General features: G+C 66.8%; 49 protein-coding genes, 2 tRNA genes and 1 pseudogene (1 of these 52 cut by a window edge). 26 read left to right on the forward strand and 26 right to left on the reverse strand.

The annotated features are described in order from the left end of the window. Positions 1-119: 119 nt before the first annotated feature. The 5 genes and pseudogenes from def to OIU93_RS16890 all read right to left on the reverse strand — a co-directional run. Positions 120-626 (reverse strand): annotated as a pseudogene (gene def, locus OIU93_RS16870) (peptide deformylase); the annotation flags it as partial. Between the two features lie 72 nt (positions 627-698). Further along, a complete protein-coding gene (locus tag OIU93_RS16875; RefSeq protein ID WP_264271223.1) occupies positions 699-917 on the reverse strand; it encodes a hypothetical protein in 219 nt (72 codons plus the stop codon). Positions 918-1091: 174 nt separating this feature from the next. Continuing rightward, a tRNA-His gene (locus OIU93_RS16880) sits at positions 1092-1167 on the reverse strand. A gap of 140 nt (positions 1168-1307) precedes the next feature. Further along, positions 1308-1925 carry an oligoribonuclease gene (gene orn / locus OIU93_RS16885; protein ID WP_264271224.1) on the reverse strand — a complete coding sequence of 206 codons (618 nt, stop codon included), beginning with the start codon at positions 1923-1925 and terminating at the stop codon, positions 1308-1310. A 143-nt stretch (positions 1926-2068) separates the two neighbouring features. Continuing rightward, positions 2069-2275: a hypothetical protein gene (locus OIU93_RS16890; RefSeq protein ID WP_264271225.1), complete on the reverse strand. Its 207-nt coding sequence runs from the start codon at positions 2273-2275 to the stop codon at positions 2069-2071. Between the two features lie 384 nt (positions 2276-2659). Here OIU93_RS16890 and mptB (OIU93_RS16895) point away from each other — a divergent pair, with 384 nt between their 5' ends. The 3 genes from mptB (OIU93_RS16895) (at position 2660) to OIU93_RS16905 (ending at position 7259) form a co-directional block, all read left to right on the forward strand. Next, positions 2660-4258, forward strand: a complete 1599-nt coding sequence (gene mptB / locus OIU93_RS16895) for a polyprenol phosphomannose-dependent alpha 1,6 mannosyltransferase MptB (protein ID WP_264271226.1) — start codon at positions 2660-2662, stop codon at positions 4256-4258. Further along, positions 4255-5865 (forward strand): polyprenol phosphomannose-dependent alpha 1,6 mannosyltransferase MptB, encoded by a 1611-nt coding sequence (mptB, locus tag OIU93_RS16900; RefSeq protein ID WP_264271227.1) that lies wholly within the window; start codon positions 4255-4257, stop codon positions 5863-5865. Before mptB (OIU93_RS16895) ends, mptB (OIU93_RS16900) begins: the two co-directional genes overlap by 4 nt. Before the next feature lie 68 nt (positions 5866-5933). Then, positions 5934-7259, forward strand: a complete 1326-nt coding sequence (locus OIU93_RS16905; RefSeq protein ID WP_264271294.1) for a glycosyltransferase family 87 protein — start codon at positions 5934-5936, stop codon at positions 7257-7259. A 252-nt stretch (positions 7260-7511) separates the two neighbouring features. Here OIU93_RS16905 and OIU93_RS16910 read toward each other — a convergent pair whose 3' ends face one another. Further along, positions 7512-8978, reverse strand: coding sequence for a DUF2079 domain-containing protein (locus OIU93_RS16910; RefSeq protein WP_264271228.1), 1467 nt, complete (start codon positions 8976-8978; stop codon positions 7512-7514). A gap of 46 nt (positions 8979-9024) precedes the next feature. Then, a complete protein-coding gene (locus OIU93_RS16915) occupies positions 9025-9657 on the reverse strand; it encodes a uracil-DNA glycosylase (protein ID WP_217388294.1) in 633 nt (210 codons plus the stop codon). A gap of 480 nt (positions 9658-10137) precedes the next feature. Between OIU93_RS16915 and OIU93_RS16920 the strand changes: the two genes are divergently transcribed. The 4 genes from OIU93_RS16920 (at position 10138) to OIU93_RS16935 (ending at position 14894) form a co-directional block, all read left to right on the forward strand. Continuing rightward, entirely contained in the window at positions 10138-10944 is an 807-nt protein-coding gene (locus tag OIU93_RS16920; RefSeq protein WP_264271229.1) for a DUF2637 domain-containing protein, read from the forward strand. Positions 10945-11148: 204 nt separating this feature from the next. Beyond that, positions 11149-12414, forward strand: coding sequence for a GTP pyrophosphokinase family protein (locus OIU93_RS16925; RefSeq protein ID WP_372342954.1), 1266 nt, complete (start codon positions 11149-11151; stop codon positions 12412-12414). Positions 12415-12601: 187 nt separating this feature from the next. Then, positions 12602-14203 carry an ABC-F family ATP-binding cassette domain-containing protein gene (locus OIU93_RS16930; protein ID WP_264271230.1) on the forward strand — a complete coding sequence of 534 codons (1602 nt, stop codon included), beginning with the start codon at positions 12602-12604 and terminating at the stop codon, positions 14201-14203. A 223-nt stretch (positions 14204-14426) separates the two neighbouring features. Next, entirely contained in the window at positions 14427-14894 is a 468-nt protein-coding gene (locus OIU93_RS16935; RefSeq protein WP_264271231.1) for a GNAT family N-acetyltransferase, read from the forward strand. A 16-nt stretch (positions 14895-14910) separates the two neighbouring features. Here the strand turns inward: OIU93_RS16935 and OIU93_RS16940 are convergent, their stop codons facing one another. Genes OIU93_RS16940 through OIU93_RS16950 form a run of 3 tightly spaced genes read right to left on the reverse strand, consistent with a single transcriptional unit; the run spans position 14911 to position 16760 of the window. Then, positions 14911-15843 carry an SURF1 family protein gene (locus OIU93_RS16940; RefSeq protein WP_264271232.1) on the reverse strand — a complete coding sequence of 311 codons (933 nt, stop codon included), beginning with the start codon at positions 15841-15843 and terminating at the stop codon, positions 14911-14913. Positions 15844-15849: 6 nt separating this feature from the next. Next, a complete protein-coding gene (locus tag OIU93_RS16945; RefSeq protein WP_264271233.1) occupies positions 15850-16119 on the reverse strand; it encodes an acetone carboxylase in 270 nt (89 codons plus the stop codon). Continuing rightward, positions 16116-16760 (reverse strand): DUF3099 domain-containing protein, encoded by a 645-nt coding sequence (locus tag OIU93_RS16950; RefSeq protein WP_264271234.1) that lies wholly within the window; start codon positions 16758-16760, stop codon positions 16116-16118. The genes OIU93_RS16945 and OIU93_RS16950 overlap by 4 nt, the downstream gene beginning before the upstream one ends. Before the next feature lie 296 nt (positions 16761-17056). Here OIU93_RS16950 and fabG point away from each other — a divergent pair, with 296 nt between their 5' ends. The 3 genes from fabG to OIU93_RS16965 all read left to right on the forward strand — a co-directional run bounded on the left by fabG (position 17057) and on the right by OIU93_RS16965 (position 19921). Further along, positions 17057-17776 (forward strand): 3-oxoacyl-ACP reductase FabG, encoded by a 720-nt coding sequence (gene fabG / locus OIU93_RS16955; protein ID WP_264271235.1) that lies wholly within the window; start codon positions 17057-17059, stop codon positions 17774-17776. Between the two features lie 541 nt (positions 17777-18317). After that, entirely contained in the window at positions 18318-18782 is a 465-nt protein-coding gene (locus OIU93_RS16960) for a GatB/YqeY domain-containing protein (protein WP_264271236.1), read from the forward strand. A 392-nt stretch (positions 18783-19174) separates the two neighbouring features. After that, a complete protein-coding gene (locus tag OIU93_RS16965; RefSeq protein WP_264271237.1) occupies positions 19175-19921 on the forward strand; it encodes an SDR family oxidoreductase in 747 nt (248 codons plus the stop codon). Positions 19922-20074: 153 nt separating this feature from the next. On the opposite strand, the gene OIU93_RS16970 is transcribed toward OIU93_RS16965, so the two are convergent. The 3 genes from OIU93_RS16970 to serB all read right to left on the reverse strand — a co-directional run bounded on the left by OIU93_RS16970 (position 20075) and on the right by serB (position 23370). Then, the gene (locus tag OIU93_RS16970) at positions 20075-20356 is read right to left on the reverse strand and encodes a hypothetical protein (RefSeq protein WP_264271238.1); all 282 of its coding nucleotides are present in this window, start codon (positions 20354-20356) and stop codon (positions 20075-20077) included. Between the two features lie 247 nt (positions 20357-20603). Beyond that, a complete protein-coding gene (locus OIU93_RS16975) occupies positions 20604-22301 on the reverse strand; it encodes a VanW family protein (protein ID WP_264271240.1) in 1698 nt (565 codons plus the stop codon). Positions 22302-22461: 160 nt separating this feature from the next. Beyond that, complete coding sequence (gene serB, locus OIU93_RS16980; RefSeq protein WP_264271241.1) at positions 22462-23370, reverse strand: phosphoserine phosphatase SerB; 909 nt, start codon at positions 23368-23370, stop codon at positions 22462-22464. 202 nt (positions 23371-23572) lie between these two features. On the opposite strand from serB, the gene OIU93_RS16985 reads away from it, so the two are divergent. From OIU93_RS16985 to OIU93_RS17005, 5 genes are all read left to right on the forward strand, one after another. Continuing rightward, positions 23573-24358: an ABC transporter ATP-binding protein gene (locus tag OIU93_RS16985; RefSeq protein ID WP_264271242.1), complete on the forward strand. Its 786-nt coding sequence runs from the start codon at positions 23573-23575 to the stop codon at positions 24356-24358. 85 nt (positions 24359-24443) lie between these two features. Continuing rightward, positions 24444-25247 carry a sulfite exporter TauE/SafE family protein gene (locus tag OIU93_RS16990; RefSeq protein ID WP_264271243.1) on the forward strand — a complete coding sequence of 268 codons (804 nt, stop codon included), beginning with the start codon at positions 24444-24446 and terminating at the stop codon, positions 25245-25247. Continuing rightward, complete coding sequence (locus OIU93_RS16995) at positions 25247-26146, forward strand: RNA methyltransferase (protein WP_264271244.1); 900 nt, start codon at positions 25247-25249, stop codon at positions 26144-26146. The genes OIU93_RS16990 and OIU93_RS16995 overlap by 1 nt, the downstream gene beginning before the upstream one ends. Positions 26147-26278: 132 nt before the next feature. Beyond that, the gene (locus OIU93_RS17000; protein ID WP_264271245.1) at positions 26279-26536 is read left to right on the forward strand and encodes a type B 50S ribosomal protein L31; all 258 of its coding nucleotides are present in this window, start codon (positions 26279-26281) and stop codon (positions 26534-26536) included. Positions 26537-26629: 93 nt separating this feature from the next. Next, on the forward strand, positions 26630-27697 hold the full coding sequence (locus tag OIU93_RS17005) for a biotin/lipoate A/B protein ligase family protein (RefSeq protein ID WP_264271246.1): 1068 nt from the start codon (positions 26630-26632) through the stop codon (positions 27695-27697). A 69-nt stretch (positions 27698-27766) separates the two neighbouring features. On the opposite strand, the gene mtnN is transcribed toward OIU93_RS17005, so the two are convergent. From mtnN to OIU93_RS17030, 5 genes are all read right to left on the reverse strand, one after another. Continuing rightward, on the reverse strand, positions 27767-28537 hold the full coding sequence (gene mtnN / locus OIU93_RS17010; protein ID WP_264271247.1) for a 5'-methylthioadenosine/S-adenosylhomocysteine nucleosidase: 771 nt from the start codon (positions 28535-28537) through the stop codon (positions 27767-27769). Further along, positions 28534-29001 carry an S-ribosylhomocysteine lyase gene (locus OIU93_RS17015; RefSeq protein WP_264271248.1) on the reverse strand — a complete coding sequence of 156 codons (468 nt, stop codon included), beginning with the start codon at positions 28999-29001 and terminating at the stop codon, positions 28534-28536. Before OIU93_RS17015 ends, mtnN begins: the two co-directional genes overlap by 4 nt. A gap of 191 nt (positions 29002-29192) precedes the next feature. Then, the gene (locus OIU93_RS17020; protein ID WP_264271249.1) at positions 29193-30566 is read right to left on the reverse strand and encodes an NAD-dependent succinate-semialdehyde dehydrogenase; all 1374 of its coding nucleotides are present in this window, start codon (positions 30564-30566) and stop codon (positions 29193-29195) included. Positions 30567-30688: 122 nt separating this feature from the next. Further along, positions 30689-31405, reverse strand: a complete 717-nt coding sequence (locus tag OIU93_RS17025) for a VOC family protein (protein ID WP_264271250.1) — start codon at positions 31403-31405, stop codon at positions 30689-30691. 33 nt (positions 31406-31438) lie between these two features. Further along, positions 31439-32092, reverse strand: coding sequence for a dihydrofolate reductase family protein (locus tag OIU93_RS17030; RefSeq protein ID WP_264271251.1), 654 nt, complete (start codon positions 32090-32092; stop codon positions 31439-31441). 149 nt (positions 32093-32241) lie between these two features. Between OIU93_RS17030 and OIU93_RS17035 the strand changes: the two genes are divergently transcribed. Beyond that, a complete protein-coding gene (locus OIU93_RS17035) occupies positions 32242-32673 on the forward strand; it encodes a VOC family protein (protein ID WP_264271252.1) in 432 nt (143 codons plus the stop codon). Positions 32674-32734: 61 nt separating this feature from the next. On the opposite strand, the gene pepN is transcribed toward OIU93_RS17035, so the two are convergent. Further along, on the reverse strand, positions 32735-35392 hold the full coding sequence (pepN, locus tag OIU93_RS17040; RefSeq protein WP_264271253.1) for an aminopeptidase N: 2658 nt from the start codon (positions 35390-35392) through the stop codon (positions 32735-32737). Between the two features lie 205 nt (positions 35393-35597). Here pepN and OIU93_RS17045 point away from each other — a divergent pair, with 205 nt between their 5' ends. Further along, positions 35598-38120, forward strand: a complete 2523-nt coding sequence (locus OIU93_RS17045; RefSeq protein ID WP_264271254.1) for a PEP/pyruvate-binding domain-containing protein — start codon at positions 35598-35600, stop codon at positions 38118-38120. Positions 38121-38151: 31 nt separating this feature from the next. Here OIU93_RS17045 and OIU93_RS17050 read toward each other — a convergent pair whose 3' ends face one another. The 3 genes from OIU93_RS17050 to soxR form a co-directional block, all read right to left on the reverse strand. After that, positions 38152-39666: an SDR family NAD(P)-dependent oxidoreductase gene (locus tag OIU93_RS17050; RefSeq protein WP_264271255.1), complete on the reverse strand. Its 1515-nt coding sequence runs from the start codon at positions 39664-39666 to the stop codon at positions 38152-38154. A gap of 641 nt (positions 39667-40307) precedes the next feature. Continuing rightward, positions 40308-41117 (reverse strand): PspA/IM30 family protein, encoded by an 810-nt coding sequence (locus OIU93_RS17055; RefSeq protein WP_264271256.1) that lies wholly within the window; start codon positions 41115-41117, stop codon positions 40308-40310. Positions 41118-41887: 770 nt separating this feature from the next. Beyond that, entirely contained in the window at positions 41888-42370 is a 483-nt protein-coding gene (gene soxR / locus OIU93_RS17060) for a redox-sensitive transcriptional activator SoxR (protein WP_264271257.1), read from the reverse strand. A 54-nt stretch (positions 42371-42424) separates the two neighbouring features. Between soxR and OIU93_RS17065 the strand changes: the two genes are divergently transcribed. After that, the gene (locus tag OIU93_RS17065; protein ID WP_264271258.1) at positions 42425-43303 is read left to right on the forward strand and encodes a VOC family protein; all 879 of its coding nucleotides are present in this window, start codon (positions 42425-42427) and stop codon (positions 43301-43303) included. 300 nt (positions 43304-43603) lie between these two features. Continuing rightward, positions 43604-44248 (forward strand): maleylpyruvate isomerase family mycothiol-dependent enzyme, encoded by a 645-nt coding sequence (locus OIU93_RS17070; RefSeq protein WP_264271259.1) that lies wholly within the window; start codon positions 43604-43606, stop codon positions 44246-44248. 97 nt (positions 44249-44345) lie between these two features. On the opposite strand, the gene OIU93_RS17075 is transcribed toward OIU93_RS17070, so the two are convergent. Together OIU93_RS17075 and OIU93_RS17080 are read right to left on the reverse strand one after the other, a co-directional pair. Beyond that, complete coding sequence (locus OIU93_RS17075) at positions 44346-46409, reverse strand: acyl-CoA dehydrogenase (RefSeq protein WP_264271295.1); 2064 nt, start codon at positions 46407-46409, stop codon at positions 44346-44348. Between the two features lie 131 nt (positions 46410-46540). Further along, positions 46541-47254 (reverse strand): TetR/AcrR family transcriptional regulator, encoded by a 714-nt coding sequence (locus tag OIU93_RS17080; RefSeq protein WP_264271260.1) that lies wholly within the window; start codon positions 47252-47254, stop codon positions 46541-46543. Positions 47255-47323: 69 nt separating this feature from the next. Between OIU93_RS17080 and OIU93_RS17085 the strand changes: the two genes are divergently transcribed. The 4 genes from OIU93_RS17085 to OIU93_RS17100 all read left to right on the forward strand — a co-directional run bounded on the left by OIU93_RS17085 (position 47324) and on the right by OIU93_RS17100 (position 51901). After that, positions 47324-48622, forward strand: a complete 1299-nt coding sequence (locus tag OIU93_RS17085; RefSeq protein ID WP_264271261.1) for an acetyl-CoA C-acetyltransferase — start codon at positions 47324-47326, stop codon at positions 48620-48622. A 2-nt stretch (positions 48623-48624) separates the two neighbouring features. Continuing rightward, on the forward strand, positions 48625-49962 hold the full coding sequence (locus OIU93_RS17090; protein ID WP_264271262.1) for a 3-oxoacyl-ACP reductase: 1338 nt from the start codon (positions 48625-48627) through the stop codon (positions 49960-49962). Continuing rightward, positions 49959-50867: a MaoC family dehydratase gene (locus OIU93_RS17095; RefSeq protein ID WP_264271263.1), complete on the forward strand. Its 909-nt coding sequence runs from the start codon at positions 49959-49961 to the stop codon at positions 50865-50867. Before OIU93_RS17090 ends, OIU93_RS17095 begins: the two co-directional genes overlap by 4 nt. Before the next feature lie 89 nt (positions 50868-50956). Continuing rightward, positions 50957-51901 carry an alpha/beta hydrolase gene (locus OIU93_RS17100; RefSeq protein WP_264271264.1) on the forward strand — a complete coding sequence of 315 codons (945 nt, stop codon included), beginning with the start codon at positions 50957-50959 and terminating at the stop codon, positions 51899-51901. Positions 51902-51934: 33 nt separating this feature from the next. On the opposite strand, the gene OIU93_RS17105 is transcribed toward OIU93_RS17100, so the two are convergent. Next, positions 51935-53155, reverse strand: a complete 1221-nt coding sequence (locus tag OIU93_RS17105; protein WP_264271265.1) for a glycosyltransferase — start codon at positions 53153-53155, stop codon at positions 51935-51937. A 356-nt stretch (positions 53156-53511) separates the two neighbouring features. Here OIU93_RS17105 and OIU93_RS17110 point away from each other — a divergent pair. The 3 genes from OIU93_RS17110 to OIU93_RS17120 all read left to right on the forward strand — a co-directional run bounded on the left by OIU93_RS17110 (position 53512) and on the right by OIU93_RS17120 (position 56305). Further along, positions 53512-53594, forward strand: a tRNA-Leu gene (locus tag OIU93_RS17110). Between the two features lie 165 nt (positions 53595-53759). After that, entirely contained in the window at positions 53760-55085 is a 1326-nt protein-coding gene (locus tag OIU93_RS17115; protein ID WP_264271266.1) for a M20/M25/M40 family metallo-hydrolase, read from the forward strand. Between the two features lie 95 nt (positions 55086-55180). Then, positions 55181-56305, forward strand: a complete 1125-nt coding sequence (locus OIU93_RS17120) for an acyl-CoA dehydrogenase family protein (protein WP_264271296.1) — start codon at positions 55181-55183, stop codon at positions 56303-56305. A 31-nt stretch (positions 56306-56336) separates the two neighbouring features. Here the strand turns inward: OIU93_RS17120 and OIU93_RS17125 are convergent, their stop codons facing one another. Next, positions 56337-56404: the 3' portion of a DUF5703 family protein gene (locus tag OIU93_RS17125; RefSeq protein ID WP_372342955.1), read on the reverse strand. The gene runs 187 nt beyond the window's last position; only the last 68 of its 255 coding nucleotides appear in the window; its start codon lies off the right edge, out of view — the gene reads right to left on this strand; it ends in the stop codon at positions 56337-56339.

Below are 56404 nucleotides of genomic sequence, written 5' to 3' on the forward strand. Positions count from 1 at the left end.
TCTTCCGCCGGACCGGCCAGGATGACCGCATCGGCGAGCCCGGTTTCGCACAGCGCGATCACTTCGGCTATTTCCGCACAACTGCGGGCAACCGTGAGGACGCCGCGGTGGCTTTCCAGTGACTTCTTGGCCTTCTTCCAGCGCCGCGCCCACTTGTCGTTGAGCTTGTCGACGTAGAGGTAGCCGTCAAGGTGGTCGTATTCATGCTGCATGATGCGGGCGAACCAGTCCGTAGCCTCGAAGGAGATCGCGTTCCCGTCGCCGTCAAATCCCTCGACCCGGGCGTAATCGGCGCGCTTGAGCGGGAAGTTCAGCGCGGGGGCCGAGAGGCACCCCTCGATCTCTTCTTCCGGATCCGGGTTGGCCTGCGAGACCTTTGAGAGGGTCAGGCGCGGGTTGACCACCACGCCGCGGGACGGAGCGCCGTCATCGTTCTCGTACGCGTAGGTGAAGATGCGCAGGCCCACGCCGATCTGCGGGGCAGCCAGGCCCACGCCGTTGGCCGCATCCATGGTGTCGTACATGTCGGTGATGAGTTCGCGCAATTCGTCGTTGAACTCGGTGACTTCCTGCGCGCGCGTGTGCAGCACGGGCTCGCCGTAAATGGTGACCGGACGAATACTCAAGGCTTCTCCTAGGGCTTTCAGGGGGATCGGGTAGGGGGGGAGGGGCGGGGGCGGCCCCCGGGACGATGGGCTTCAGGCGTGGGCGAGCAGCGAGGTGCAGATGCCTTCAGGCCTGTGCTTGCTGGTGATTCCGACGACTGTCGGCAGCTGCGCGGCCAGGAGCGCCTGCGCGACCGGGGTCTCCACGATGTGGCCACCGCTTGCGGTGCCTGGGCGCTGATCGACGTGGCCTTCTGGGGGGAACGGAGCTACACCGGGGCTGCCCGCGACCTCCCACGGAGAGCGGGGCATCCGGCGTTCCCCTCTCCCGGTCCAGGTGGCCGGTGGCGATCTCGCGGACGTGACCGTGGTCTTCACCAAAGATGCTGCGTTCCATCTGCTGGTCCGGCCCCTCTCTGCCGTGCGATGACGTGAAGTGTGGTGGGATGACAAAAGCCGCTCCGGAAATTTCCGGAGCGGCTTCATTGGGGTGAGTAACGGGGATTGAACCCGCGACCTTCTGGACCACAACCAGACGCTCTGCCGACTGAGCTATACCCACCAAGTTCGCCCTGAGGCTAGCTGTCCTGCCGGTCGGAATCTCTTCCGAACTGCTGGGCAACGAGAACTATCTTACACATACTTTGTGGTTGAGTGCCAACTCGAAAGCCGCCCTTTTGCATGTGTTATGCACCACAGTTCCTAATCAGCCGGTCTTTGCGCGATGATCCGGGCCGCTGCGACCTTCGCCGACGCCGAATCTGGCCCCGGAGCTGGGACCATGACGGTGGCCCGGTAGTACTTCAATTCCTCGATGGAGTCCCGGATGTCGCCCAAGGCCCGGTGGTTGCCGGTCTTGGCGGGGGCCTGGAAGAACGCGCGGGGGTACCAGCGGCGGGCCAGCTCCTTGATGGTGGACACGTCCAGGATCCGGTAGTGCAGGTGTTCGGTGACCTCGGGCATGTCCCGGGAGAGGAAATTCTTATCGGTGCCCACGGAGTTTCCGGCGAGCAGTGCCTTGTTGGGCTCCGGGGCGTGGGAACGGATGTAGTCCATGACCAGCTTCTGCGCCGCGTCCATCTCCAAGCCGGCGTCCAGCTCGGTGATCAGCCCGCTGGCTGTATGCATGTTGCGCACGAAGTCGCCCATTTGCTCCAGGGCGGCGGCGGGGGGCCTGATCACCACGTCGACCCCGTCACCCAGGATGTTGAGCTCGGAGTCCGTCACCAGGACCGCAACTTCGATCAACGCGTCATGTTCCAGGCTCAGGCCCGTCATCTCGCAATCGATCCATACAATTTTTTCAGCTGATATAGGCACGGACCCCAATTTACCCGATTCCTTCGCGGGCGGACCGCGGCGCGGCCAGCGCGGGAGCGGATCCGAAATGCACACCCCTGGCGGGGGTGCCCGTCAGGGACGGCCAAGCCTGTGGGAGGGGGTGCCTCGCCAAGTTGCGATGCTCAGTGCCTGGTGGAGCTGCCCGTGGCGCTCAGTAGCCACAGCATCACGAAGACGACCAGCAGGGTGCCGGCCAAGGCGATCGAGGCGACGGTGCTCATCCCCAGCAACGGCGAAGCAACCCCCAGCAGGACCGAAAGGAACGCACCCCAGCCCAGCAGGGAATGGTTGCGCACCGCACTGCCGACACTCTTTGCACGCCTGCCCACGGGTGTTGCCTCACTTCTGTGATCGATCAATGTTCCGGCCCCCAGCCTATGCACCATCCGCGGGCACCAACCCGTTAGCCACGCCCGGTGCGCAGCCGCGTTCAGGTGCCGGCGGCAGGGCGCCGCACTTGCCCTGGCCCGCACCCGCCGACGCGCCCGTGGATGCGCTTATCGGTCCGGTCCGACCGAACAATGTGACCTCGCGCGCACCGGGGCCCGCTTCCGGGTCAAACCCAGCGGGCGATGCTAGGATCGGACTTGATTTTTTACGCGGACTTTAGCGCCCGTGGGCGCCGCCGCGACGCGACCGGACAGCCGGTGCGCAAGCAGAAAACACACCTGGTGGATCCAGCCAAGGTACGACGAATCAGGAGCGGGGCGCAGATGAAAGCGGTGCGATCCTCCGCCGGGACCACTAGCCAGGCGGGTCGCGGGCCGCACCTGTCCCCGCTGATCCAAGGCACCATCGGCTCGATCATGATCATGCTGGGATCCTTCGGTGTCGGCTGGCTCGCCAGTGTCTCCCCGCTGAACCGCTACCCGCTGCTGATCGCGATCCGCACCGACTATTGGGGCGTGGTTGCCGGAACCGTGGTGCTGACCCTGGGGTGTTGGATCCTGTTCCGCGCCTGGCTGCGGCTGGGCCAGCAGCTGGCCGGCTGGCCGGAGGGCTCGCTGCGAACCGTGAAGAAGGCCGTGTGGGCCTGGAGCGTCCCGATGCTGATGGCGCTGCCCATCTTCTCCCGCGACGTCTTCGCCTACATTGGCCAGGGACGACTGGTGGCCGCGGGCCAGGACCCATACGTCGATGGCATCTCCACCATGAACAACTGGTTCCAACTCGGCGCCGACATCACCTGGGCCGAGGACGAAACGCCCTACGGCCCCCTCTACCTGAACGTGGAGTTCTGGGTGAACCAGCTGGTGGGCACGAGCCCGGACCTCTCGGTGCTGATCTTCCGCCTGGTCGCATTCACCGGGGTGATCCTGTGCATGGTCTACGTGCCCAAGATCGCGGCGCTGCACAAGGTCTCCGGTGCCAAGGCCACGTGGATCTCGGTGGCCAACCCGCTGTTCCTGATCAGCTTCGTCGCCAGCGCGCACAACGACTCGCTGATGATCGGCCTGGCCCTGGCCGGCACCTACTACGCGGCCACCCGCCGGGGCGTGCTCGGCGTGGTGCTCATTGCCGCATCCATCGGCGTCAAGCCCATCACCCTGGTCCTGTTGCCTTTCATTGGCCTGCTGTGGGCGGGTCCCGACGCCGGATGGTGGAAGAAAATCCGCTACTGGGCCTATACGCTGCTGCTTGTCTTCGTGATCATGGCCGTCATCGGTTGGGCCAACGGCTACGGCTTCGGCTGGCTCAAGGTCATGCTGGGCACCGGCACCGGTGCCGTCATCTTCGCCCCCGTGGGCGCGCTCAACGCCCTGCTCTCCGGGGCGCTGTCGACCATGGGCGTGCCCAGCGACTGGCTGCTGCCGGCACTGAAGCTCATCGGCCGGCTCGCCTCCGTGGGGCTGGTCCTGCTGCTGATCTTCAAGGGCAAGTCCTCGCACCTGATCCAGCGCATGGCCCTGGCCTTCTCCGCGCTGGTGGTGCTCTCTCCAATCATCCAGCCCTGGTACATCCTGTGGCTGCTGCCCTTCTTCGCCATCACCGGCATCCGCGACGACTGGCAACTGTTGTGGGTCTATGTCACCACCGCCTTCTTCATCGCCTTTGGCGCCGCGGACCAGCTATTCATCTGGCAGTTCCTCTCCGACCTGGACCCGTGGGTCAAGCACCTGTCCACCGGGATTTCCTGGGCCGCGATGGCGTACCTGGCGTTCGTGGACCCGCGGACCCGGAAGCTCTTTGTCGCGACGCTGCCGACCCGGTTGGGCGGCGGCGCCGGGCCGCTGCGCACCGGGCGCAAGAGACCCGGCGCCACGGCGAACGGTCTCGGGCCACGCGAGGATCCCGAGGTGCCCAACCCGTGAGCAACCCCGCCGGGATCCCGGATTTCCCCGACCTTCGAGCCGGCCGACGCTTCGCCGGCACCACCCGCGCCCTCGAGGCGTTGCGCCAGCGCGGTTCCCGCATCCCCTTGCTGGGCCGGCTGACCGGCGGCGGGGAGAACTCCCCGGACATCGCCATCGCCCAGGGCCTGCTGGCATCGATCATGGTGATGGCCGGGTCCTGGGGCGTGGGCTGGATCCCCAGCTCGCAGGAATCCCTGCTGGCCCGCTCCAAGTTCCTGCTTCCGCTGCGCGTGGAGATGCTCGGGGTCATCATTTGCACGCTGCTGCTGGCTTTGGGCTCGATGCTGCTCTTCCGCGCGTGGCTGCGGCTGCGCCAGCGCGCCGGAGAACCGGGCACCGACCCGCTGGCCTCGATCGCCAAGTCCATTTGGGTGTGGTCGATCCCGCTGCTCTTTTCGTTCCCGATCCTCTCCAAGGACGTCTACTCCTACCTGGGCCAGGGGAGGCTCATGCATGCAGGCCTCTCGCCCTACACCGACTGGGTCTCCCAGCTGCCGGGCTGGTTCGCGCAGGGCTCCGACTCCCTGTGGGCCGAATCCACCTCGCCCTACGGTCCGCTCTTCCTGATGTACGCGCGGTTTGTCTATTTCGTCTCCGGCGGCGTGCCCGAATACGGGGTCATGCTCATGCGCCTGGTGGCGGTGGCCGGGGTCGCGTTGTGCGCCTGGGCTGTGGTGGCCCTGGCCAGGCTCACCGGCCGGGATGCGGCATGGCCGCTGTGGATCTCCGTGGCCAACCCGCTGTTCCTGCTGAACATGGTCGGCGGGGTGCACAATGACGGGCTGATGATCGGCGCCACCTTGCTGGGCTTCGTGCTGGTGGCCCGCAAGCGCCACCTGGCCGGCATCCTCGCGGCCGCCGCGGCCATCGCCATCAAGCCCATCGTGGTGCTGGTCCTGCCCTTCCTGGGCCTGGCGATGGTGGCGCGCAACGCGCGAATGGGGAGCAAGATCCGCGCCTGGGTGTACACCGGGGCCGTTGCAACCGCGGTGATGGCACTGCTGGGCGCGGCCTCCGGGCTCTGGTTCGGGTGGATCCCGGCGATGGCAGGCGCCGGATCCGCGGCCTTCCCCTACGCCCCGGTCGGGCTGCTGGGCATGCTCGTCGGCTGGCTGGGCTCGCTGGCGGGCGGGGACCTGGACTTCATTGCCGGCATCGTGTTCTCGGTCTTCCGGCTTGCCTCCCTGGCCATCGTGTTCTGGCTGGCGGTCCGCCGCCCGGCCGGGCCGCCGCTGCTCTACGCCGGCTACGGGCTGGGCGCTGCGGTCGTGCTCGCGCCCATCATCCAGCCTTGGTACCTGCTCTGGCTGATCCCGTTCTTCGCCCTGAGCAGGCGCTACCCGGTGAATTGGGAACGCGCCCTGTACATCCTGTGCCTGCTGGTGCTGCTCTCCGGGGTGGTGGACCAGCTGTCCATCGGCCAGTGGTTCTCCCTGCTCTGGGTGCGGCTCTTCGCCGCGGCCATCTGCCTGGCCTACATGGGCTACCTGGTGTTCATCGACCCCAAGACCGCGGCGATCTTCGGCGCGGACCGCCGCCGGCCGCTGCTGCCGGGCAAGAAATAGCCCCTTCGTCCCCGCAAAACCCCCTCCAAAATCCCGAAGACCCCTAGAAATGAGGCAACCGGATCGTGATGCAACCGGTCAAGAACCTGTTCAACGCCCGTGAGGCCACGCGCCCGATCATCATCGGGCTGCTGGTGCTGACCGCAATCGGCGCGTCCATCGCCGTGCTGACCAAGCAGTGGTGCAGGAGCAACGGGTGGCCCGACGCGGAACAGCACCTGCACCTGTGCTACTCGGACTTCACCCAACTCTTCGGCACCCGGGGGATGGCCGACAAGCTCTTCCCGTACTTCACCGGGCTGCCGGCCGAGCAGGCGCTGGAATACCCGGTCCTGCTGGCCATCCTCGCCGGACTCACCGCGCTGGTGATCCCCGGCATCGGCTTCTCGCCCGAGCGCCAGCTGGCCTATTTCGACGTCAATTCCGCGGTGTCCTTCATCTGCTGGGCGGTCGTCGTGGTGGCCGTCGCCTACGCGGCGCGGCACCGCAGCCGGGACGCGATCATGGTGGCGCTGGCCCCCGGGATCATCCTCACGTCCCAGCTGAACTGGGACCTGTTGGCGGTGATGCTGGCGATGACGGGGCTGCTGGCCTTTTCCCGGAAGCACATTGTGTTGGCCGGGGTGTTGCTGGGCCTGGGCGCAGCGGCCAAGTTGTACCCGTTCTTCCTCTTTGGGGCGATCCTGGTGCTGTGCCTGCGCACTGGGCGGATGCGCCACTTCTGGGTGTCCCTGGCCTCCGGAGCGGTGGCCTGGCTGGCCGTCAACGTCCCGTTCATGCTCACCGCGTTCGACGAGTGGTCCCGCTTCTACACCTTCTCCGGGGACCGCCCGGCAGGCAACTCCTCGATGTGGCTCGCCTTCGTCTGGACCGGGATGGACGGCTCGACGATGTCCTACTTGTCCAACGGCCTCTTCGGACTGGCCTGCCTGGGCATCGCCTGGCTGGGGCTCACCGCCACGCGCCGCCCGCGCCTGGCCCAGCTCGCGTTCCTGATCGTCGCCGCGTTCCTGCTGCTGGGCAAGGTCTACTCTCCGCAGTTCGTGATGTGGCTGATCCCGCTCTACGTGCTGGCACGGCCCAAGTGGCGCGAGTTCCTGGTGTGGCAGGGCATCGAGGTGTTCCACTGGATCTTCGTGTGGCTCTGGAGCGCCAAGTGGGTCTCCGGGCTGAAGTACTTCGGGGATTCCTGGACGATCGAGATCCTCTACGGCCTGGGCATCGTCGCGCACATGGGCATGCTCGTCTACCTTTGCGTCAAGATCATCGGCGACATCCGGAACCCCGAGCGCGACGTGGTGCGCACCGAGGGTCTCGACGATCCGCTGGCAGGGCCGCTGGAAGGGCTTGAGGACAGGTTCGTGCTGGGGAGCAAGACCGCGAACAGCCGATGATGCCCGGCAACCGGCCGGCGTAATCCCGGTCTGACCCCACGCTGAACCGGCGGGATGGGATCCAGGACAACCTGGCTCCCATCCCGCTTTTGCGTACCCGGGCGGGCGGGCGGCAGCAGGGCCTGCATTCCGGGGGGACTTTTCCCACGACCCGTATATCGTGGGGAAGTGGTGGGCACCGGCCCGGAAAGCGCGCAGGGGCCGCACCGGTCCGGTGCGGCCCCCGTTGGAAGTCCCTGGCTGAAACGGTCGCTAGCGACCCAGGTACTCCGAGCAGACAGGCGCCACGGGGATGTCGCGGTGCAACACCAGCAGCCCTTCGTCGAGGGGAGCCACTTCCTCGAATCCCAGGGCGTGCGCGCGTTCCAGTGCCTGCGGCGGGCTCAGCGGATCCCAGCCGCCGAGTTCCTGCTCGTTGAAGTCGATGATCATCCAGTTGGAGAGCTCGGTGCCGATGTCCCCGTGCATGCCCACATAGGTGCGGGTGGTCAGGTGCGGCACCAGCGTGTCGGCTGCCTCGACGCACACGCCGTCGGGGATCATCGCCACGGCCCGTTCCTTGGCGGCGACCAGTGTGCCGGGTGCCCAGTTTGCGCCGGTGAGCGTGCGGCCCAACGGGAACACCGAATGGAAGAACAACGTGCCGACCAGCGCGAAAGCCAGCAGCCAGGCCGGTGCAATGACCCGGATTTTTTTCCAGCCGAAGCGCTCCATGAGCTTGCCCAGCACGTGCACGGCGGAGAGGATGAGGATCGGGGCCATGATCGCGTCGTATTGGTACACCGGAGCCCAGGTGTTCAGGCGGTCGTTGAACAGCCGGCTCAGCAGCATCGGCGCACCCAGGATGACGTACGGGGAGGCCAGCGGCAACAGGGCCAGCGGCAGGAAGCTCAGCAGCCACAGCGCGACCTTGAGCTCGTGGTCGAACAGGATGGCGATCGACTGGAACGGGTGGGTCAGCAGGAAGAGGATCGCCGCCCCGGCGCTGGCGCCCAGGGCGGTGTACTGCCAGTAGGTGAATTCACCGGCGGGGGAGAAGAGCGGAATCAGGTAGCTGGTGACAGCCACGTAGCCGCCCAGGCCTGCGGCCGCCAGCAGCGCGGCCTTGGCCCACTGCTTGTGGAAGAGCATGACGATGCCGATGGCCACGATGGTGATGCCCATGTCCTCGCGCACCAGCAGCAGCACGGCGGACAGGCCCACAACCAGCCAGTGGCGGGTGCGGTCGAAGGCCCAGATGATCCACGCCATGATCGGCACGCCGAACGCAACCTCGTGGAATTCCCAGTTTACGATCGCCTGGAACGGCCACCACAGCAGCATCGCCGAGGCGGTGAGCAGGGCGCCGAGGTGCCCGAAGCGCGGCCTGGTGAACAGGTAGACGGGGATCGCGGTGGAAATGAGCAGCAGCGTCAGGACGATGCCCAGCATCCGAGGGTCGTTCCAGATCCAGTAGAACGGTGCCAGCAGCGCCAGGATCGGGTGGAAGTGGTCGCCCAGCAGGTTGAAGTCCACGCCCTTGATCGGCACGATCGGTGCCTTGAACATGGCGTACTGCCGGGCCGCCTGGTCGAAGATGCCCAGGTCGTAGCCGCGGGATTCGAAGTTGGCAAAACGCAGGAAAGAGTGCGCAACGTACAACACCCCCGCGAGGACCATTGCCGTTCCCAGTTGCAGTTTCTGGGCGCGGCTCACGGGAGCGGGGGTGTTGTTGGGCATGGACTCGAGTTTATCCGCAAGTCGCTGCGTGGACGATTCGATGGTGTTACTTGGCGGGAGCCAGACCGGTGCGCGCCATCGCGTCGGCGTAGGCCGCGTAGATTTCCTCAAGGTGGGCTTGCTGGCGCTCCGGGGAGCCGGCAAAGGCGCGCCCGTCCAGCGACTTGACCTTGTAGGTCTTGAATCCGCGACGCCACAGCAGCGGGTTCTGGGTCTTGACCAATTGCTCGGAGAGGCGGTGCGCCTCGGTGCCGTGGGCGATCAGGACCGATGCGCGCGGCACGACCTTGAGCAGACGCAGCAGCGGCTTGAGGCCCGAGGTGATCTGCGGCGGGGTGAACTTGCCGTTGGCCTCGCCCGGGGTGTGCCACGGGTGCACGTTCCACGGCAGGATGTACTCGGGACGCAGCCCCAGCTGCCATTGCATGCCCAGCATGCGCGTGGCGGCTTCCTGCGAGCCGGCGTCGATGAATCCGCTCTCATGGGCCACACCGATGTTGGAGTACAGCGAGATGATCCGCGCCTCCTCGATGTTGTGCATCGGATCCACGTAGGAAACGGAGGTGGCGGGTCGAAGCGCGCGGGTCTCGTCCAGAAGACGGTTGACGGGTTCGATCTGCTCCTCGTAGCGGCGTTCCATGAGGGAGTGTTCGACGTGGTCCGGGGCAATGGCTGTCATGAAGGTGAGGTTCTCCTGCTGGTGGTACGGAGACATGGGGCGTCGTTGCGGGCGCGCGTCATCCAAGGGGCGACGCACGTCCATAACCATGTCAATGCTGCTAGAGCGGGGGGAGTGGGATCGAAGTGGTTCCGGTGGCTGTCATGCCCCAAGGTGAACGCAGGGTTGATCCACGCTTAACAATAGCCGCTCGCGGGCCGTTTGGGCAGGCTCGGCCGCCACGAGCCGAGGGTGATGATTGGCACAGATCCCGCATCGGGGCACACAATCGGTGGGCTTACTTGGTGCTTTCTTCATGGCCCGCCGCCTTGACCGCGTGCTTCCCCGCGGGCCGGACCCGGGGCTGCGCGGTCGGACGGCGCGGGTGCAAGCACATAGGATTGACCGTGGTCGGCCACCGGGGGGAACATGCCGTGGCATGCCCGGAGGGCCACCGTTAGCGCATCACCAGACCCACGATCGATTGAGGCATCCAGCCAAATGAATGAAAAGATCCCGAACGAGCCGCACAAGGCCGTCTTGCGCACCGCGGTGGCTGCGACCGTCGTGATTGCCGTCGGCGCATTCGTATTGTCCTTTGCCGCCCTGACCGACCTTGCCCAGCGCTCGGGCATCGACGAAAACCTGGCCTGGATCTGGCCGGTCATCGTTGACGGCATGATCGTGGCCTCCACGGTGGCCATCGTTGCGCTTAACGGCCACGACCGCCGCGCCATGATCTACCCGTGGACGCTGCTCTTCTTCGGCGCCTTCGTCTCCACGGCAGCGAACTCCGTGCACGCAATCCTGACCGTCGGCGCCATGCAGTCCGACATCCCGCCGGTGGTTTCCGCGCTGGTGGCGGCCATGCCGCCGGTCGTCCTGCTGGCGATCACCCACCTCACAGTGCACATGTACCAGAAGAAGGCAGAAGCCGCCGAGCGTCGCGCCATTGCGTCATACGACGAGGAGGCTGTCGAGGCCGAGAAATACGGGCTGGCCTACGACGACGGCTTCCAGGCTGCCATGAGCGATGCACAGGCAGCCGAGGCCGAACGCCTGGTTGCGGCCAAGGAGCAGCTGGCCGAAGCCACCTCACGGGCCCGGGCCGAGGGCCGTGCCGACGCCGGCAAGAGCGCCCCGGGCGCAAAACCGGCCGTGGCGCCGTCCGCCGGGCCGCAGCGCCCGGCCGCCGCTGCTTCCAACGCAGCCCAGGCTTTCCCTTCGGGCAAGGCCCAGGCCATGGATGCCAACGGCCCCTCGCCGCTCTACGACGAGGTTGCCCAATCGCTGGATGCCAAGAACTAGGCACCCGCGCCCACCCGCTGAAGCCCGCGGACCGTTGTTCCAGGGATTTGTCCCCCGCCTCAACGGGCCGCGGGCTTTTCCATGCCATCCCGCAAGAGGGACAAACTTTGGGACGGCTGCCGCGCCGCCACAAATGACGGGAAGCGGCAGTTGATAAGCTGATCCGTGAGCACCCCCGACCAGCCGTTTTTGTAGGAGGCACGTGTGGGCACCCCCTGGGAAACCCTTGATGATTCGTTGCGCGACCAGGTTAGGGGCAGCGTTGAACGGTATGCCGCTGCCCGCCCGATGCTGGAACATGTCGCCGAGGCCATGCGCACCCGCATCGAGTCCCTCTTTGACGAAACCGAGAACACCCCGTTGTTCGTCGTCAGCCGGGTCAAGACCGTCGAGTCCTTCCGTGACAAGGCCTCCCGCATGTTGGTGGGGGAGGAGGGGGAAACCCCCGCGCTGGAGTTCCCCAGCCCGCTGCGCGAGATCCACGACCTGGTGGGAGTGCGGGTGATCGTGAAGCTGCCGCATGAGATCCGCGAAGCCGCGAACCTGATCAAGCGCCGCCGCTCCGACTTCGACTGCCGCTCCGACCGGGAGAAGGACATCGGCTCGGTGGAATCGGGAACCTACGGCTATTCGTCCCGCCACCTGATCCTCAAGACCCGCGGCGAGGAGGTCGTGCGCGACTTCCAGGCGAGGCTTGGCGGGGACACCAAGATCACCGGAAACTTCGTCTTCGAGGTGCAGATCCGCACGATCCTTTCCCATGCGTGGAGCGAGATCGAGCACGACATCCGCTTCAAGAACGCCGAGCCGCGCGCCTGGAGCCCGCACATTGACCGGCAGTTCACCGCCACCGCCGCGATGCTCGAGGCGGTGGAAGACCAGTTCTCCGAGTTGCACGAACGCTTCGAGACCGTCACCGGCTTCTGGGATGCCCAGGGCGAGGGAGCAGTGCCGCTGGGAGCGGCGCGCATCCAGTTCATCTGGCAGACGCTGCTGCCGCACGTGGACAGGAAGTCCGATGACGACTGGGGGTGGGCCGCGGAACTGCTCGCCGCCCACGGACTCGCCCGCACCCGCGAATTTGCCGCGCTGCTCCAACCCAACGTGATCACCTCGGTGCGTGCGGCCCTTGACCACCGCTACTCCCCGGGCCCCGACCGCCTGTTGGACGACGTACTGCTGTGGCACTTCGGAACCACCCACATCGATGCCACCAGCGGAGGGGATGCGCACCGGGCCGATTCACTGCGCCGCCGCCTGGTGCAGATGGACGCGTACCGGATCAAGCAGGCCCAGAACACTCCCGTGCCGGCGCCCGCCGCCGGATTGCCTGCATCGGCGGCGCGAGCGGCGTTGGACGAATCCCAGGCCGAGGCGACAGCCGATTCGAAGCCAGATTCCAAGGCTGTGCCCAGGTCCGGTGGCGCCAAGGCAGACCAGCAACCTGCCAAGGGCAACGCCAAGCCCTGAGCATCTCAGCTCCCCGGCGGCACCGCACATCGTGTGCCGTCGCGGGGGGCCCAACTGCGTCGGATGCGGACCCCAGGTGTGGATCCGGCGTGAGATTGAACGCATCATCACGCCAAAGGGCTTGCCACCCGCGTAGACTGGGTAGGTTGCCCAGCAGGGCCCCAAAACTTTACCGAAAGGTCTCACTGTGATTTCCGTTGCCGATTTGGAGCTGCGCGCCGGCGCACGCCTTCTCATGGAGGGCGTCTCGTTCCGCATCGACAAGGGCGACAAGATCGGCCTCGTCGGGCGAAACGGTGCCGGCAAGACGACGATGACGCGCGTGCTGGCCGGGGAGTCGCTGCCCGCCGGCGGCGCCGTCACCACCACGGGATCCATCGGCTACCTGCCGCAGGACCCGCGGACCCCCAACATGGAGCAACTGGCCCGCGACCGCATCCTCTCGGCCCGTGGCCTGGACATCATCGTCGGCAAGCTCAAGAAATGCCAGGACGACATGGCCTCGGAGGACGAGGCCGTTGCTGCCAAGGCCATGCGCCAGTACGACCGCATCGAGGCCGAATTCATCGCCGGCGGCGGATATGCCGCCGAGTCGGAGGCCGCGGCGATCTCCAACAACCTGGCCCTGCCCGACCGCTTGCTCAACCAGCCGCTGTCCACCCTGTCCGGTGGCCAGCGCCGACGTGTCGAATTGGCCCGGATCCTCTACGCGGACGCCGAGACGCTGCTGCTCGATGAGCCCACCAACCACCTCGACGCAGACTCCGTCACCTGGCTGCGCGGCTTCCTGGCCAACCACCAGGGCGGCCTGCTGGTGATCTCGCACGACACCTCGCTGCTTGAAGCCACCGTTAACAAGGTCATCCACCTGGATGCCAACCGCGCCACCATGGACGTCTACAACCTGGGCTGGAAGCGCTACCTGGCCCAGCGCGAGACCGATGAGCGGGCCCGCAAGCGCGAGCGCGCCAACACCGAGAAGAAGGCCACCACGCTGCTCGCGCAGGCCAACAAGATGAAGGCCCGGGCCTCGGGTGCTTCGGCCGCGCAGTCCATGCTCAAGCGCGTGGACCGGCTCATGGGCGGGCTGGACGACGTCCGCGTCGCCGACCGCGTCGCGGCCTTGCGCTTCCCGGATCCGGCACCCTGCGGCAAGACCCCGCTGATGGCCGAGGGCCTGTCGAAATCCTACGGCTCGCTGGAGATCTTCACCGATGTCTCCCTGGCCATCGACCGCGGCTCCAAGGTCGTCATCCTGGGCCTGAACGGCGCCGGCAAGACCACGCTGCTGCGCATGCTCGCCGGGGTCTCCAACCCCGACACCGGCGACCTGATCCCGGGCCACGGCCTGAAGATCGGCTACTTCGCCCAGGAGCACGACACGCTGGACGTGGACCGCTCGGTGCTCGAGAACATGCGTTCGGCAGCCCCTAGCCACATGGGAGATGCGGAGGTGCGCGGCATTCTGGGTTCCTTCATGTTCTCCGGCGACGACGTTTCCAAGCCGGCCGGCGTGCTCTCCGGCGGCGAGAAGACCCGTCTGGCCCTGGCCACCATCGTGGCCTCCAGCGCGAACGTGCTGCTGCTCGATGAGCCCACCAACAACCTGGACCCGGCCTCGCGCGCCGAGATCCTCTCCGCGCTGTCCAACTTCTCCGGGGCCGTGGTCATGGTCTCGCACGACGAGGGCGCGGTTGCAGCGTTGAACCCGGACCGTGTGGTGCTGCTGCCCGACGGCGACGAGGACCTCTGGAACGATTCCTACCTGGAACTGGTCACCCTGGCCTAGTCAGGATTCGGCCCGCCTTTCCCGTCCCTGCCAATGGCAGTCATCGGGAGGGCGGGCTTTTTCATGTCCGCGGCCGGGGGAGCGATGCCGCCGACAGTGCCCGAAGCGCATCGATCCCGCCCCACCTTGCGCGCGGAGCCGGGCAGGGGCTAGCTTCGGTGTACCGGACCCGCTCCACCGGGCGGGTCTGCTGCCACCCCCCTGCACGCCACGGGACGGAACCATGGACCCCACCGACTGGACTATCGGACCCGCTACGGACCCTTCCGAGCTGGTCGCGGCCTCCGACCTGTTCGATTTCCCGGTCAGCGAGCACGGGGCCAGAGAGTTCCTGGCCATGCCGGGTCACCGGTTGCTGCTGGCAAGAACCGCTGACGGAAACGCCGTCGGCTTCGTTTCCGGCGTCGTCATGCGCCATCCCGACAAGCAACCGGAAATGTTCGTCTACGAGCTGGGCGTCGCGGAGAGCCACAGGCGCCGTGGGATCGCCGCCGCACTGTTGCGCGCACTGGCACTTGAAGCCTTGGTGCTTGGTTGCACGGGTATGTGGACCGGGACCGAAAGGGGGAATGTCGCTGCCCTGGCGACCTATGGGTCCCTGGGTGCCACGGTGGATGACGAATCGGTGTTCATCCAATGGGCAGCGTTGGCAGAGGCCTTCGTCCCGGGAACGACGCCTTCCAGCACGTAGGGCCGGCGGCGTGGGGCTAGGAGTGGGGACCCGCTACCCCGGCGTCCCGTGCGGCGGCGGCCCTGCGTTCCAGCTCATCGAGGTAGGCATCCTCGGTGGCCTCGTCGGTGGGGCTGCCGTCGCGGCGGACAAGCTTCTTGGGCTTTCTGCGCAGCCGGTGCGCCTGGTGCAGCACCGGTTCCTCGCCGCGCAGCGCGGCCGCCGCCCGCTCCTCGCGGTCCTCGCGGTTGATCCTGGCCTGCTGCTTGGCCGCATAGCCGAAGCCGATGAACACCAGCACGCCGAAGGCGAACCACTGGAAGGAATAGGACAGGTGCGGTCCCTCGTCTTCCTCGGGGCGCTGCAGCTGGGTGGGTGCCGCGGCCGGAGCCGGGTCCTCCAGATACATCAGCCCATAGCTGCCGGTGGTCACGGGGTATCCCAGTTGCCGCTCGTAGGTGGCCAGGTCCACCGAGGCCAGCTGCCCCTCGGGTGCCCCGCGGTCCAGCGTCGGCTCGCCGGCCTTGAGCCGGACCTGGACATCCACGGTTCCCGCCGGCGGCGCGGGGATGGCGTCCGGGCGCCCGGAGTTGTCATTGCCGATGGGCAGGAAACCGCGGTCAACGATCACGGTGGTTCCCTCCAGGGTGCGGAAGGGGACCAACACCTCGTAGCCGGGGCGGGAACCGGAGATGCGGTTGCGCACCACCACCTGGTCATCGGCCAGATAGCTGCCGCGCAGGGCGACGGGCGTCCATTTGCCGTCGTTGGGCAGTTCCTCGAAGAGACCCTGGGCCTGGGCAAACGGGATCGGCTCGGCGTCGTAGTTCAGCTTCACATGGGAGATCTCGGTCAGGGCGCCCTCACGACGGTCCATCTGCCATTTGCCCAGGAACGTGAAGGTGGTGGCGAACAGGCACACGAGCAGCAGCCAGCCAATCCAACGGGTGCTTGCCAGGAATCGATACACGCTTCTTCATTCTCCTTGGGTGCTCGAGCCGGGTGCGGCGTCTTCGAGCGGCAGGCGCTGCTTGAAGAGCAGGCGCTCGGTGAGGTAGTTTTCGAGCCAGTCGGCATGATCGGCACAGGCCAACCAGGTTTTCCGTCGTTCCGGAGTGTGGATCTTCGGGTTGTTCCACAGCAATGCAACGGTGGCGTCGGCACGGCAGCCTTTGCGCGAACATTTCGGGGGCCCGGTGGGGCCCTGGGGCAGGCTGGCGCCTCCGAGTGAATCAAAGATGCTCATGCAGTGCCCCCGTGCCGGTGTCGGCCGGCCGCGGGCTGGCCCGGTTCGGTGGGCTGTTCCGCATCTTCCACGAAGCTCCCGTCGATGGTGGTGGGCGCTTCCTGCGGGTAGGGAGCGTCGACAGCCGCCCAGTAGGCGTCCGACCCATCAGGCTGCGCGCTTCCGGAAGCATCCTCCGTGGTGGCGCGCTCTGTAACGGTTTCGCCGAACTCGTCGAATTCGTAGCTTTCATCTGCAGTCCAGGGGCGGGCAGGGGCCGCTCCCGTGGTGGGTTCGCCGAAGGGCGTTGGATGGGTCTGGTCGTTCCCGGTTTCCGGTGCCGCGGTGCCGGACCCAAGCTGGTGCGGGTCATCGCCCGCGAAGTATTCCGCTGCCGGCTGGCGCTTGGTCACGTCCGCACCGCCATTGGCGATGACGACGGCGACGTAGGGCAAGACGATGGCGGCGGCGAGGAAGGTCCACTGCAGCCACCCGTGCGCGAAGAAGGCAGCAATGAAGCAGGCCAGGCGCACGGACATCGAGATCGTGTATTTGAGCACGCGGGAGTGCTGTTCCACGGTGTGGGACTCTTGCGCCTCGGTGATCCGATGGACCGGTTGGCCCTGGTCATGGTGGTGGTGGTTGTGATGTGGCTCGCTCATGGTTCTTCCGTCGATCCGTTAAGCACCATTGTCTCACCGACTCGCGCCGCCTTACGAATCCTTGCCTTGCCCCCGAGGGGAAACTCCGTGCCGGGCCCGACCGGGGGCCGAACGACAGGGGGGGGTGTCCCCTTGCCGGGCAATGGTTTTCCGATTCCGGCTCACCGGTTCAGTGCGCACCGGTCGCTTGAAGATGACTCGCTGAACAGCGGGTACAGGACGGGGTTGGCACGGCTCCGGCTAGAATTGGATGCGCATACCCCCTGCCCACCCCAGAACTTCTTTATGGAGGATCCATGTCCGAAACCCCCACCGGCCGCAGCGTGCTGGTCACCGGAGGCAACCGCGGAATTGGCCTGGCCATCGCCCGCGCCTTCGAAGCCAACGGCGACAAGGTCGCCATCACCTACCGCAGCGGGGAGGTCCCCGAGGGGTTGCTGGGCGTTCAGGCCGATGTCACCGACACCGCCTCCATCGATGTAGCGTTCACCGAGGTTGAAGCGTCCCACGGGCCGGTAGAGGTGCTGGTTGCCAACGCCGGTGTCACGCGCGACATGCTCCTGTTGCGCATGAATGAGGACGATTTCACCTCCGTGATCGACACCAACCTCACCGGTGCGTTCCGCGTCATCAAGCGCGCATCCAAGGGCATGATCAAGATGCGCAAGGGCCGCGTGGTCCTGATTTCCTCGGTCGTCGGCCTCTACGGTTCCCCGGGCCAGATCAACTACGCCGCCTCCAAGTCGGGCTTGGTGGGCATCGCCCGCTCGCTGACACGCGAATTGGGGTCGCGCGGCATCACTGCCAACGTCGTGGCACCCGGCTTCATCAACACCGACATGACTGCCGCATTGCCCGAGGCCACGCAGAAGGGGTACCTGGCTTCCATCCCGGCCAACCGCTTCGCAGAGCCCGAGGAAGTGGCCAACGTGGTGCGCTGGATCGCCAGCGACGAAGCTGCGTACATCTCCGGAGCCGTCATCCCCGTCGACGGCGGACTGGGCATGGGCCACTAGCATCATCCAGCATGCTCCCTCCCCGTTCCGGTGAGGCGGGAGGCTCGTGCGGTCGCCATACATTCTGTGCTGACCGCACGAGCGGGTCCGCGTGTTTGGTGCCCCTTGACGGGGGAGTATCAACGAGGGCAGCGGAATCCCGATGCCGAGGCAGAACACCCTTTGAAACGCAGCAGGATCGTGCGGCTCTGACCAGCTTCCATTTCCTGGTCGATGGTTGTTGAAAACCTGCCAATTTTATTTATCTAGGTAAATTTTTGAGTTAGTCAATCTCTTGACTGGGTGCGTCATGCGCGACGCTCATCACCACAACCTTCATGGAAGACGGGGTTCTTCCATCGTGATTCGGGAAACAGCCCACGGCAGGGGGACCCGTCAGTGCATCGGAAACGCGAACCGCTGACGCTGCTTTCCCCAACGCGCCGTCCAACCGATGCGACGTGCTCCGGTTCCACGCCATAAACTGGGGGTGACACCGGCAAACGTACGGGTGCAGCCGCACAGCGTACGAGCCGGGCTACGACGGGAAGAAGAAGCCATCATGGAAAGCCTCAAGGACCGCCTCCGCGCGGACATGACCGCGCACCTCAAGGCCGGGAACAAGGTGGAACTCACCACCGTGCGCAACCTCCTGGGTGAGATCAACACCCGCGAAAAGGGCGGTAAGATCCCGCTCGAACTCGACGACGCTGCGGTGATTTCCTTGCTCCAGAAGGAAGCGGCGCGTCGGCGCGAAACTGCCGTGACCTACACCGAGGCCAGCCAGCTGGATCGCGCCGCGGCCGAAGAGCAGGAAGCCGCCGTCATCGAAGGCTACCTTCCGGCGGCACTGACCGAGGGCGAAGCCAAGGCGATCGTCGCCGACGTCGTCGCCGAATTGCGCGCAGGTGGAACCGAGCTTGGCATGCGCCAGATGGGCACCGTCATGAAGCAGGTCACCGAAAAGGTCGCTGGCCGCTTCGACGGCAAGGCACTAAGCAACATGGTTCGCGCGGAACTGGCCTAATCGTTTCCACGGGGGAGAGCATCCCAGGGGGGTGCGCCCCCGTGCCGGGGACAGCAGCGTGGACACTTCCTGCAACTGCTCCGTGGCGCGGTCGGGGCGATGGCCCCAGGCAAACTCACTCGCGGCGTCCGCGCAAGTGGCGGCATAGGCCACCGGAGGACAAGTCGTTGGGCGCCCACTACCGCGTCCCCGGACCGGGCCAAGGGGCCCCTGGACTAGACTTGTTTGGAGGATTCCTACAACAGTGCACACCCGTGTGGACTGGCAGGATTGAGAAGGCGGAGCGCACGTGTTGTGTGTTCCACCCAAAGACTTTCACCACCAACACGATAAAAGTGCCGAATCCAGTGCGCGCCGCAGCGCCAGGCCCGGCCACCACTTTAGGAGCAGCATTGAACGATCTTTCAGCCAAGGGCGCCATCGTCACCGGATCCTCCCGCGGTATTGGTGCCGAAGTAGCCAAGATCCTCGCCGCACAGGGTGCCGGCGTGGTCATCAACTATCGCCAGAAGGCGCCGCGCGCCAACAAGATCGTTGCCGGTATCGTTGAGGCCGGCGGCCGCGCCGTGGCCGTGGGCGCCGATCTGACCACCCCTGAGGGTCCGCCCGCACTGGTCGACGCCGCGATCGAGAACTTCGGCTCGCTCGACGTGCTGGTGCTCAACGCCTCCGGCGGCATGGAATCGGGCCTCGGTGAGGACTACGCACTGCGCCTGAACCGCGATGCCCAGGTAGCAATGCTCGAGGCGGCCACCGCGAAGATGGCCCCGGGCTCCCGCGTCGTCTTCGTCACCAGCCACCAAGCGCACTTCATCGACCAGGTCGAGACCATGGACGCCTACGAGCCGGTGGCCCGCTCCAAGCGCGCCGGCGAGCTGGCCCTGCGCGAGTTCATCCCGGCGCTTGAGGCCAAGGGCATCAGCTTTGTGGTCGTCTCCGGCGACATGATCGAGGGCACCATCACCGCGACGCTGCTGGACCGGGCCGAGCCCGGTGCCATCGAGGCCCGCCGCGCCGCCGCCGGCAAGCTCTACTCCGTCGAGGAGTTCGGCGCCGAGGTGGCCGCCATGGTCACCGCGGACGTGCCCGCCGGGCACACCGAGTACGTGGGCGGGGCCGGCGACTTCCTGAAGAAGTAGGCCCGCCGTCCGGCATCTCGTTCGGGCGCCAATAGGAAAACCGTGCATTTCCACCTTCCCCTGCGAAGGCGGACGTGCGCGGTTTTCCTGCGTTTCGCCAGAAAGCGTTTCAGGCGACCGGAGGGAAGCCGCGGTCCGCGGGTCCGCGACGAGTCACTTTCGCGTGATCAGGATCCGCACCAGGGAGCGCAGGCCGAAGACGAACCCACCGAGCGCCAAGGTGTAGCCAAAAAACTGGTAAAGCCGAAGGTTCTGCGCCAACATGGGGCCGCTCTCGGAAACCATCAGCAAGATGCTTCCGAGGATCGCGGCGATGGAAATCCCGGCGATGATGCCCTCGTGGACAAGCCCCGTGAGAAAGCCGCGGTCCGTGGGGGAGGCGAACTGTCGGACGTTCACCTGCAAGTTGCCGTTCTCGATCTTTTCGTTCAGCATGGACAGATTCCGCGGCATGCGCTGCAGACTTGAAATGAACCCGATGGCGTTGGAGGCCAGCAGGTGTGCTCACATGTGGCCCACGCGTCCAGACTACGTGACTCGCTGCTCCGCCGACACGGCTGCCAGGCGTCCCGGGCGGGCAGCGGGAATCCGCAGCGATGCGGTGAATGGAAGAAGGCGGCGTTCCCGTCCCCCCGGCCGGGGGGATGGGAACGCCGCCTTCATGGATGCCCGTGGGCCAGGGCTAGGGCTTCTTGCCGCAGATGACCTTGTTCCAGGGCTGATAGGTCCAGGACTTGGTTTCAGCCGGGAGCGTCTTGTCCGGTGCGGTGCGCGTGCGAGTGACGTTGATGGAGAAGCCCTTCTTGCCGCCGCGTTCGGGCTTGCAGTTGGCGGCAGAATTGTACTCGGTCCCCGGGTTGGTCAAGTTGTACTTGGCCGAGGACTTGCTGCCCACCGTCCAGTAATCGGTGCTCCACAGTCGCGTGTTGACCTTCCCGCCGCCGACCCACGCCTCGATCATCACGCCGTAGGGGGTGTTGTTCTTCCATGCCATGTCGACCTGGCCCTCCCAGAGGGTGGCCTCGCGTCCGGCCGGGTAGCGTTCAAACCAGCGGCTGTGCGGCTTGTGCGTAATGTCGTCGTACCCGGCCAGGAACCCGGCGTTGTACATCTGCGTGGAGATCTGCGAGAGTCCGCCGCCCACGGCCTCGGTGGCGAAACCGTTGACGACCACGCCGGAACCGAAGTAGCCATTGGCCGTAGTGATCGGGCCCAGCGCCTTCTCCAGCGAGAAGGTTTCCCCGGGCATGACCAGCACGCCGTTAAGCCGCTTGGAACCGGCATAGAGGTTCTTAGTGCGCACGGTGTCTGCAGCCGGGTACGGCGTGGAGAAGTTAACGATGGCTTCCTTCACACCCAGCTTTTTCGCCTCCGCGGTGGTCAACTCCGGGACCGTGGTGGTCAAGGAGACCTTGGCGGTGCGGTTCTTGGCCTTGGAGGCAGCCAGGACCAGCTGGTCCAGGTTCTTCGAGTCGATGGTGGTGCCGTTCTGGGACGGGATGACCTTCGGCGCCCCGCCGGAGAGCACGATCCTGGCGTCCTTGGCCGTGGACTTGAATCCGTCGGCCCCCTTCGCTGCGGCGGCAACCAGTTTCTCGGTGTCCAAGGACATGGTCACGGCGTCGCCGGAGACCTTGAACGAGGCGGCGTCGCCCAATTGCTCGGGGGTCAGCGAGGCGGTGGACTTCCCATCGGTGAGCTTGATCGGGCCGGCCACCAGCGGCTTCGCCGTCTCCTCCAGCGCTGTCTCCAGTGTCTTGGCAGAGGTCTTGGGCTCACTCAGCGCGGCGGGCAGTTCCAGCGGCTCCGCCGGGTCGAACCAGGATTCCGAGACGACGCCCACGGAATCGTCCACGTTCAGCACCACACCGGTAACCGGCTTGGTCAGCACGGGCCTTGCGCCGTCGAAAGCCAGCTTGCCTTCGGCGGTCTCCGTTGCGACCTTGGCGGCCAAGGAATCGAGCTCGGCGCGAAGCTTGGCTTCGTCGACGTTGCTGGCCGGTTCAATCTGCAACTCGCCGGTGAAGCGCTCGAGCAGGGTGGCTGGGTTCAAGTCGAAGCCGACGAGTTCGTCCACGGTGCCCTCGAGATCAATCGAGAGACCGGCGGCGGCCGGGTCGAGGGATTCCTCACGGCCGTTGACCTGCACCGGGATTTCCTGCGCGGTGGCAGGGGTGAGCTTCTCCGCCAGGATCTGGCGTGCCGCTTCCGGGGACAGGGAGCCGACGTTCACCCCGTGGACGGTGGTGTTCGCCGGAATCTGCGAGCCTGCGTATGCCGCAGCCCCTGTGTACAGTCCGCCGGCAAGTACGACGCATGCCCCGCCAATGAGCCAACCACGGTGTGACTTGCGTTCGGGGCCGCGCTTTTTGCGTCCCATGTTTTCACTGTGCAAAACGAATCGTTCTCTTCCATCGGGGGCACGGCCGCGAACCGTGTTGGGGGTTGAGGCGTCCCTGTAACAGGGCTTCGCCACCACCTGCCATTCTACCGGTGGCATCCAAACGAAGGACTAAATAACGGGTGATTAGGGAAAATCGTTATGAGATCCCCACCAAGTCGGCGATGATGTCCAGCCGCGGCAGGTCGATCCTGGCATCCGCGGCTTCACGCAACAGCGGCTTGGCGTTGAACGCGACGCCGAGCCCTGCGGCGCCGACCATGTCCAGGTCGTTGGCGCCGTCCCCGGCCGCGATGGTGTGCTCCATGTCGACCCCGAGTTCGCGGGCCCAGGTGCGCAACATGACTTCCTTGTACGCGCGGTCCACCACCTGCCCGTTGACCATGCCGGTGAGCTTCCCGTCGACGATGACCAGGTCATTGGCGCGGGCAAAGTCCAGGCCCAGTTCGGCCGCCAGCGGATCCAGGATCTGGGCGAAGCCGCCGGAAACCACCGCCACGTGGTGGCCAGCCGCCTTGAAGGCGGCGATAAGTTCGGCCGCACCGTCACTGAGCTCCAGGCGCCCGCGCACCGCATCGATCACCTCGGCATCGAGCCCTGCCAGGGTGGCCACCCGGGCATGGAGCGAGGCGGCGAAGTCCAGTTCGCCGCGCATTGCAGCCTCGGTGACGGCCGCGACTTCGGCCTCCCGTCCGGCGTGGGCGGCCAACAACTCGATGACCTCTTGCTTGATCAGGGTGGAGTCCACGTCCATGACCAGCAGCAACTTTTTCGCACGCACAAGTGCGGCAGGCACCACGGCAATGGCGGAAGTGCGCAGCTCGAGATCCTCCGAGCGGGCCAGCAGGTTGTCCAGCGGGTTCACCAGGGCACGAAGCTGGCGCACCGTCCCGGTGACCTCCCAGCGCGCACCGTTGCGACCGGCACGCTCGAAGGATTGCTCCATGATCACCGCGTGGCCCGCGGCGGCCAGGGTGCGGCGCAGGCCGGCGGGTTCGGCACACGGCGTGGCGGCTGAATGGAAGACGATGAAGGCGGTGGATTGCATTCGCCTATTCTCCCGCGGCCACACGCGCCCGCCCAAAACGTCGCACGCTTTGTTGCGCGGGATCTTGTCCGACATCACTGTCCCGTTACGGCCCCGGGACGCCGAGCGGGAACGGGGGCAGCGACGCGCCCGGGGCCCGCCAGCGGCATGTCGGGCACCTTCGGTTGGGTCAAAGACGGGTCACTGGCCTAGTGTTTTATCCATGAATGAAGTGCTGGGCCTCGCCGACGTCTCCGTGGTACGCGGACGCAAAGACTTACTGACTGACATCAACTGGCACGTAAAGGAGGGCGAGCGTTGGGTGGTTCTTGGACCCAACGGAGCCGGCAAGACCACGTTGTTGCAGATCGCCGGTGCCCGGATGCACCCCACCCGCGGTGTTGCGGGAGTGCTGGGCGAGGTACTCGGCGCCGTCGACGTCTTCGAACTGCGCCCGCGCATCGGCCTGTCCTCCGCGGCCCTGGCCAACCACATCCCCGAGCACGAGAACGTGCTCAATGTGGTGCTGACGGCATCGTATGGAATGACCGGACGCTGGCGCGAAGACTACGAGAAACTGGATGAGCGCCGCGCTTTCTCCCTGCTGCACGACTGGGGCATGTCCACCATGATCAACCGCCCGTTCGCTACGCTCTCCGAGGGGGAGCGCAAGCGCGTGCAGATCGCCCGGGCGCTGATGACCGATCCCGAGCTGCTGCTGCTGGACGAACCGGGTGCCGGCCTTGACCTGGCCGGCCGAGAGGACCTGGTGGCACGCCTGACCGAACTGGCCAGCGACGAGGAAGCACCGGCGATGGTGCTGGTCACCCACCACCTCGAGGAAGTCCCCCCGGGCTTCACCCACGCGCTGCTGCTGCGCGATGGCCGCGTGGTCTCCGCCGGGCCGATCGCCGAGACGCTGACCGAGGAAAACCTCTCGGAGACGTTCAACACGCCGCTGAGCCTGCGCGCCGAGCGCGGGCGCTACAGCGCCGTCGCCAAGCACTAGCCCAAACCCGCGGCAGCACCGCCGCCGCGGCCATTCGGGCCCTGGCGGACAGCAATACATCATCAACAGGGGAGCGGTTTCCGGCGTGGACTTGTGGCGCGACATCATCATTTTCTTCGCGGGCCTCTGGGCCGGAACCATCAACACCATCGTCGGATCCGGCAGCCTGGTGACCTTCCCGGTTCTCGTGGCTCTCGGATTCGCGCCGGTCAACGCGGTGGTCTCCAACGCCATGGGACTGGTTGCCGGTGGATTCTCCGGTGCCTGGGGATATCGGCGGGAAGCCGCCACCGTCTGGCGGACGATGCTCAAGCTGGTGCCGGTGTCGCTGGTCGGCGGACTCATCGGCGCCTGGCTGCTGCTGCATCTGCCCGACACGGTCTTCGGCTACGTGGCCCCGGTGCTGATCGTGCTGGCGCTGCTGCTGGTGATCTTCCAGCCACGGCTTTCCGCCTGGGCGAAGGGGCGCCAGGCTGCCAGCGTCGGGGTCAATCCGGACGAAGCCGACAGGACCCGCATCGGGCCCACCCTCTACATCCTGGTGTTCCTCATCGGCATCTACGGCGGCTACTTCACCGCCGCCCAGGGCATCTTGCTGATGGCGGTCTTCGGGATCTTCCTGCATGCCTCCCTGCAGCAGTCCAACGCCATCAAGGTGATCCTGTCGCTGGTGGTCAACCTGGTGGCCGCGGTTTCCTACCTGGTCTTCGCCCCCGAACGCATCCACTGGCCGGTGGTGCTGCTGATCGCGGTGGGCTCGCTGATCGGCGGGTTCATCGGCGCGAAGGTCGGGCGCAAGCTCTCCCCGGGCTGGCTGCGCCTGGTCATCGTGGTCCTGGGATTGGTGGCGCTGGCCAACATGGTCGCCAAGCTCATCGTGGGTCCCTGATGCAGGCCAACCACCAAGCCAACGACCAAGCACCCGGCGCGCAGAACGGGTTCGAGGAAGCGGTGCGCGAGGCAGCCGGCGGGGACATTTCCCGGCGGCTGGTCTTCCTGCACTCGGGTGTGGACCCGCGGGTCCATGACTACGCGGGGCTCTCGGACGCCGCCTTGCGCCAGGTCGCCGATCCGGCCAACGGGCGCTACATCGCCGAAGGCTCCAAGGTCCTGCGCCGGGCACTGGCGGCAGGGCACCGCCCGCGATCCTTCTTCATGGCACCGAAGTGGCTTGATTCGCTGCGCGACGTGTTGACCGCGCACCCCGGGGTGCCGATCTTCGTGGGATCCGACGCGGTGCTCGAATCCATCACCGGCTTCCACTTGCACCGCGGAGCGCTGGCGGCGATGGACCGCCCCGAACCGCTGGAACTGGAGAAGGTACTCTCCGGGGCCCGGAGGGTCGCGATCCTCGAGGACATCGTCGACCACACCAACCTCGGCGCCATCTTCCGCTCCGCCGCAGCGCTGGGCATCGACGCCGTGCTGATCACCCCGCGCTGCGCCGACCCGCTCTACCGGCGCTCCATCCGGGTGTCCATGGGCGCAGTGTTCCAGGTGCCGTGGGTCCGGCTGGATGCCTGGCCAGATGGGATGCGGGCCGTGGCCGCCGCGGGATTCGAGATCGCCGCCATGGAACTGACCGCCCACGCCCGGGGCATCGATGAGGTGGCCGCCACCGACCGCGGGAAATTGGCGCTGGTGCTGGGCACCGAGGGTGCAGGGGTCAGCGACGCGGTGCTGGAGCAGGCCGACCTCCACGTCATGATTCCCATGCGCCCGGGCGTCGATTCGCTGAACGTGGCGGCGGCCTGCGCGGTGGCCTTCTGGGAATTGCGCGCTCGCTAGGCGAACCGTCGGCTGAATTGGAAAATCCTTGTCCCGTTCGGCTACACTGGAACGTCGGCTTCGTGATCCCACGGGCCGGTTTGGCACATTCGGTTGCTGGCAAAATCCAGTGACGTGAGCAAAGGTTTTAGCATGAAGGCTGATATTCACCCGCAGTACAACACCATGGTGTTCAACGACCTCGCCTCGGGCGAGAAGTTCCTGACCCGTTCGACCGCCACGAGCAAGAAGACCATCGAGTGGGAAGACGGCAACACCTACCCGGTCATCGACGTCGAAATCTCCGCCGCTTCGCACCCGTTCTACACGGGCAAGCAGCGCATCATGGACTCGGCCGGCCGCGTCGAGCGCTTCAACGCCCGCTTCAAGGGCTTCGGCGGCAAGAAGTAATTCCGCCTTCACGCCTGCACACGGGATCCTCCACTTCGGAGGGTCCCGTTGCTGTTTAACCTCCGCCACGGCAAGGTGGATAGGATTGATCCCATGACTCACGGCTACACACATCACGGTGAATACAAGGTTGTCGGCGGCAAGTTGGTTGTCGTCGACCTGCTGGTGCAGGACGGGACGATAGCAGCCGCCTCGCTGAACGGGGACTTCTTCCTGGAGCCCGACGAAGCCCTCTTCGACCTGAACCAGGCGCTGGTGGGCCTGCCGGCGACCGTTGAGCACTCGGCGGTGCGTGACGCCGTCACCGCGGGCCTGCGCGAGGGCGCGGTGATGTTCGGCTTCGACGCCGACGCCGTGGCCCGCACGGTGCGCCGCGCCCTGGGCCACGCCACCACCTGGGCCGACCACAGCTGGGAGGTGCTGGGCCCGGACACCATGCCGATCATCGAGAACGTGGCCCTCGACGAGGTGCTGGCCCGCCAGGTCGCCGCCGGCACGCGCGGCCCGACGCTGCGCCTCTGGGACTGGGAGGACTCGGCCGTGGTGATCGGCTCCTTCCAGTCGGTGCGCAACGAGGTCGACGCGCAGGCCGCGGCCGAGCACGGCATCAAGGTGGTGCGGCGGATCAGCGGCGGCGGGGCGATGTTCATGGAGGCGGGAAACTGCATCACCTACTCGCTCTACCTGCCCTCCTCGCTGGTGGACGGCATGAGCTTCGCCGATTCCTACCCGTTCCTGGATGCCTGGGTCATGGAGGCCTTGGCGACGGTGGGCGTCAAGGCGCACTACAAGCCACTGAACGACATTGCCACCGAGGCCGGGAAGATCGGCGGAGCGGCGCAAAAACGACTGGCCGGAGGCGTGGTGCTGCACCACGTGACCATGAGCTATGACATCGACGCGGACAAGATGCTACAGGTGCTGCGCATCGGCCGGGAGAAGATCTCCGACAAGGGCATCACCTCCGCGGCCAAGCGCGTGGACCCGCTGAAGACCCAGGCAAAGCTGTCGCGGGCCGAAATCATGTCGACGATGGCAGACACCTTCGCCCGCCGGTATTCTGCCACCCCGGGGCGGTTGGACGCCCCGACGCGGCAGGCCGCACGCGATCTGGCGGAATCGAAGTTCTCCACCGACCAATGGACTGCGCGCGTCCCGTAGCCATGGTGCGGTGCGGGACCCCCGTTCGACGGGGGTCCCGCACCGGCCTCGTGGACAGGATCCCCGGTGTCAGGCCAGCGCCAGCTCGGTTTCCTTGCGCGGGGTCCCGGAGTCCTGCCAGGACCTCAGGAACGCGGCCGTGATCTCGGCAGAGCGCTCGGCGGCGTCATCGACGTGATCCAGGAAGTCCTCATCGGAGGCCGGACCGCAGAGGTCCGAGATTCCGCGGATGGCCAGGAACGGGGCCCCGAAGGAGGCGCAGGTCTGCGCAATCGCCGAGGACTCCATGTCGGTGGCCAACGCTCCGTCGAACTGCTCCTTGATGACGGCCGAACGTTCGTGCCCGACGAACGAGTAGCTGGACACGACCAGCCCGTGGTGCACGGTGGCCACGATTCCGTGCCCCGGGCTCCCGATGTTGCTCGCGTCGAGGAGGAATCGCGGCGCCGGGTAGGAAGCGGGCATGCCGGGCACCTGGCCGAGCTCGTAGCCGAAGGCGCGCGCATCGGCATCGGCATTGATGTTCACCGAACCGATGACAACGTCTCCCACCCGCACCGAATCGCCCAGTCCGCCGGCGCTGCCGGCGCTGATGACCAAGGGCGCGGGGGCGTCGGGGTCTTCCCGGTTGGCCCGCAGCAGTGCCGCGGTGGCGGCGCTACCCGCGTTGACCAGGCCGATGCCGCCCTGGACGAAGAGTGCGTTCAGGCCCTCAAGGGTTCCGCTGCGCTGGATCGAGTTGCCGACGCGGACAGGTTCGCCCACGGAGGTGGCGCGCGCCAGGAACGGGAGGGTCTCCTCCTCCATGGCGGCGATGACCACGACGTCGATGCCGCTCACGCGGTGACCTGCTCCCAGGCGGCGCGCTGCGCCAGGAACGCACGGGCGGCGTCCTGCGCGCCGGCGAGCGAGTGGTTTTCGCCCCAGCCGCACTGGATTTCGTTGGCGGCAGGGACCTCGGTGGCTTGCAGCACGTCGGTGAGGGTGGCCTCGACGAGGTTGGCCACGGACCCGACATCGGGCTCGCCCTGCATGATGAGGTAGTAGCCGGTCTGGCAGCCCATGGGGGAGAAGTCGATGACGGACTCCGAGTGGTTGCGGGATTTTTCGGCGAAGAGGTGCTCCAGGGAGTGGATCGCCTTCATCTCCAGGTGGGCAACGTTGGGCTGGGTGAAGCGCACGTCATACTTGGTAATGACATCTCCCTGCGGGAGCACCTTGCGGTCGGCGACACGCACGTAGGGTGCGGCGACAGTGCGGTGGTCGAGGTTGAAGGACTCAACGTTCATGCGTTCGGGGTTCATGGTTGCGCTTTCCTGCCGGTGTTTCGACGCCGGGCCAGCTTGTGCCCGGTACTTCCACCATCAATTCTAACCGGCGCGCGGCCGGCCCCGGAATGCCGGATCGCCCGCCGACCGAAAGGCAACCCGCCCGGGGCCTGACCCGGCAGGGGGGGCCGCCGCGTACATGCAGCCCCCCCCCACTCGACGTTCCGCTAGCCGCGGAAGGTGACCAGCTTGCGGTTCACGAACTCCTCCATGCCGTATTTGCCCAGTTCGCGGCCCACGCCCGAGCGCTTGACCCCGCCGAAGGGGAGTTCGGCGGCCGACCCGCTGGTCTGGTTGATCGAGACCATGCCGACCTCCAGCTGCCTGGCGATGCCATGCGCCCGGTCCATGTCCTCGGTCTGGATCGAGGCCCCCAGCCCGTAGGCCGAGGCGTTGGCCAGGGCCACCGCCTCCTCGTCGCCGGAGACCTTGTAGAGCACGGCCACCGGGCCGAAGAGCTCCTCGGTGTAGGCGCGCATCTGCGGTGTGACATCGGCCAGCACCGTCGGTGCGAAGAACGATCCGGCGCCCTCCAGAACGGATCCGCCGACCAGGACCGTGGCACCCTTGTCGATGGCGTCCTGCACCTGGGCGGCAAGACCTTCCCTGGCGGCGGCGGAGGACAGCGGGCCCAGGAAGGTCTCCGGGTGTGCCGGGTCCCCGACCTTGATGCCGCTCACGGCGCCGGTGAAGGAATCGACGAACTCGTCGTAGACCAATTCGTCGACGATGATGCGCTTGGCGGCGTTGCAGGCCTGGCCGGTGTTGCCGAAGCGGCCCATCATGGCCTGCTTGGCCGCTCGGGCGACGTTGGCGTCCTCCAGCACCAGGAACGGATCAGAGCCGCCGAGCTCCAGCACGACCTTCTTCAGGTTGCGGCCGGCGATCTCCGCCACGGCGGAGCCTGCGCGTTCGGAGCCGGTGAGCGAGACGCCCTGCACGCGGTCATCGGCGATGATGTCGGCGACCTGCCAGTTGGTGGCGAAGATGTTCACGTAGGCACCCATCGGGGCGCCGGCGTCGGTGAAGATCTGCTCCATGGCCAGCGCGGATTCCGGGCACTGCGGGGCGTGCTTGAGCAGGATCGTGTTGCCGTTCATCAGGTTGGGGGCGGCGAAGCGGGCGACCTGGTAGTAGGGGAAGTTCCACGGCATGATGCCCAGCAGGACGCCCACGCCCTCCTTGCGGATCAGCGCGGTGCCGCCGGCGGCGACCTCCAGCTCCTCGTCGGCCAGGAACTTCTCGCCGTTGGCTGCGTAGTAGCGGTAGATCGAGACGGTGATGTCGATTTCCTTGCCGGACTGGAAGATCGGCTTGCCCATTTCGCGGGTGATGATTGCGGCCAGTTCCTCGCGGCGTTCCTCGTAGATGTCCGCTACACGGGTCAGCAGGGCGGCACGCGTGGCGATCGGCGTGGTGTTCCAACTGCCGAAGGCGGCATCGGCGCGCGAGAGCGCGGCCTGGATGTCCGCGTCGCCGGCCGTGGGATACGTGGCTTCGAGAATGCCGGTGGCCGGGTTGGTTACTGCGTAAACACTCATGGGAACTCCTTGGGACGGCAGAACGTGGTTACTGGCCACCGTAATCCACGTGTGCCCCCGATCACCAACCGGCCCGTGGGGCGGCGTCATCCCTGGCCGCCACCCTCCCGGGTGCAGACGGCCTATGGTGCGGGAAGGACGCAGAATTCGTTGCCGGAGGGGTCTTGGTAGACCCGCCAGGGAATGTCTCCCCAGTCCGGGCGCAATTCCCGCCCGCCGCGTGCGCCGATCCCCGCTGCAACTTCGTCGGGATCGTCGGCTGCCTCCAGCCTCACGTCCAGGTGCATCCTGTTCTTCAGCTCCGACTTGGGTGCGGGCTCCTCGCAGAACTCCAACAGCGGACCGCGCAGGGAGGGGTGCCGCAGGGTCCTCGGCGCCGCGGCGCCGGCGTCGGTCCACCCCGTCAACCAGGCCCAGAAGCGTGCGTCCCGATCCGGGTCGGCCGAATCGATGGGAATGGCGGCGATGGGACCGGTGTCGCGGTGCGCGGTCCGGTCGTCCATGACGCGGAACGCGTTTGACTCCGGGTCGCCCAGCACCACCCAGGGGACGTTGCCCTGCCCGATGTCCAGGTGCCTGGCCCCGAGCCGCAGGGCCTCGGCAACCACTGCGTCCCGTGCCGGGCCGCCGAGCACATCCAGGTGCAGGCGCACGGGATCAGCCGGCGGGACGGGGACCGGTTGAAAGCAGAGGTCCAGATCGGGTCCGCCGGGAATCGAGAGGCGGGTCTCAAACCCCTCCGGGGAGTCGGTGAGCAGCTCGGCGCCGAGCAGGTCCTGCCAGAAAGTGCCGAGGCGCCGCGGATCCACCGCGTCGAAGACGATGTTTTCCAGGTACATGGGCACAAGGCTACAGCAGGCGTTCGGTGTGCCTCAGGAACGCTGCAGGCGCACGTGCATGGCACCCTCGCCCTGCTCGGATGCGACCAGCCGATAGCCGTCCTCTGCCCAGTTCCCGGTGAAGAGCGGTTCCCCGGCGCCCAGCAGCACCGGTGCGATGGCCAGGTGCAGCTGGTCGACCAGGCCCGCGGCCACCGCCTCGCGCACGGTGTGCACGCCGCCTCCGATGCGCACATCGCCGCCGTTCGCGGCCTTCCGCGCGGCCTCGAGTGCGGCACGGATCCCGTCGGTGACGAAGTGGAAGGTGGTGCCGCCGGCCATCGGCAGGGGATCGCGCCCATGGTGCGTGAGCACAAAGACGTCGTGCCCGAAGGGCGGGGACTCGCCCCACCAGCCGCGCCACGAACGCGCGTCGTCGTCCGCGTCCCAGGGGCCGCGGACGGGGCCGAACATGTTCCTGCCCATGACGGTGGAGCCGATGCCCTCGTCCCCGGCCCGCAGCCAGGCATCGTCCTTCCCGGTGCTGCCGCCGGATTGCCCCGTCCTTTGGTGCCAGTAGGCGGTGCCGAAGATCCACTCGTGCAGCTCCTCGCCGCCCACCCCGAGCGGTTCCTTCAATCCCTGGTTGCTGCCGGCGCCGTAGCCGTCGATCGACAGGCCGAAATTGTGGACCCTCACCAATGACATGGTGCGCTCGCTTTCAAGTCGGTGTTCGATGCCGCCGCGGCCGGCCTCGGCGGCACACGGCCCAGAATACGTTCGGGGCAACCGGGCGGCAAGGGCCGGCGGGGAGAAGGCCTCTTGAATCGGGACCCCGTGCGGAATAGCGTGTGCCCATGGACCTCTCAATTCAAATCACCATCGACAGCGACAACCCGCACAAGCAGGCCGTCTGGTGGGCGGAGACGCTCGGCTGGACGGTGGAGCCCAGCGACCCGGACTTCATCCAGCAGATGATCGACGAGGGCCATGCCAGCGAGGACGAAACCCTGATCTTCGACGGCGAGCTGGCTTGGCGGAGCGGGGCGGGAATCTGCCCGCTGGACCAGCTGGGCAAGGTGCCGCGCCAGCGGATCCTCTTCCAGCTGGTACCCGAACCCAAGACCGTGAAGAACCGGATTCACCTGGATCTTGACCTGGGGGACAGGCACGCGGCACGTGAGAAGTTGCTGGACCGCGGGGCGACGTTCCTGCACGAGGCCAGCCAGGGGCCCTTCGCCTGGTACACGCTGGCCGACCCCGAGGGCAACGAGTTCTGCATCCGGTAGCCGCCGGTGCCATTCCTTGCCGCCCCGGCGGCACGGCGGCACGGCGGGGGGTGTGTGGAGGCTAGCCGGCGCCGAGACGTTGGCCGGCGCTGAGACGCTGGGCGGCCAAGGCGCGGGCGAGGTAGTCGCGTTCCTCCAAGAGGATGCGCCGCAGCGCCGCCGGGGCGTCCGGATTCCCCGCGAGCCAGCCGTCCACCCGTGCCATGACCGGGTGCACGGCGTCGTCCCCAAGGTCCTGGGCGGCGGGGAAGAGCCCGGCAATCACACGGGTGGCCATGCCGATGCTCATCGATTCCCAGATCCCGGCCAGCTCCGGCCAGTACTGCACGTAATACCCGTCGAGCAGCTCCCGGGAGCCCAGCTGGAAGCCAGCCGCGATGGCGGAGACCGCCTCGTTTGACAGTGCCGAGCCATCCGCGTCGCGCCCGGTGAGCACCGCGGTGAATGACGCCTTCTTCACGGCGGGCTCCGGACGCGCGGCCAAGGCCAGCAGGCGGCCGGAGGTGGCCACGGCCGAGGGGTGCGCGGCGGCGTCGGCCTCGAGTCGGGCCAGCGCCGACTCGTCCAGCGTGCCGGAGGCGGCCTTGGCCTGCCACAGCGCCCAACGCAGGTCCTCGTCCAGCTCCAGCCCCGGATGTGGCTGCTCTCCGGCCAGCAGCGCGTCGACCAGCGGCCCGGCGACCCCGCCGCGGGCCAGCACTGCCAGTGCGCGGGCGGCGGCGACCTGCTTGTCGCTGCCCGGCTCCGCCCGGCCGAGCCAGTCGGTGATCGCCTCGGCCAGGGCCGCGCGCTCGGCATCGCGCAGCACCGGGGGAAGGTAATGGGTGATGGCCGTGCGGGCCTGGGTCAGCAATTGCGTGAAGACCGCTACCTCGGTGACCGATTCGGCGTGGGAGCGCACAGCGGCCAGGAAATCGGGGGCCGGCAGCTTCGCATCGCGCACCATGTTCCACAGTGCCGCCCAGCAGCTGGCGCGGGCCAGCGGATCGGACAGCGTGCCCAGGTGCGCCAGCAACGTCGCCAGGGAGACCGGATCGAAGTCCACCATCGCGTAGGTGTCATCGCCGTCGTTGGGCAGGATCAAGTCGGGGCGGGCCTCTCCGAGCAGGAAGGGGAGCGCCACGGTGCTTCCGGCCAGCTCCACGCGGTGGGATGCGGTGCGGGCCAGCGCCCCGTCGACCACGTTGAACAGCCCGACGTCCAGTACGTGCGGGTGGGCGATCGGGGTGCCGGTGATCGGGTCGGTGCCCGACTGCGTGAGCGTCGCGGCGGTGATCTTCGAGTCGACGATGTCCAGCTCGATGCCCAGGCGCGGGACCCCGGCGGTCCTGAGCCAGGCGTCGGACCAGGCGCCCATGTCCCGTCCGGAAGCTGCGGCCAGCGCGGAAAGGAAATCGGCCAGGGTGGTGTTGGAGTATTCGTGGGCGCGGAAGTAGGTGCGCGCGGCGTCGCGGAACGCATCGGCCCCCACGTAGGCGGCGAGCTGTTTGAGCACCGCGGCGCCCTTGGCGTAGGTGATGCCGTCGAAGTTCTGCTTCGCGGCCTCCAGGTCGGCGATGTCCGCGACGATGGGGTGGGTGGATGGCAGCTGGTCTGCCACGTAGGCCCAGCCCTTGCGGCGGTTGGCGAAGGCCACCCAGGCGGTGTCGAATTCGGTGGCCTGCGCGTTGGCCAGGGTGCCGATGTAGTCGGCGAAGGACTCCTTGAGCCACAAGTCGTCCCACCAGGCCATGGTCACCAGGTCGCCGAACCACATGTGGACCATCTCGTGCATGATGGTGTTCGCGCGGGCCTCGTGCTGGGACTCGGTGGCGCGCGAGGTGAAGACATAGTGTTCGGTGAAGGTCACCAGCCCGGGGTTCTCCATGGCGCCGAGGTTGTACTCGGGCACGAAGGCGGAGTCGTACTTGCCCCACGGGTACGGGTAGTCGAAGAGCTCGTGGAAGAAGTCCAGCCCTGCCTTCGTCAGCTCCAGGATGTTCGCCGCGTCGAAGTGCGCGGCCAGCGAGGCGCGGCAGGTGGCATTGAGCGGGATGGCCAGTTCGCTGCCGTCGGGCAGCGTGCGGCTGTAGGTGTCGGTGGCCACGAAGTAGGGTCCGGCCAGCACCGTGGTGATGTAGGTGGAAATCGGCAGGGTGGGGGCGAAGTGCGTGGTGGCGGTTCCGTCGCCGTGCTGGTCCACCCGGACGGGGGACTGGTTGGAGGCCACGTGCCAGTGATGCGGGGCGCGCACGATGAAGGTGAACGGCGCCTTGAGGTCTGGCTGTTCGAAGTTGGCGTAGACGCGGCGGGCGTCGGCCGGTTCGAATTGCGTGTAGCAATAGGTCTGGCCGTCGGCCGGGTCGACGTAGCGGTGCAGGCCCTCGCCGCTGCGCGAGTACTTCGCGTGTCCATCGATGACGACGGTGTTCACCTCGCCATCTCCCGCGGCCAGGCCGTGCAGGTAGATGCGCGAGCCGGCGACGGCTTTGGCGGGGTCCACCGGGGCTCCGTTGAGCGTGATCGATTGGACGGATTCGTGGATGAAGTCGATGAAGGTGCCGGTGGTGCCGTGGACCGTGAAGCACAGCGTGGTCAGCGAGCGGTACCCGGTCACCGAGGGGTCCTGCGCCGTCGAAAGGTCCAGGTCCACCTCGCAGGAGACCATGCGGAGGGTGCCGGCGCGCCAGGCGGCCTCGTCGCGTGTCAGGTTTTCATTCTGGCCGGGGGTTCTCTGCATGTGATCCACCAGACCATTCAAACATGAAACGAGCGTTTGACAATGCCGGGCCCCGGAGAGCTTCGCACAACGCGGCGGGGCCGCCGCCCACGGACGAACCTGTCTTTTTGCGGTGCCCTCGGCTAGCTTGAACTCAAACCACTGTCCGGGACTCCCCGATGGCGCCGGGCCCACGCGGAAACCGGAACGGATTGAGGGTATCGGCATGCTCGAAGGACACAGTGAAGCGGCGCGCCACCGCCGGGAAACGCCGGAGGTGGGCGACCTGAAGGATTTCGGGGCCGGGGATCTTGCCGCGGCCGGGGGGAAGGGCGCGAACCTGGGGGAACTGCTGCGGATCGGGCTGCCGGTCCCGGCGGGTTTCATCATCAGCACCGCAGGGTTTGCGTCGATGCTCGACGACACCGGGCTGCGGTCCGGGATCTCGGCACTGCTCGATGGCGGGGCCGCGGGACACGACATCCGGACGGCGGTTGGCGCCGTCGCGGTTCCGGCCCCGCTTGCCGGGAAGATCATTGCCGCCTACCGCCGGTTGGGCTCCGGTCCCGTGGCCGTGCGCTCCAGCGCCACGGCCGAAGACCTGCCCGGTGCCGCCTTCGCCGGCCAGCAGGACACCTTTCTGAACGTGACGGGGGAGGCTGCGCTCCTCAAGGCGGTGGTGGCGTGCTGGGCCTCGCTCTGGACGGATCGGGCCATTGCGTACCGGGCGCGCCGGGGCATCGACGAGCGGGGTCTGGGGATGGCCGTCGTCGTCCAGGAGATGGTGCCAGCCGAGGTCGCCGGTGTCATGTTCAGCGCCGACCCGGTAACCGGCGGGCGGGACAGGACGGTCCTGGACGCGGCGGCGGGCCTGGGGGAGTCGGTCGTCTCGGGCCTTGTCACGCCCGAGCACTACGTCCTCGATGCCTCCGGACGGTTGCGGGACTGGAGCCCGGGAGGGGCGGAAACCGTCGTTGAGGCCGCATCCGGCGGCGGAACCAGGCAGCAACCGGGCACGGTGTCCGTCGGCCGGATCCTGGGCAAGGCGCGGCTGGCCGAGCTGGCGGGCATCTCCCGCCGGGCGACCGAGCACTTCGGGACACCGCAGGACATGGAATGGGCGGTGTCCGGGGACAAGGTGCTGGTGCTGCAGTCGCGGCCGATGACCGCACTGCCTCCCGAACCGGTGGTGCTGAACCCCCTGCAGCGGCGGGTGGGACCGTTCTTCATCGAGATGTTCCAGGAACGTCCCTATCCGCTGGATGTCTCCGGATGGCTGCGCTTCGGGATCGTGGGGATGCTGCAATCCATGGCCGGAAGCCTCGGGGTCCGCTTCCCCTCCGTGAGCCAAATGCTCCCCGAGGAGGACGGGGTGGTCAGCCGGCTGGTGGTGCCCTCCCCGCGGCCGACGCTGCGGACGCTGGCGGCCCCATTCTCGGTGATCCGGCGGGCGCGCCGCTTCGATCCGGCAAATTGGCGGGCGGACGCGCGGTTCGCTTCCTTCCTGGCGGACATCGACGAGCTCAATTCCCGGGACCTGGGGCAGCTGGACTGGGCGGCCGTGCTGGCCTTTGCCCGCCGCGCCCTGCGCGCCACCGAGCTGGTCACCCAGCTGCGGGTGTCCTACCTGCCGGGCGCGTTCCTGCCCCAGCTCGGGCTCCGGGCGATGTTGTTGATCCTGGGCAAGCACCGGCTGGCCTCGGCCTTGATCGCCGGTGCCCCTACCCAGACCTCCCGGGGCAACGAGGTGCTGGAGCACCTGGCCGGCCTGGTCCGGAACGACGTGGACCTGGCCCGGGCCTTTGCCGGGCTTTCGCCCCGGGAGCTGCTGGAGCAGTTGGCGGTCGAGCCGGAGTTTGCCGCCTTCGGCAAGGAGTTCGACGACTTCCTCGCCGAGTACGGCCACCGGGAAACCGTCAGCCTGGTGCTCAGCAGCTCCCCGACCTGGATTGATGCCCCCGCCGTCGTGCTCGGGCTGGTGAAGATGCTTCTGGTCGAGCCTCCCGCGACAACCAACCAAACCGGCGAGGCACTCGAGTCCCTGCTGCGCCACCGGGCCCTGCGCGGCCGCCGGTTGCGCACGTGGGCGCTGGGATCCGTGGAAGCCGCCCGGCGGGGGATGGGGTTCCGGGAAGACAGCCACTTTTACCTGACCATGGCACTGCCGCCACTGCGCCGGGCGCTGCTGGAGCTGGGAGCGCGGCTGCGCTCCGTCGGCGTCCTGGACGAGGCCCACGCGGTGTTCCACCTGCGCTTCGAGGAGCTCGCGTCCATTGACGACGGCGGCTCCTTGGCACCCGGGGAGGCGGCACGTTGGCACGGCATCGTGCGTGCGCGATCGGCCAAACGGGAAGAACTTGCCGGTGTCCCGCTGTTGGATCTGGATGCGGCGTTCGCCCCGCGCGCCCCGGAGGGCAACGCATTGCTCAGGGGCACCCCGGCGAGCCGGGGCACCGCCACCGGAACCGTGCGCGTCATCCGGGGGCCGGAAGGCTTCGGTGAACTGCGGGCCGGGGAGATTCTGGTTTGCCCGTACACGAACCCCTCATGGACGCCGCTTTTCCAGCGGGCGGCGGCCGTGGTTGTCGATACCGGTGGCCTGGGTTCCCACACGGCCATCGTGGCCCGCGAATACGGCATCCCCGCCGTGATGGGAACCCGCACCGGCACCAAGGTGCTGGCCGACGGGGACTGCGTCACCGTCGACGGGGGCACCGGACGGATCACCGCTGCCGGCGAGGGCCCCTGACCCCTCCCCGGAGCCCGGACCATTCGTCTTCCTACCAGGGGGAGGGTTCGTAGTCCTTCAGGAAGCAGCCGTAGAGGTCGATGCCGCGTTCCCCGTCGACGATCGGCTGGTACACCCGGGCCGCGCCGTCGATCAAATCCAGCGGCGCGTGCCAGCCCTCGGCGACCATGCGGACCTTGGAATCGTGCGGGCGCTCGTCGGTGATCCAGCCGGTGTCCACGGCGGTCATCAGGATCCCGTCGGTCTGCAGCATTTCCTCGGCGCTGGTGCGCGTGAGCATGTTCAGCGAGGCCTTGGCCATGTTGGTGTGCGGATGCCCGGCGCCCTTGTAGCGGCGGGAGAACTGCCCCTCCATGGCCGAGACGTTCACGATGTACTTCCGGTGCGCGTCGCTCGCCGCCAGGGCCGGGCGCAGGCGCGAGGCCAGCAGGAAGGGTGCGGTGACGTTGCACAGCTGCACCTCGAGCATTTCCAGCGCGTCGACATCGCCCAGGATCTGCGTCCAGGAGTTCTCGGTGACCACATCGGGCACCAGCCCGCCGGCGTCGATCGCGGTGCCCGCGGCAATGCGTTCCAGCGAGGCGGATCCGGCGGTCATCGCGAGCTCGGCAACCGCCTGCGCGTCGTAGGTGGTGGGGGTGGCGGGGACCAACAGCGCCGAGTCCTCCAGCCTAAAGGCGCTGGCCAGCGCGCGCGGGTGCTCGGACGGGGGATTGGCCTCGCCCCATACCTCGGGGCCGCCGGCGGCGAACTCGAGTTCGGCCGGCAGTGGCTGGTTCTCGGACTCGACCAGGTGCAGGTAGGAGTTCGAAGTGCGGCGCACGGTCTGCGCGGCATTGTTGATCAGGATGTCCAACGGGCCCTCGGCGGCGACGCGGTCGGCCAGCGAGATCACCTGGGAGGGGTCGCGCAGGTCGATGCCGACGATGCGCAGGCGGTGGATCCAGTCCGCGGAGTCCTCCAGCGCGGCGAAGCGGCGGGCGGCATCGCGCGGGAAGCGCGTGGTGATGGTGGTGTGGGCGCCGTCACGCAGCAGACGCAGGGCGATGTGCATGCCGATCTTGGCACGCCCGCCGGTGAGCAGCGCGCGCTTGCCGGTCAAGTCGGCGCGGGCGTCGCGGCGTTCGCGTCCGGCGGCGGCGCACTCCGGGCACAGGTAGTGGTGGAAGGCATCGACCGTGGTGTAGCGCTGCTTGCAGATATAGCAGCCGCGCGGCTTGATGTACTCCCCGGCGGTGTGGTCCTCGGTCGGCGTGCTCAGATCCAGACCCAGTGTTTCGTCATCCAGGCGCTGCGGGGAGCCCGTGGCGGTGCGTTCAACGACGGCGCGGTCGGCGGCGTTGATGGCAGAGCGCTTCTCGTTCTTGCGGTGCCGCTTGGCGGCCTTGAACATCTTTCCCGTGGCCCGGCGCACGGCAACGTGGCGCTCGTCTTCGGCGTCCAGGCGGTGCACCTGGCCCAGCACCTTGAGGGCGGCCTGGAGTTCGGCGTCGGTAAAAATCTCGTCGTTGCCGGCCGCATCGGCCGCAGGATAATTCTCAGTCATGTCGACATCTAGTCTACCGGCAGCTCTCCCCGCGGCCGGAACGCCTGATTTGGCGGGCACGGGGCAAACCGGTGCAGGCGGTGCGGGCCTATGAAACAACTATTAAAGTGGAAGGTGAGCGAGGCAATCAACGGGCGCCTGGCTGCGATCCGGTCATTGCGGAACGCCTCTGCGCAGGACCGGGGCTCCGTCCACACCATCCTCAAGGACGGCAACGATCGCGCCAACGCCTTCGCAGAGGCGACCTTGGTTGAAGTCAGAAACACCCTGAAGACTATCCACCGAGGTGGTGCGCGGGCATGCTGGGGCGGTATAAGATTCAGGACCGCCACCCTTGGGCCGGCGGTTCGTGCATCGCGTGTATATCGAAGCCGACGGGACGGTTTGTCTTTCCAGCGGTTCTGGTCGAACCATACCGAAACGCATCAATTGGTTTCCAACGTTCGACGCCGAAGGTGGCCGCGTTGCCGTTTGGTGGAGACGGCCGGACTTCGCCTGCTCGTTATGCTGATGCCGTTTAGGCCAACGCCATTTGCGTGTCCGCCGACGACGCCTTTCGGCTACAGGAAACGTGGCGGATACGAATAGGTCGCATCCGCCACAAATGGGTCCCGACATTGGGCCATGGTCTTCGCGAAGGGTTACTGGTTCTTGGCCTTCAAGGCCGCCAGGCGGGCCTCGATTTCCGAGGGGGCCACGGTTTCCTCGATCGCCGGAGCGGCGGTTCCCTGCTCCAGGATGTTGCTTTCGCCCTTCATCGCCGCCAGGCGGGCCTCGACCTCGGTGGCCTCACCCAGGTCCTCGAGGGAAGCGAACTGTGCATCGAGGGAGGATGCGGCGAGTTCCGCCGCGCCGCGCACGCGCGACTCGTCGGCGCGGATCTTGGATTCGAACCGGTTGATCTCCGAGGTCGGGTCGTTCATGTCCAGGGCCTTGACCGCATCCATCATCTGGCCCTGGGTCTTGGCGTTGCGGGCGCGTGCCACCAGCTCGTCGCGCTTGGCAACCAGCTCCTGGCGCTTGGTGCCCATGGTGTTCAGCCCGGTCTTGAGCTTCTCCACGATCTCGCGCTGCGAGGCGATGTTCGGTTCGGCGTTGCTTGCCTGCTTCTCGCTGGCCATTTGGCGCTGGATGGCCAGGGTCGCTAGCTTGTTGAACTTCTCGGCATTGGTGCTGTCGCCGGCTGCGGTGAATTCCTCGGCCTTGTTGGAGGCAGCCAATGCCTTCTGGCCCCACTCGCGTGCATCGTTCAGGGCGATCTTGTAGTCGTCCTCCAGCATGCGCAGGTTCCCGATTGTCTGTGCGACGGCGGTTTCGGCCTGGGCGATGTTGTTGGTGTAGTCGCGAACCTGCTGGTCCAGCATCTTCTGCGGATCTTCGAGAGCGTCCAGCGCAGCGTTGGCGTTGGACTTACCGATTCGAAACAGTCGTGAAAAAATTGAGTTCTTCATGGGGTGTATCGCCCTTTCATAAGCCGCGTTGCATCAATTCTATGCGACGGCTTGAACCGGCCCAACCGAAGACCATTGTTGTTCGTCCGACCCCCAGACCACAGAATGTCAGTCCTTTTCCGAACGCGATCATGGTTTCCCACAGCCGACCCCGCGATTCTGGTTCCACGAGTGGAAGGATCCCGGGAAGCGCCATCACGCCCAACTATCCCGTAGGCCGTCAACCCGAAAACAACTTGCGAAAGTCTTCCGCACGAGCATCTTTGTTCCCCGTCCGCAGTTTCGCCTCCACAAATTGAGGCCGGCTCGGCCGTGCCCAGCAACGAGGGTCCCGCCTTTCGGAAACGGGACCCTCGCCTGCGCAGCATCCCCACGCGGGATTGCGCCCGACCCAATTGCGCGGGGTGGGGGGAGTCCGCGCACCGAGCCGAACGGTTTAATCGGTGACCCAACCAGCAGTTCGCAAACCGTGACTGGGATTGTTGTCCCTAATCAGACCGTGAAATCAGCATGACCAATGAACCTTGTGAAAAGCTAGTAATGGTGCCACATCCCCTTCTTGAGGGGGTCACTCAAGCCCTCGGTCACGTGGGAAAACAGGTGTCGCCCCCCCTATTTGAGGGGCGCGGCGCTCCCAAGGCAAACAACCCCGGCGGACGCAAAACGACCAAAAGCGCATCGGTTGTTGACTGACGCACTGAGGCGCCGCTCGTCAGGAACTGCAAGTCTGGCAACAGCGACAGGGACTTCCTGAGGGCAGGAGACGGCGTTCAACCGTTGGCACCTTTTCCGTCGTCGTCCACGCTCCTTCGAACCCAGCGCGAACCCGGGCCTTCAGATGCCGCCTCGTCTTGAGGATTGAAGAGGTGGCACTTCGCGAGGGAGAGGCAACCGCAGCCGATGCAATCGTCAAGTGATCCTTGGAGTTTTTCCAGCTGGCGGATTCTTTGTGCCACCAAGAGCGCCCAGTGCGTGCTGAGTTGATGCCAATCGCCCTGGGTCGGCGCCTTGTCCGAGGGGAGTTCGGCCAGTGCCTCTGCAATCTCCGCCAGGGTGAGACCTACTCGTTGTCCTGCGGCAATGATGGCCAATCGCCGCAGGGTGTAGCGGCGAAAGACGCGCTTGTTGCCGGCCGTTCGTTCAGAGGTGATGAGGTTTCGAGATTCGTAGTACCTCACGGTAGGCACCGAGACTCCTGCCCTGCTCGCAACTTCACCGATAGGCAGCATGCTCTTGGGTTTGGCGGTGCTCATGTGCTCATGTTGTCAGGCCCCCAGCTTGACCTCAAGTTAGCTTTAGCTAGTTCCATGGTGCGTACGCGCCGCCCGCAAACAACCACTGAGATTGAGGCTGCCCAGGAAACAGCTCGGCGCGGGAAGTGTCGCCAGCCGATCAACGCATCCTTCTGCCGCACGAATCAAACCGGATTCTTTTGGCTGGAAGTTACGGCCCAAGAATCATCTGACTTCAATGGCATGCCGCAGTACCGGTTCCCAACGGAAGGCAATTCACAAATGAAAATCCGAAACGTATCCATCACGGTCAGTGGCCTCGCGATGGCAGTGCAGTTCTACCGCGAAACCCTGCTGCTGCCGGTCGAATGGACGCCCGCTGGCGCAGATGTCGTCATTGGCTCGTCCCGACTATCGATGGCCGCGGGGGATGGTTTTGACGGCGTCCATCACCTCGCATTCGGAATCCTGCCCTCAGAGTTTGAACGGGCGCACGAATGGCTAGCCCGTCGCGTGTCGTTATTCCAGGCGGACGGCTCCGAGATCATCCCTGGCCCGGATGATTGGAATTCCCGCTCCTTGTATTTTCTCGGTCCCGAAGGCATCATCCTGGAATTCATTGCCCGCGCCGCGGACACATGCACTGATTCCAGCAAGGGTGACAACCCGAGAATCTTGTCGATCAGTGAAGTCGGCCTCGGCGTTGAAGACGTGCTGGACGCCGTGGCAACGCTGTCCGAGGAGTTGGCCATCCCCAACTTTTACGATTGCTCCAGCACCTTCGCATCCATGGGTGGCCATGATGGTCTCCTGATCGTTGTGCACCGGGAGCGGGTGTGGTTCCCCACGGAATCATCTCGACCAGCCCGGGGGTTCCTCACCGTTCAGATCGAGTCACGAGCGAGGAAATCCCGAGTGGATCCCGCCCCAGGAATTTCGATAATCAGCGGGTAGCTTTCCGTCTCCACTAGATGCTCTCTAGTTTGGGCCATGCGGAGTCGATTCACCCATGACACGGTGCCCAATTGAGAATCACGGGAAGGTCGACAGCCGCGCAGCCCCTGTCGGGTGAGGCGGCGTGAAATGGAACGTTGGTTTACCGTGTGGGCTACCTGTTGGGCGTTCCGAAAACCATGGCTTGACGGTATCGTGCGGCCTCCCGGCAAGGGAGTTCCGCACGTCGCCGCTGGTGCACGGTGCCGACCTGCTCTCCGCTTTCTTGCCAATCCGGCGCACTGCTGCTTTGGTGGTTCCATGACCCCGCGACACAACCCCGAAGTCTGGCCCGTGGTGCACGACGAGAGGCTGGCGTTGCTCCGCGATCTGGAGAACCTGTCGGCAAAACAGTGGGAGACACAGTCATTGTGCCCAGGTTGGGATGTTCACGACGTACTGGCCCATTTGACCGACTCCGCAAAGACCACGAGGTGGGGATTTATCCGGCGCATGGTCCTTGCGGGCTTCGATTTTGACAAGGACAACGCCGTCGGCATCGCCACGCAGCGGTGCGTAGACCCTGCCCAAACCCTGGCTGGGTTCGGCGATGTGCTCGGGCGCACGAGCACCCCGCCTGCGGCACCGGCCACGCGACTGGTCGAGGCGTTCGTGCATGGGGAAGACATTCGTCGTCCGCTGGGCATGCGCGGCGACTATCCGGCTTCCCCTGTCGCCAAGGCCCTGGCCTACCAACTGCGGACGAGCGTCAAGATGGGCGGCGGGAAGGAACGTGCCGCGGGATACACCTTGGTCGCCACCGACACGACCTTCGGGCACGGTGCCGGCCAGGAAGTTCACGGGAAGGCGATCTCCCTGCTCCTGGCGGTTTCGGGGAGGCCCGTTGCCCCCGACGAACTCACCGGTCCGGGAGCCGAAGCGTTCGTGGAAAGAACGCGCGGCTAGACGCAACCTGCAACAAACCCGAAAGGGCGGCGCGGGCCGGGGCAGTTGCTTGCCCGTTGGTCCGCGCCGCCCTCCCGTCGGGAGCGCGTGCCGGCGACTACTTCTTGGCCGCCTCGTGTGCTGCCTTTTTGGCTGCCTTTTCCCTGGCGATCAGCACCTTCTCATCCACGGGGGCATCCGCGCTGGCGCGCAACCGACGATAATATTCGGCCGCCTCGTCCTGGCGCTCCTGCTCGGACCCGTCGGCGATCTTCGCCCGAAGGTGCTCTGGGCCATAGCCGAAGGCATCGACCAAACCCTGGGCGTGTGGGCGCAATCGGTCCAGCAGGATGTTGATGTATCCGGAAAGAGTGCGGGCACGCTGCATCGACAGGCGTCCGTTCATCAGGTACCAGCCGAGGTTCCCCTCGATCAGGGACAGCGCGTAAACATCTCGCAGCCAGGTCAGCACCGTGCGGGTGCCTGCATCCGTGGTCTGGGCCAGGGCCCGGGTGAAGGCTTCCCAACGCAGGAGTTCGCCATGCGCGCGGGCAGCGGCGATGAGCGCGTCCTGCCTCTCGTTGAAGGCGGCAGCCGCGGTAGCGCGGTCCTTGGTGGAGACCCCGCGCAACGCGTCCGCGATCTCCGCGACCATGGTATTGATCCGGTCTGTGAGCAGCGCCCGCTGGTTGGCCTCGTCCTTGAAGAAGTTCGCGCTCTTGCGCTCATCCCCGGTGTCGGCGAAGGCCTGGCCAACCGAGCGCAGCCCGGTGCGGTGCAGTGCCACGTTCTCGGCCTGCTTGACGACGTAGCGGGCCAGGACCCCGGCGTCGAGCTTGCGGAATTCCTGCCCGTAGTCGGTGAGCAGTCGCTTGCCGACCAGCTGCAGCAGTACGTTGTTGTCGCCCTCGAAGGTGACGTAGATGTCCAGGTCCGCGCGCAGGGAGGTGAATCGGTTTTCGCCAATGAACCCGGCGCCGCCGCAGGCCTCGCGGGCCTCCTGCAGGGTGTCCAGGGCGTCCCAGGTGCTCAGCGGCTTCAATGCCGCGGCAAGGGTTTCCAGGTCCTGGCGGTCTTCGTCGGTGTCGGTAATCCCGGAGAACACCCCGTCGAATTTTTCCAGCAGGTCCTCGTGGGCGAAGGAAGCTGCATAGGTGCGGGCCAGTCGGGGGATCAGCCGGCGTTGGTGGCGCTGGTAGTCCATGATCGTTTCCTCCCGGGTATCCGAGGAGGCGTTGAACTGGCGGCGCTGGTTGGCGTAGGTCACCGCGATCTGCAGGGCGATCTTCGAGGCCGCGGTGGCGGCCCCGTCCAGGGAAACGCGGCCCTGGACCAGGGTGCCGAGCATGGTGAAGAAGCGGCGGCCGGGGGAGTGGATCGGCGAGGAATAGGTGCCGTCCGCGGTGACGTCGCCGTAGCGGTTGAGCAGGTTGGTGCGGGGGATGCGCACGTCGGTAAAGTGCAGCCGGCCGTTGTCGATGCCGTTGAGCCCGCCCTTGAGCCCGTCGTCCTCGCCGCCGACTCCGGGCAGGAAACCGTTCTCGTCGCGGATGTCAACGTAGAAGGCATGCACGCCGTGGTTTACCCCGCCGGTGATGAGCTGGGCGAACACGGTTGCCGCCTTGCCATGGACGCCGGCGTTGCCGAGGTATTCCTTCCAGGCCGCCTTGAAGGGCGTGTTGATCACGAATTCCTGCGTGTCCGGGTCGTAGGTGGCGGTGGTGCCGATGGAAGCGACATCCGAGCCGTGCCCGATCTCCGTCATGGCGAAGGCGCCGGGGATTTCCAGGGACATGATGCCCGGCAGCCACTTGTCGTGGTGCTCCTTGGTGCCCAGGTGCAGCACCGCGCAGCCGAACAGCCCCCACTGGACCCCGGCTTTGATCTGCAGGGACGGGTCGGCGGTGACCAGTTCCTCGAAGCTGGCGACGGATCCGCCGTGGTTGTCCTCCCCGCCCAGGCGCTTGGGGAAGGCGCGGTGCACGGCCTTGGCGTTGACCAGCTCGTGCAGCTGGGAGAAGACGCGTTCGCGGTGCTCGTCCATGCCCAGGCCCGGGATGCCGCGCACGGCCTCGGTGCCGGCCAGGGCGCGGGCTTCCTTGCGGATGGCTGCCCAGCGGCCCAGCAGCTGTTCGCCGAGGGCCGCCACATCGACGGTGGCGTCTGCGGTGTCAAGGGTCATTTGTTCCTGGGTCACTGGCGTATCTGCCTTTCGGTTGCGCTGCCCTCGCGGTGCGGGGTAACTGTCTTGGGGTTCGTTGTGGTTGGTGCCGGCGTCTGTGTGTGCCGTTGCCGGCGGCCATTTGGTTGCGTTCAGGGTCGTTCTGCTTGCGCCTGGTGGGCCACGCCGTGCGTGAGCCAGTCGGCAATGCTTTGGGCGAGTTCCTCGATGCCTGGCCGTTCCTTGGTCTCCGGTGCGCGCAGCCACAACTCGCCGGCGGCCCGCACCATGCCGATGGAGGCGCGCGGCCAGAGCTCAAGGGCGGGGCTGGCAAGCTGACCGGGGGCGATTCCCATGTAGGCGTGCATGCGTTCGCGCATCATCGAGGTCAGTTCGTCGAAGAAGTCGTTCAGCGCGCCCTCGCGCATCCGGCCACCGGCACCGGCCGGGTCGGTGAGCACGTCGACCGAGGGGCTGGCGGTGACGAAGAAGTAGATGTTGGGCGAGTTCGAGGCCATCTGCAGGTAGGCGAGCATCATGGCATGCAGGGCCTCGCCGTTGCCGTTGGACTTGCGTCCCGCAGCGATGACCCCGGCACGGAAGCGCTGGATGACGAATTCGCCCACTGCGTGGCGCAAGCCGTCCTTGTCGCCGAAGTAGCGGTAGAACACCGGCTTGCTGGTGTTGGCGTGCGCGGCGATGTCCTCCATGGAGGCGTTGGGCCCCAACTCGTGAATTGCACGCCGGGCGAGCTTGATCAGTTCGATGCGACGGGCCGTGCGGTGTGCGTCCCAGCGTGCCGAGCGGCGGTCGGTGCCGGTATCGCCCTGCTGTGCCATGGGGACTTCGGTGGTTGGGTTCTTCACGTTACCCAGCGTATCAGGTACGCTGGGTATCAGTAACCCATCTCACATCTGCGCCAGGAGCCCCACAGCATGTCCGAACCATTGCAAGCCATTCGTCCGGCCGTCGTCATCGGCGGGAACCGCATCCCCTTCGCACGATCCAACGGCGCCTATTCCAGGGCCAGCAACCAGGACATGCTCACCGCCGCACTTGACGGACTCATCGCACGCTTCGGACTGCAGGGACAGCGCCTGGGCGCCGTCGCCGCCGGTGCGGTGCTCAAGCATTCCAAGGACTTCAACCTGGTGCGCGAATCCGTGCTGGGCACCTCCCTTTCCGCGCAGACCCCCGCCTACGACGTGCAGATGGCCTGCGCCACCGGCATGGAGGCCATCGGCTCGCTGGCCAACAAGATCAAGCTCGGACAGATCGACTCGGCCATCGGCGGCGGCGTGGACACCACTTCCGATGCACCGATCGCCGTCTCCGACGGACTGCGCGCGGTGCTCATGGATATCTCCCGCGCCCGCTCCACCAGCGCCAAGCTCAAGGCACTGTCGAAATTCCGCCCCCGCGACCTGGCCCCGAACGCACCGGGCACCGGCGAGCCACGCACCGGCCTGTCGATGGGCGACCACCAGGCGATCACCACCAAGGCCTGGGACATCAGCCGCGAGGCGCAGGACGAACTCGCCCTGGCCAGCCACAAGAATCTGGCCGCCGCCTACGACAGGAACTTCTTCGACGACCTCATCACCCCCTTCGCCGGGGTCTCCCGGGACAACAACCTGCGCGCAGACTCCACCCTTGAAAAGCTTGCGACCCTGAAACCCGCCTTCGGCAGGAACCTGGGAGCCGCGGCAACCATGACGGCCGGCAACTCGACGCCGCTCACCGACGGCGCCTCCGCGGTGCTGCTGGGCTCTGAGGAGTACGCCCGCGAAAACGACCTGCCGATGCTGGCGAACTTCGTGGACTTCGAGGCCGCCGCCGTGGACTTCGTGCACGGTGCCGAAGGGCTGCTGATGGCCCCGGCCTACGCGGTGGCCCGGATCCTGAAGCGCAACAACCTCACGCTGCAGGACTTCGACTTCTACGAGATCCACGAGGCCTTCGCCGGCACCGTGCTCTCCACGCTGGCCGCCTGGGAAAACGAAGATTTCTGCAAGAACAAGCTGGGCCTTGACGCACCGCTGGGGTCCATCGACCGCAGCAAGCTCAACGTCAACGGCTCCTCGCTGGCCGCCGGCCACCCCTTTGCCGCCACCGGCGGTCGCATCGTGGCCACCCTGGCGAAGATGCTTCACGAAAAGGGTTCGGGCCGCGGCCTGATCTCCGTGTGCGCCGCAGGCGGGCAGGGCGTCGTGGCGATCCTGGAGGCACGCTGATCATGGCCGACAAGTACCTGGAGCTCGTGAACTCCGGCTTCACCAAGAAGCTCGCCAAGTCCCTGGGCCTGCCTCGCCCCTCGATCCTGCGCCGCCACGTGCCCGGCGCCCCGTTGCTGCCCGGCCCACTGTTGTTGCTGGGCAATTCGCCCTCCACGCAGGAACTCGCCGACACGCTGCTGGGCTGGGGCCTTGACGTGCGCCGGCACGCCGTCGGGGTGTCCACGCTCGGCGGAATCCTCCTGCTGCTCGACGATCTCATTGCCCCGGAGGGGCTCTCGGCGCCCATGCTCGCGGCCGGGCAGGCGCTGCGCCAGCTCGCCCCCGGCGGACGCGTGGTGGGCATCAGCCGCGCCGCGCTTTCCACCGACGCACCCGCGGTCGCCGCCGTGCGCCAGGGCATCGACGGTGCATTGCGCTCGGTGGGCCGCGAGTTGCGCGGCGGGGCCACCGCCAACGGGGTCGTGCTCGGCGAGGGCGTTGCCCCCACCGCACCCTCGGCGCTGGCGGCCCTGCGCTTCCTGCTCTCGGGCCGCAGCGCCTACGTCAACGGGCAGTTCCTGGCCATCGACTCTGCCGAGGGGAAGCTGCCGGAGGACTTCGGCAGGCCACTGGCCGGGAAGGTCGCCGTGGTCACCGGTGCCGCACGCGGCATCGGTGCGGCCATTGCCGCCACGCTGCACCGCGACGGCGCCACCGTGGTGGTGGTCGATGTCCCGGCCGCGGGTGACGCGCTGGCAAAGGTCGCCAACCAGGTCTCCGGCACCGCCTTGCAGTTGGACGTGACCCGCGCGGACGCCGGGGAGAAGATCATCGAGCACGCCCTGGCGCGGCACGGGCACCTGGACATCGTCATCCACAACGCCGGGATCACCCGCGACAAGCTGCTGGCCAACATGGACGCCGCGCGCTGGGATTCGGTCATCGCGGTGAACATCTCCTCGCAACTGGCCATGAACGCGGCATTCCTCGCCGCCGACCTGCCGGGGCTGCGCATCGTCTCCCTGGCCTCGACCTCCGGCATTGCCGGGAACCGCGGGCAGACCAACTACGCGGCGTCCAAGGCCGGGGTCATCGGCATGGTGCGGGCCTCCGCACCCGCCTTTGCGGCCAAGGGCGGCGGCATCAACGCCGTGGCGCCCGGCTTCATCGAGACCGACATGACCGCCAGGATCCCGGTGGCCACGCGTGCCGTGGCCAGGATGCTCATGCCCTCGCTGATGCAGGGCGGGCTGCCTGTCGATGTCGCAGAGGCCATCGGCTTCCTCGCTTCCGACGCGGCGGCGGGCATCAACGGACGCACCCTTCGGGTGTGCGGGCAGTCGCTGGTGGGGGCATGAGCGCGCGCACGCGGGTGGTGCTCGATGCTTCCCCGTCGCTCGGATCGCTCTATGCCAAGGCCGCCGGCGCGCGGCTTACGGCCCTGTTTCCGGGTTCCAAGACGGCGGGAGGCGCGCTGCCGGAGGTCGAGCACCACCTGGAGGGCTTGCAGGTCGATGCGGCCAAGCTGATTGCCTACCAGCGGCTGATGGGGGACACGGTGCGCGATGAGCTGCCCAGCGTGTTCGTGCACGGGATGGTGTTCCCGCTGGCAATGTCGGTGATGGTGCGCGAGGACTTCCCGCTGCCGCTGCTGGGCATGGTCCACCTGGCCAACCAGGTCACCCACCTCCGGCCCATATCGCCGGGCGCCACGCTCTGGGCCACCGCCCGTGCCGTGAACCTGCGCGAGCACCGCGCCGGCACCCAGCTTGACCTGGTGGTCGAGGCCGGCGAGGGTGCCGATGTGGTGTGGCGCGGGGTCTCCACCTATCTGGCACGCGGGGTGTGGCCCGGGGCCAGGCCGAGCGCCCCTGCGGCACCGAGGCCGCCGCGGGACAATCCGGAACGCACGGCGTCGTGGAGGCTTGCCGCCGACACGGGACGCGCCTATGCGGCGGTGCTGGGGGACTACAACCCGATCCACCTCTCGGCGGCCTCGGCCCGGGCGCTGGGCATGAATCGCACGATCGCCCACGGCATGTACCTGGCCGGGCGCGCGCTGGCTTCAGCGGCACCGCACGGTGTCGGCTATGACTGGGGGATCGAGTTCGCCACCCCGGTGTTCCTGCCCTCGAGCGTCGATGTGGCCATCCGGGTCGGCGAGCGTGAAACGACATTCAGCGGGTGGGGTGCGCGCAGCGGCAAGCCGCACTTCAGCGGATCGGTCGCCGCGCACGGGAAGGTGCCGCCCGCCGGGGACTAGGTCAGGCAACACACCGCGGGCCGGGAACTGGTGGGGGGCTTTGTGGAAGACTCGAGTTGTTCCCGGCCCGTCGAAAGGTGCAGCCCGCCATGCAGAAGCGTCGACCAGTCGAGATCGGCATCGAAGACTACGCGGACTTCCTCCCGCCTGGCAGGCGACTGCCGCTTGTTTCCCCGGACTCGACGTGGTGGTTCTGGAAGAACCATCGGGTCCACCTCTCCAGGTTCAGAAATCCGGACGCCGCGGTGCGCTTGCTTGTCGTCCACGGCGCGGGAGCCCATGGCGCAGCGCTTTGGCCCGTCGCCGCCCTTCTGGCCGGCGGCCGGGTCGACATCACCGCCGTCGACCTGCCGCTGTACGGGAGAACCGTCAAGGGATCGCGCCACACGGTGGTGTACGAGGATTGGATCGCACTGCTGGTTGACCTGCTGACGGCCGAGGACGACGGACGGCCCGTGGTGCTCTTCGGTGCAAGCATTGGCGGGTTCCTTGCTGTTCAGGCGGCTGCCGCCTCTCACGGCGTCGCCGCGGTCATCGCCACCTGCCTGCTGGATCCGCGGGATCGGGGGACCCAGGCGGCCCTAACGCGCTTCGGGTCCTTCGCGACGCCCTTCATGCCGTTGCTCTCGTTGGTGAGGGGACCCGTGGCCCGGATCCCGGTGAAGATTTCCTGGATTGCCGACCTGGCGCGCATGGGCCGGGACCCCGCGTTGGGGCGCCTCTGCGCCAGGGATCCACGGGGAGGCGGCGCATGGCTGCCGCTGGGGTTCTTCGCTTCCTATCTGCGGCACCCGCACACCCAGGCCCGAACCGTGCCGCTCGAGGTGCACCTCATGCACCCGGAACTCGATCAGTGGACACCGAAGGCACTGAGCGAGCGCACCCTGCGTACCCTGCCCGGCCCCACCGGCAGCCGGGCGTTGCGCGGTTGCGGCCATTTCCCCCTCGAGGAACCCGGGCTGCAGGACCTTCTGGACGGCCTCGAGGAAGTGCTTACCGACGCGGCATCCGGCCAAGACGCGACGCCGGGCTGAGGGACACGCGGTCCCTCGGGACCGCTTCGGGATTCAGCGACCGCCGGCCGGGCGCAGCATCGCACCGGAATAGGAAGACAGCGCGGCGGCGGCCGTTTGTTCCCAGCCGTGCGCCGCGGCGAATTCGGCAGCCTGCCGACCCAGCCGTCGGCGCAGCGGCTCGTCGGTCGCCAGCTTGGCCAGTGCCACGGCCCACGCGGCAGGCTCGGAACCATCGACCAGGATGCCGGTGCGCCCGTCCTGCACGGCATAGGGCAGCCCGCCAACGCGATGGGCCAGCACCGGGGTTCCGCAGGCCTGCGCCTCGAGGGCCACCAGGCCGAAGGATTCGCTGTAGGAAGGCACGGCCACCACGTCCGTGCTGCGGAAGGCCTCGGCCAGATGCGCGGCGGGCATCGGCAGCGAGAAACTCACCAGGTGCTCCACCGCTTCGGCCTCGACGAGCTTTTGCAGGTTCAGCTCCTTGGACCCCGAGCGCGCCCCGATGACCGAGAGCCTCACGTCCAGGTCGGGCCGTTCGCGGGCGAGGATGCCGAGGGCCCGCACCAGGATCTGTGGGCCCTTGAGCTTCTGGATGCGGCCGGCGAAGAGAACGCGCAGCGAATTCGGCGCGCTCCCGGGGTGCTCGCACACCCCGGGGTTGAAGACGCCGAGGTCCACGCCCGGCTCCACCACGTCCAGCGTTTTCGCGTCGGCGCCATAGAGGTGGATCAATTCCTCGACCTCGGCCGGCGTGTTGGCAGTGAGCCGGTCTGCCTGTTCGCACAAGAGCATTTCGCCGCGAATGCGGGCACCGGATTCCTCGGTCTGCGCCGAGATCTTCTTGACCTTCCCCATGGTGTGCATGGTGTGCACCAGCGGAACCTGCCACGCATCGCGCAGGTGCAGCCCGACGATTCCGGAGAGCCAGTAGTGCGAGTGGATCGCGTCGTAGGGGGCAAGCGTGGCGGCATAGTGCCGGATCGCCAGTGCCACGTCGTCCAGGTGCTCGGCGAGTTCCTCCTTGCTGAGCTTGCCGGCGGGTCCTGCCTGCACCTCGTGGCAGGTGAATCCGGGCGCCACCTCGACGGCGCGGGTTTCACCGGCGCCGCGGACAAAGACATCGACACAAACCCCTTGCTCGGCCAGCGCGAGTGACAGATGGCGGATGTACACGTTCATTCCGCCGGCGTCCCCGGACCCCGGCTGTTCCAGCGGGGAGGTGTGCAACGAAATCATCGCGATGCGCTTGGGAGGGGTCGTGGTTGTGGACATCGGTGCTCGGTCGCCTACTAACGCGCTGGTTGGTTCAAGGGTGCTGGCGTGCCGCCACGTGTGGTGATCGGGCTGGCAAACACCATCATCCTACGCAACGCCACTCACCGCAGAGCCTATTGTCCGAACGGGAGAGAATCACGCATTTGTTCCGATCGATATGACCCTGCTCACAAACTACGCGGTGGTGCGGGGTTTTTCGCCCCAACGGGCGCAAATAGCCTTGTAAACCCGGGGTTTTTAGCCAATGGAACCCCCGAATTGAAGTGCGCCCCAAACCCGTGCTAGAGTCTTATCTCGCCGCGGACAACGGAAACAAAGTTCTTCACGAACTTCTTCCGGTGCAGCGGCCACCAGCGAGGGTGGCGGAATGGTAGACGCGCTAGCTTGAGGTGCTAGTCCACGTAAGTGGGTGGGGGTTCAAGTCCCCTCCTTCGCACGGATCAACCCCCGACCAGACGAAAGTCAGGTCGGGGGTTTTCTCGTACCCGAAGGAACACGCTCGTCGACACGGGCCTATCGCAGCCCCTCGCGCGTTGAACACATACCTCGATAGGGTGGAGGCAGATCGACCCACCACCACGAGAGGCAGAAGGATTCCCCCATGTCAGCTGCGCAGAATGCCCCGGTCACCGTCGTCGCCGAGGATGAGGTTGCCGGCATCTGCCAGGCACTGATCCGGATCGACACCACCAACTACGGCAACAACGAGGGCGCGGGGGAGCGCAAGGCCGCCGAATACGTGGCCGAACTCATCGCCGAGGTTGGACTCGAGGCCACGGTGCTGGAATCCGCCCAGGGCCGCGCCAACGTCGTCACCCGCATCGAAGGCACCGACAGGTCGCTGCCCGCCCTGATCGTCCACGGCCACCTGGACGTGGTGCCGGCGTTCAAGGACGAATGGTCGGTGGACCCCTTCGGCGCCGAGATCAAGGACGGAATGATCTGGGGCCGCGGGGCCGTGGACATGAAGGACATGGACGCGATGATCCTCGCGGTGATGCGCGAGATGCAGCGCACCGGCACCCGTCCGCGCCGCGATCTCATCTTCGCGTTCTTCGCCGACGAGGAAGCGGGCGGTGACTACGGAGCGCGCTGGATGGTCGATAACCACCCCGAGCTCTTCGAGGGCGCCACCGAGGCCATCAGCGAGGTCGGCGGCTTCTCCGCCACCATCGACGGCAAGCGTGCCTACCTGCTGCAGACAGCCGAAAAGGGCATCGCCTGGCTCAAGCTCACCGCCGCGGGACGCGCCGGGCACGGATCCCAAATCAACGATGAGAACGCGGTGACCCGGCTGGCCGCCGCCATCACCCGCATCGGCGAACACGACTGGCCGATCTCCTACACTGACACCACGCGCGCCTTCCTTCAGGGCGTCTCGGAGATGACGGGGATCGAATTCACCGACGACAACCCGCAGGTGCTGCTGGCTGAGCTGGGAAACGTGGCGCGCTTTGTCGGCGCCACCCTGCAGAACACGGCCAACCCCACGGTGCTCTCCGCGGGCTACAAGCACAACGTGATCCCCGGGGCCGCCGAGGCGCTGCTGGATGTCCGCACCTTGCCGGGCCAGCACGAACTGGTCATGGAGACGCTGCGCACCCTGGCCGGGCCGGACGTCGAGCTCAGCGCGCTTCACCTTGACCGCGCCTTGGAAGTGCCATTCGCCGGGAACCTCGTCGATTCCATGGTGGCGTCGCTGGGGCGCGAGGACCCGGAAGCGGTGGTGCTTCCGTACATGCTCTCCGGCGGCACCGACAACAAGGCACTGTCCCGCATGGGCATCACCGGCTACGGATTCGCCCCCCTGCGCCTGCCGGCGGAACTGGACTTCACCGGCATGTTCCACGGCGTCGACGAGCGGGTCCCGGTCGATTCGCTGAAGTTCGGCACCCGGGTGTTGCGCGACCTGCTGACCACCTACTGACAACAGCGCAATATGCCCCCGAAGCACCACCATTACCCGAGCGGAAAGCGAAGAACACACGCGTGAAAACCATCAACGAGGTGCTCGGCACCGAGATGCTCGACCGGTTTCGGGCACGGGCTGCCGGCTACGATGCCGAGAACGCCTTCTGCGCCGAGGACTTCGCCGAGCTCACCGACGTCGGCTACCTGCGGGCCATGCTCCCGGAAGCCCGTGGCGGCTTCGGCTGGGGCATGGAAAGAATGACGGCCGCCCAGCGTCTGCTTGGCACCTATGCACCTGCCACGGCTCTGGCGGTGAACATGCACCTGGTCTGGACGGGCGTTGCGACGCTGCTCGCCGCCCGCGGGGATGACCGCCTGGACATGGTCCTGGACTGGGTGCAGGCGGGGGAGGTCATGGCCTTTGGCGTGTCCGAGGCCGGGAACGACGAGGTCCTCTTCGACTCCGTGACCCGGGCGGTGCCCGACGCCGACGGATCGTACTCCTTCACCGGGACCAAGGTCTTCACCTCGCTGGCTCCGGTGTGGACGCGGCTCGGGGTCTTCGGCAAGCACGAGGGAACCGGACAGGGACAGTTGGTCCACGGCTTCCTGCACCGGGACGCCACCGGCATCGAGATCCCGCAGAACTGGAACACCCTGGGCATGCGCGCCACCCAGTCGAACTCCACCGTGCTGACAGGTGCCCGGGTTTCGGCGGAACACATCCACACCAAGCTGCCCGTCGGACCGGTGCCGGACCTGCTGGTGTTCGGCATCTTCGCCTCGTTCCTCTCACTGACCGCCTCGGTCTATGTGGGGCTGGCCGAGCGCGGCATGGAGCTGGCGGCGGCAAACCCGGCCAAGCGCAGCTCGCTGAAATTCGGCGGACGGACCTACGACCAGGACCCCGACATCAGGTGGCAGGTCGCCGATGCGGGCATGCAAGTCCTGAAGCTCGACGCGATGCTGCGGATGACCACGCGCGACCTCGACGACCGGGTGGACCCCGGGGGATCCTGGTTCCCGCGGCTGGTCACGCTGCGCACCCAGGCCGGGGACGCCGCCCGCTCCTGCATCGACATCGCCGCCAAGGTCTCCGGGGGCGGGCAGTACTTCCGCGGCTCCGAGCTCGAACGGCTCTATCGCGACGCCCTGGCCAGCCTGTATCACCCCTCGGATGCCGAATCGGCACACTCCACCGTGGCTTCCTGGCTGCTGGGCCCGGTCAAGGAGTAAGGCAGCCGATGCAACCTGGGTGCCGCGTGCATCAGCCGCGGATGTTCAGCGTGGGCTTGACGCGCATGACCCGTCGTCGCATCCAGTACTTTTGGCCTC

This window comes from Paeniglutamicibacter sp. ZC-3 (assembly GCF_025847175.2).
Taxonomy (GTDB): domain Bacteria; phylum Actinomycetota; class Actinomycetes; order Actinomycetales; family Micrococcaceae; genus Paeniglutamicibacter; species Paeniglutamicibacter sulfureus.

What these genes read in the sequence shown, in the direction of transcription:
- OIU93_RS16875 (WP_264271223.1), bottom strand. Translation starts at nt 917, where the DNA reads ATGCCCCGCTCTCCGTGGGAGGTCGCGGGCAGCCCCGGTGTAGCTCCG.
- mptB (WP_264271226.1), top strand. Translation starts at nt 2,660, where the DNA reads ATGAAAGCGGTGCGATCCTCCGCCGGGACCACTAGCCAGGCGGGTCGC.
- OIU93_RS16905 (WP_264271294.1), top strand. Translation starts at nt 5,934, where the DNA reads ATGCAACCGGTCAAGAACCTGTTCAACGCCCGTGAGGCCACGCGCCCG.
- OIU93_RS16910 (WP_264271228.1), bottom strand. Translation starts at nt 8,978, where the DNA reads ATGCCCAACAACACCCCCGCTCCCGTGAGCCGCGCCCAGAAACTGCAA.
- OIU93_RS16915 (WP_217388294.1), bottom strand. Translation starts at nt 9,657, where the DNA reads ATGACAGCCATTGCCCCGGACCACGTCGAACACTCCCTCATGGAACGC.
- OIU93_RS16920 (WP_264271229.1), top strand. Translation starts at nt 10,138, where the DNA reads ATGAATGAAAAGATCCCGAACGAGCCGCACAAGGCCGTCTTGCGCACC.
- OIU93_RS16935 (WP_264271231.1), top strand. Translation starts at nt 14,427, where the DNA reads ATGGACCCCACCGACTGGACTATCGGACCCGCTACGGACCCTTCCGAG.
- OIU93_RS16945 (WP_264271233.1), bottom strand. Translation starts at nt 16,119, where the DNA reads ATGAGCATCTTTGATTCACTCGGAGGCGCCAGCCTGCCCCAGGGCCCC.
- OIU93_RS16950 (WP_264271234.1), bottom strand. Translation starts at nt 16,760, where the DNA reads ATGAGCGAGCCACATCACAACCACCACCACCATGACCAGGGCCAACCG.
- fabG (WP_264271235.1), top strand. Translation starts at nt 17,057, where the DNA reads ATGTCCGAAACCCCCACCGGCCGCAGCGTGCTGGTCACCGGAGGCAAC.
- OIU93_RS16960 (WP_264271236.1), top strand. Translation starts at nt 18,318, where the DNA reads ATGGAAAGCCTCAAGGACCGCCTCCGCGCGGACATGACCGCGCACCTC.
- OIU93_RS16970 (WP_264271238.1), bottom strand. Translation starts at nt 20,356, where the DNA reads ATGCTGAACGAAAAGATCGAGAACGGCAACTTGCAGGTGAACGTCCGA.
- OIU93_RS16975 (WP_264271240.1), bottom strand. Translation starts at nt 22,301, where the DNA reads ATGGGACGCAAAAAGCGCGGCCCCGAACGCAAGTCACACCGTGGTTGG.
- serB (WP_264271241.1), bottom strand. Translation starts at nt 23,370, where the DNA reads ATGCAATCCACCGCCTTCATCGTCTTCCATTCAGCCGCCACGCCGTGT.
- OIU93_RS16985 (WP_264271242.1), top strand. Translation starts at nt 23,573, where the DNA reads ATGAATGAAGTGCTGGGCCTCGCCGACGTCTCCGTGGTACGCGGACGC.
- OIU93_RS16995 (WP_264271244.1), top strand. Translation starts at nt 25,247, where the DNA reads ATGCAGGCCAACCACCAAGCCAACGACCAAGCACCCGGCGCGCAGAAC.
- OIU93_RS17000 (WP_264271245.1), top strand. Translation starts at nt 26,279, where the DNA reads ATGAAGGCTGATATTCACCCGCAGTACAACACCATGGTGTTCAACGAC.
- OIU93_RS17005 (WP_264271246.1), top strand. Translation starts at nt 26,630, where the DNA reads ATGACTCACGGCTACACACATCACGGTGAATACAAGGTTGTCGGCGGC.
- OIU93_RS17015 (WP_264271248.1), bottom strand. Translation starts at nt 29,001, where the DNA reads ATGAACCCCGAACGCATGAACGTTGAGTCCTTCAACCTCGACCACCGC.
- OIU93_RS17020 (WP_264271249.1), bottom strand. Translation starts at nt 30,566, where the DNA reads ATGAGTGTTTACGCAGTAACCAACCCGGCCACCGGCATTCTCGAAGCC.
- OIU93_RS17025 (WP_264271250.1), bottom strand. Translation starts at nt 31,405, where the DNA reads ATGTACCTGGAAAACATCGTCTTCGACGCGGTGGATCCGCGGCGCCTC.
- OIU93_RS17030 (WP_264271251.1), bottom strand. Translation starts at nt 32,092, where the DNA reads ATGTCATTGGTGAGGGTCCACAATTTCGGCCTGTCGATCGACGGCTAC.
- OIU93_RS17035 (WP_264271252.1), top strand. Translation starts at nt 32,242, where the DNA reads ATGGACCTCTCAATTCAAATCACCATCGACAGCGACAACCCGCACAAG.
- pepN (WP_264271253.1), bottom strand. Translation starts at nt 35,392, where the DNA reads ATGCAGAGAACCCCCGGCCAGAATGAAAACCTGACACGCGACGAGGCC.
- OIU93_RS17045 (WP_264271254.1), top strand. Translation starts at nt 35,598, where the DNA reads ATGCTCGAAGGACACAGTGAAGCGGCGCGCCACCGCCGGGAAACGCCG.
- OIU93_RS17050 (WP_264271255.1), bottom strand. Translation starts at nt 39,666, where the DNA reads ATGACTGAGAATTATCCTGCGGCCGATGCGGCCGGCAACGACGAGATT.
- OIU93_RS17055 (WP_264271256.1), bottom strand. Translation starts at nt 41,117, where the DNA reads ATGAAGAACTCAATTTTTTCACGACTGTTTCGAATCGGTAAGTCCAAC.
- soxR (WP_264271257.1), bottom strand. Translation starts at nt 42,370, where the DNA reads ATGAGCACCGCCAAACCCAAGAGCATGCTGCCTATCGGTGAAGTTGCG.
- OIU93_RS17065 (WP_264271258.1), top strand. Translation starts at nt 42,425, where the DNA reads ATGGTGCGTACGCGCCGCCCGCAAACAACCACTGAGATTGAGGCTGCC.
- OIU93_RS17070 (WP_264271259.1), top strand. Translation starts at nt 43,604, where the DNA reads ATGACCCCGCGACACAACCCCGAAGTCTGGCCCGTGGTGCACGACGAG.
- OIU93_RS17075 (WP_264271295.1), bottom strand. Translation starts at nt 46,409, where the DNA reads ATGACCCTTGACACCGCAGACGCCACCGTCGATGTGGCGGCCCTCGGC.
- OIU93_RS17085 (WP_264271261.1), top strand. Translation starts at nt 47,324, where the DNA reads ATGTCCGAACCATTGCAAGCCATTCGTCCGGCCGTCGTCATCGGCGGG.
- OIU93_RS17090 (WP_264271262.1), top strand. Translation starts at nt 48,625, where the DNA reads ATGGCCGACAAGTACCTGGAGCTCGTGAACTCCGGCTTCACCAAGAAG.
- OIU93_RS17095 (WP_264271263.1), top strand. Translation starts at nt 49,959, where the DNA reads ATGAGCGCGCGCACGCGGGTGGTGCTCGATGCTTCCCCGTCGCTCGGA.
- OIU93_RS17100 (WP_264271264.1), top strand. Translation starts at nt 50,957, where the DNA reads ATGCAGAAGCGTCGACCAGTCGAGATCGGCATCGAAGACTACGCGGAC.
- OIU93_RS17105 (WP_264271265.1), bottom strand. Translation starts at nt 53,155, where the DNA reads ATGTCCACAACCACGACCCCTCCCAAGCGCATCGCGATGATTTCGTTG.
- OIU93_RS17115 (WP_264271266.1), top strand. Translation starts at nt 53,760, where the DNA reads ATGTCAGCTGCGCAGAATGCCCCGGTCACCGTCGTCGCCGAGGATGAG.
- OIU93_RS17120 (WP_264271296.1), top strand. Translation starts at nt 55,181, where the DNA reads ATGCTCGACCGGTTTCGGGCACGGGCTGCCGGCTACGATGCCGAGAAC.